47 protein-coding genes (1 of these 47 cut by a window edge) are annotated in these 50,046 nt (G+C 64.1%); 23 read left to right on the top strand and 24 right to left on the bottom strand.

The features are described from left to right. Positions 1 to 585: 585 nt before the first annotated feature. Complete coding sequence (locus tag LWC34_RS56025; RefSeq protein ID WP_233724674.1) at positions 586 to 1,350, bottom strand: transposase family protein; 765 nt, start codon at positions 1,348 to 1,350, stop codon at positions 586 to 588. A 1,475-nt stretch (positions 1,351 to 2,825) separates the two neighbouring features. On the opposite strand from LWC34_RS56025, the gene LWC34_RS58610 reads away from it, so the two are divergent. Beyond that, positions 2,826 to 3,596 carry a transposase gene (locus LWC34_RS58610; RefSeq protein ID WP_233734998.1) on the top strand — a complete coding sequence of 257 codons (771 nt, stop codon included), beginning with the start codon at positions 2,826 to 2,828 and terminating at the stop codon, positions 3,594 to 3,596. 140 nt (positions 3,597 to 3,736) lie between these two features. On the opposite strand, the gene LWC34_RS56015 is transcribed toward LWC34_RS58610, so the two are convergent. Continuing rightward, positions 3,737 to 3,991 (bottom strand): hypothetical protein, encoded by a 255-nt coding sequence (locus LWC34_RS56015; RefSeq protein WP_233734996.1) that lies wholly within the window; start codon positions 3,989 to 3,991, stop codon positions 3,737 to 3,739. Between LWC34_RS56015 and LWC34_RS59260 the strand changes: the two genes are divergently transcribed. After that, positions 3,927 to 4,175: a transposase gene (locus LWC34_RS59260; RefSeq protein ID WP_372496879.1), complete on the top strand. Its 249-nt coding sequence runs from the start codon at positions 3,927 to 3,929 to the stop codon at positions 4,173 to 4,175. The genes LWC34_RS56015 and LWC34_RS59260 overlap by 65 nt on opposite strands. A 380-nt stretch (positions 4,176 to 4,555) precedes the next feature. After that, positions 4,556 to 5,152: a TetR/AcrR family transcriptional regulator gene (locus LWC34_RS56010; protein WP_233734994.1), complete on the top strand. Its 597-nt coding sequence runs from the start codon at positions 4,556 to 4,558 to the stop codon at positions 5,150 to 5,152. A 396-nt stretch (positions 5,153 to 5,548) separates the two neighbouring features. Here LWC34_RS56010 and LWC34_RS56005 read toward each other — a convergent pair whose 3' ends face one another. From LWC34_RS56005 to LWC34_RS55990, 4 genes are read right to left on the bottom strand one after another with little or no spacing between them, the layout of a single operon-like run. Further along, a complete protein-coding gene (locus tag LWC34_RS56005; RefSeq protein ID WP_233734992.1) occupies positions 5,549 to 6,310 on the bottom strand; it encodes a succinate dehydrogenase/fumarate reductase iron-sulfur subunit in 762 nt (253 codons plus the stop codon). Between the two features lies 1 nt (position 6,311). Next, positions 6,312 to 8,225, bottom strand: a complete 1,914-nt coding sequence (locus tag LWC34_RS56000) for a fumarate reductase/succinate dehydrogenase flavoprotein subunit (RefSeq protein ID WP_233734990.1) — start codon at positions 8,223 to 8,225, stop codon at positions 6,312 to 6,314. Between the two features lie 14 nt (positions 8,226 to 8,239). After that, positions 8,240 to 9,037, bottom strand: a complete 798-nt coding sequence (gene sdhC / locus LWC34_RS55995) for a succinate dehydrogenase subunit SdhC (RefSeq protein ID WP_233734988.1) — start codon at positions 9,035 to 9,037, stop codon at positions 8,240 to 8,242. Positions 9,038 to 9,068: 31 nt separating this feature from the next. Next, positions 9,069 to 9,347, bottom strand: a complete 279-nt coding sequence (locus tag LWC34_RS55990) for an Rv0250c family protein (protein ID WP_233734986.1) — start codon at positions 9,345 to 9,347, stop codon at positions 9,069 to 9,071. Positions 9,348 to 10,009: 662 nt separating this feature from the next. On the opposite strand from LWC34_RS55990, the gene edd reads away from it, so the two are divergent. The 5 genes from edd to LWC34_RS55965 all read left to right on the top strand — a co-directional run bounded on the left by edd (position 10,010) and on the right by LWC34_RS55965 (position 15,626). Next, positions 10,010 to 11,857 (top strand): phosphogluconate dehydratase, encoded by a 1,848-nt coding sequence (edd, locus tag LWC34_RS55985; protein WP_233734984.1) that lies wholly within the window; start codon positions 10,010 to 10,012, stop codon positions 11,855 to 11,857. Beyond that, positions 11,854 to 12,486: a bifunctional 4-hydroxy-2-oxoglutarate aldolase/2-dehydro-3-deoxy-phosphogluconate aldolase gene (gene eda / locus LWC34_RS55980; RefSeq protein WP_233734982.1), complete on the top strand. Its 633-nt coding sequence runs from the start codon at positions 11,854 to 11,856 to the stop codon at positions 12,484 to 12,486. The genes edd and eda overlap by 4 nt, the downstream gene beginning before the upstream one ends. Positions 12,487 to 12,798: 312 nt before the next feature. After that, positions 12,799 to 13,389 carry a DUF6973 domain-containing protein gene (locus LWC34_RS55975; protein WP_233734980.1) on the top strand — a complete coding sequence of 197 codons (591 nt, stop codon included), beginning with the start codon at positions 12,799 to 12,801 and terminating at the stop codon, positions 13,387 to 13,389. A gap of 144 nt (positions 13,390 to 13,533) precedes the next feature. After that, complete coding sequence (locus LWC34_RS55970; protein WP_233727680.1) at positions 13,534 to 15,126, top strand: IS1182 family transposase; 1,593 nt, start codon at positions 13,534 to 13,536, stop codon at positions 15,124 to 15,126. Between the two features lie 281 nt (positions 15,127 to 15,407). Beyond that, the gene (locus tag LWC34_RS55965; RefSeq protein ID WP_233734978.1) at positions 15,408 to 15,626 is read left to right on the top strand and encodes a hypothetical protein; all 219 of its coding nucleotides are present in this window, start codon (positions 15,408 to 15,410) and stop codon (positions 15,624 to 15,626) included. Between the two features lie 3 nt (positions 15,627 to 15,629). Here the strand turns inward: LWC34_RS55965 and LWC34_RS58605 are convergent, their stop codons facing one another. From LWC34_RS58605 to LWC34_RS55945, 4 genes are all read right to left on the bottom strand, one after another. Continuing rightward, positions 15,630 to 16,391, bottom strand: a complete 762-nt coding sequence (locus LWC34_RS58605) for a regulatory protein RecX (RefSeq protein WP_308200329.1) — start codon at positions 16,389 to 16,391, stop codon at positions 15,630 to 15,632. 260 nt (positions 16,392 to 16,651) lie between these two features. Then, positions 16,652 to 16,843: a hypothetical protein gene (locus LWC34_RS55955; RefSeq protein WP_233734976.1), complete on the bottom strand. Its 192-nt coding sequence runs from the start codon at positions 16,841 to 16,843 to the stop codon at positions 16,652 to 16,654. Positions 16,844 to 17,314: 471 nt separating this feature from the next. Further along, complete coding sequence (gene recA / locus LWC34_RS55950; RefSeq protein ID WP_033388747.1) at positions 17,315 to 18,358, bottom strand: recombinase RecA; 1,044 nt, start codon at positions 18,356 to 18,358, stop codon at positions 17,315 to 17,317. 143 nt (positions 18,359 to 18,501) lie between these two features. Next, entirely contained in the window at positions 18,502 to 18,696 is a 195-nt protein-coding gene (locus tag LWC34_RS55945; RefSeq protein WP_233734974.1) for a DUF3046 domain-containing protein, read from the bottom strand. 185 nt (positions 18,697 to 18,881) lie between these two features. Here LWC34_RS55945 and LWC34_RS55940 point away from each other — a divergent pair, with 185 nt between their 5' ends. Next, on the top strand, positions 18,882 to 19,301 hold the full coding sequence (locus tag LWC34_RS55940; protein ID WP_308200328.1) for a YciI family protein: 420 nt from the start codon (positions 18,882 to 18,884) through the stop codon (positions 19,299 to 19,301). On the opposite strand, the gene LWC34_RS55935 is transcribed toward LWC34_RS55940, so the two are convergent. After that, positions 19,273 to 20,073, bottom strand: coding sequence for a GNAT family N-acetyltransferase (locus LWC34_RS55935; protein ID WP_233734970.1), 801 nt, complete (start codon positions 20,071 to 20,073; stop codon positions 19,273 to 19,275). The genes LWC34_RS55940 and LWC34_RS55935 overlap by 29 nt on opposite strands. Further along, entirely contained in the window at positions 20,051 to 21,877 is a 1,827-nt protein-coding gene (locus LWC34_RS55930; protein ID WP_233734968.1) for an Hsp70 family protein, read from the bottom strand. Before LWC34_RS55930 ends, LWC34_RS55935 begins: the two co-directional genes overlap by 23 nt. Before the next feature lie 111 nt (positions 21,878 to 21,988). Between LWC34_RS55930 and LWC34_RS55925 the strand changes: the two genes are divergently transcribed. The 4 genes from LWC34_RS55925 (at position 21,989) to LWC34_RS55910 (ending at position 26,136) form a co-directional block, all read left to right on the top strand. Next, positions 21,989 to 23,176 carry a four-carbon acid sugar kinase family protein gene (locus LWC34_RS55925; RefSeq protein WP_233734966.1) on the top strand — a complete coding sequence of 396 codons (1,188 nt, stop codon included), beginning with the start codon at positions 21,989 to 21,991 and terminating at the stop codon, positions 23,174 to 23,176. Beyond that, complete coding sequence (gene pdxA, locus LWC34_RS55920) at positions 23,173 to 24,192, top strand: 4-hydroxythreonine-4-phosphate dehydrogenase PdxA (RefSeq protein WP_233734964.1); 1,020 nt, start codon at positions 23,173 to 23,175, stop codon at positions 24,190 to 24,192. Before LWC34_RS55925 ends, pdxA begins: the two co-directional genes overlap by 4 nt. After that, positions 24,189 to 24,872 carry a DeoR/GlpR family DNA-binding transcription regulator gene (locus LWC34_RS55915; RefSeq protein ID WP_233734962.1) on the top strand — a complete coding sequence of 228 codons (684 nt, stop codon included), beginning with the start codon at positions 24,189 to 24,191 and terminating at the stop codon, positions 24,870 to 24,872. Before pdxA ends, LWC34_RS55915 begins: the two co-directional genes overlap by 4 nt. 94 nt (positions 24,873 to 24,966) lie before the next feature. Next, positions 24,967 to 26,136, top strand: a complete 1,170-nt coding sequence (locus LWC34_RS55910) for a pyridoxal phosphate-dependent aminotransferase (protein ID WP_233734960.1) — start codon at positions 24,967 to 24,969, stop codon at positions 26,134 to 26,136. Between the two features lie 150 nt (positions 26,137 to 26,286). Here LWC34_RS55910 and LWC34_RS55905 read toward each other — a convergent pair whose 3' ends face one another. The 4 genes from LWC34_RS55905 to LWC34_RS55890 are packed head-to-tail and all read right to left on the bottom strand — an operon-like array spanning position 26,287 to position 29,620. Next, the gene (locus LWC34_RS55905) at positions 26,287 to 26,799 is read right to left on the bottom strand and encodes a hypothetical protein (protein ID WP_233734958.1); all 513 of its coding nucleotides are present in this window, start codon (positions 26,797 to 26,799) and stop codon (positions 26,287 to 26,289) included. Beyond that, complete coding sequence (locus tag LWC34_RS55900) at positions 26,792 to 27,895, bottom strand: hypothetical protein (protein WP_233734956.1); 1,104 nt, start codon at positions 27,893 to 27,895, stop codon at positions 26,792 to 26,794. The genes LWC34_RS55905 and LWC34_RS55900 overlap by 8 nt, the downstream gene beginning before the upstream one ends. Before the next feature lie 13 nt (positions 27,896 to 27,908). After that, positions 27,909 to 28,289: a FixH family protein gene (locus tag LWC34_RS55895; RefSeq protein WP_233734954.1), complete on the bottom strand. Its 381-nt coding sequence runs from the start codon at positions 28,287 to 28,289 to the stop codon at positions 27,909 to 27,911. Further along, positions 28,286 to 29,620, bottom strand: a complete 1,335-nt coding sequence (locus tag LWC34_RS55890; RefSeq protein ID WP_308200327.1) for a DUF8832 domain-containing protein — start codon at positions 29,618 to 29,620, stop codon at positions 28,286 to 28,288. Before LWC34_RS55890 ends, LWC34_RS55895 begins: the two co-directional genes overlap by 4 nt. 83 nt (positions 29,621 to 29,703) lie before the next feature. Here LWC34_RS55890 and LWC34_RS55885 point away from each other — a divergent pair, with 83 nt between their 5' ends. Continuing rightward, positions 29,704 to 30,873 (top strand): sensor histidine kinase, encoded by a 1,170-nt coding sequence (locus tag LWC34_RS55885; protein ID WP_233734952.1) that lies wholly within the window; start codon positions 29,704 to 29,706, stop codon positions 30,871 to 30,873. Further along, positions 30,870 to 31,544: a response regulator gene (locus LWC34_RS55880; protein ID WP_233734950.1), complete on the top strand. Its 675-nt coding sequence runs from the start codon at positions 30,870 to 30,872 to the stop codon at positions 31,542 to 31,544. The genes LWC34_RS55885 and LWC34_RS55880 overlap by 4 nt, the downstream gene beginning before the upstream one ends. 28 nt (positions 31,545 to 31,572) lie before the next feature. Here the strand turns inward: LWC34_RS55880 and LWC34_RS55875 are convergent, their stop codons facing one another. Continuing rightward, the gene (locus LWC34_RS55875; RefSeq protein ID WP_233734948.1) at positions 31,573 to 32,043 is read right to left on the bottom strand and encodes a hypothetical protein; all 471 of its coding nucleotides are present in this window, start codon (positions 32,041 to 32,043) and stop codon (positions 31,573 to 31,575) included. A 157-nt stretch (positions 32,044 to 32,200) separates the two neighbouring features. Between LWC34_RS55875 and LWC34_RS55870 the strand changes: the two genes are divergently transcribed. Next, positions 32,201 to 36,790, top strand: a complete 4,590-nt coding sequence (locus tag LWC34_RS55870) for an ATP-dependent helicase (RefSeq protein ID WP_233735050.1) — start codon at positions 32,201 to 32,203, stop codon at positions 36,788 to 36,790. A gap of 105 nt (positions 36,791 to 36,895) precedes the next feature. Here the strand turns inward: LWC34_RS55870 and LWC34_RS55865 are convergent, their stop codons facing one another. Together LWC34_RS55865 and LWC34_RS55860 are read right to left on the bottom strand one after the other, a co-directional pair. Continuing rightward, positions 36,896 to 37,246, bottom strand: a complete 351-nt coding sequence (locus LWC34_RS55865; protein ID WP_233735048.1) for an ABC transporter permease — start codon at positions 37,244 to 37,246, stop codon at positions 36,896 to 36,898. Between the two features lie 108 nt (positions 37,247 to 37,354). Beyond that, a protein-coding gene (locus LWC34_RS55860) for an IS5 family transposase (RefSeq protein ID WP_233723324.1) occupies positions 37,355 to 38,232 on the bottom strand; the annotation gives its coding sequence in 2 pieces (ribosomal slippage) (positions 37,355 to 37,891 and positions 37,894 to 38,232; 876 coding nt in all). Positions 38,233 to 38,654: 422 nt separating this feature from the next. Here LWC34_RS55860 and LWC34_RS55855 point away from each other — a divergent pair. The 3 genes from LWC34_RS55855 to LWC34_RS55845 all read left to right on the top strand — a co-directional run bounded on the left by LWC34_RS55855 (position 38,655) and on the right by LWC34_RS55845 (position 42,746). Beyond that, entirely contained in the window at positions 38,655 to 38,999 is a 345-nt protein-coding gene (locus LWC34_RS55855) for a DUF1801 domain-containing protein (protein WP_233734946.1), read from the top strand. A 273-nt stretch (positions 39,000 to 39,272) separates the two neighbouring features. Then, positions 39,273 to 39,926: a hypothetical protein gene (locus LWC34_RS55850; protein ID WP_233734944.1), complete on the top strand. Its 654-nt coding sequence runs from the start codon at positions 39,273 to 39,275 to the stop codon at positions 39,924 to 39,926. A 186-nt stretch (positions 39,927 to 40,112) separates the two neighbouring features. Continuing rightward, positions 40,113 to 42,746, top strand: a complete 2,634-nt coding sequence (locus LWC34_RS55845; RefSeq protein WP_233734943.1) for a glycoside hydrolase family 2 protein — start codon at positions 40,113 to 40,115, stop codon at positions 42,744 to 42,746. 106 nt (positions 42,747 to 42,852) lie between these two features. Here the strand turns inward: LWC34_RS55845 and LWC34_RS55840 are convergent, their stop codons facing one another. Continuing rightward, positions 42,853 to 43,518, bottom strand: a complete 666-nt coding sequence (locus LWC34_RS55840) for a helix-turn-helix transcriptional regulator (RefSeq protein WP_233734941.1) — start codon at positions 43,516 to 43,518, stop codon at positions 42,853 to 42,855. Positions 43,519 to 43,633: 115 nt separating this feature from the next. On the opposite strand from LWC34_RS55840, the gene folE reads away from it, so the two are divergent. Together folE and LWC34_RS55830 are read left to right on the top strand one after the other, a co-directional pair. Next, positions 43,634 to 44,233 (top strand): GTP cyclohydrolase I FolE, encoded by a 600-nt coding sequence (gene folE, locus LWC34_RS55835; protein WP_233734939.1) that lies wholly within the window; start codon positions 43,634 to 43,636, stop codon positions 44,231 to 44,233. An 11-nt stretch (positions 44,234 to 44,244) separates the two neighbouring features. Continuing rightward, complete coding sequence (locus LWC34_RS55830) at positions 44,245 to 45,435, top strand: NAD(P)/FAD-dependent oxidoreductase (RefSeq protein ID WP_233735046.1); 1,191 nt, start codon at positions 44,245 to 44,247, stop codon at positions 45,433 to 45,435. A 13-nt stretch (positions 45,436 to 45,448) separates the two neighbouring features. Here the strand turns inward: LWC34_RS55830 and LWC34_RS55825 are convergent, their stop codons facing one another. Continuing rightward, complete coding sequence (locus tag LWC34_RS55825; RefSeq protein WP_233734937.1) at positions 45,449 to 46,441, bottom strand: 1-aminocyclopropane-1-carboxylate deaminase; 993 nt, start codon at positions 46,439 to 46,441, stop codon at positions 45,449 to 45,451. 160 nt (positions 46,442 to 46,601) lie between these two features. Then, complete coding sequence (locus LWC34_RS55820; protein ID WP_233734936.1) at positions 46,602 to 47,252, bottom strand: GntR family transcriptional regulator; 651 nt, start codon at positions 47,250 to 47,252, stop codon at positions 46,602 to 46,604. Positions 47,253 to 47,327: 75 nt separating this feature from the next. On the opposite strand from LWC34_RS55820, the gene LWC34_RS55815 reads away from it, so the two are divergent. Together LWC34_RS55815 and def are read left to right on the top strand one after the other, a co-directional pair. After that, a complete protein-coding gene (locus tag LWC34_RS55815; protein ID WP_233734935.1) occupies positions 47,328 to 47,831 on the top strand; it encodes a winged helix-turn-helix domain-containing protein in 504 nt (167 codons plus the stop codon). Next, positions 47,813 to 48,337 carry a peptide deformylase gene (def, locus tag LWC34_RS55810; protein ID WP_233734934.1) on the top strand — a complete coding sequence of 175 codons (525 nt, stop codon included), beginning with the start codon at positions 47,813 to 47,815 and terminating at the stop codon, positions 48,335 to 48,337. The genes LWC34_RS55815 and def overlap by 19 nt, the downstream gene beginning before the upstream one ends. A gap of 62 nt (positions 48,338 to 48,399) precedes the next feature. Here the strand turns inward: def and LWC34_RS55805 are convergent, their stop codons facing one another. Together LWC34_RS55805 and LWC34_RS55800 are read right to left on the bottom strand one after the other, a co-directional pair. Next, positions 48,400 to 49,599 (bottom strand): CynX/NimT family MFS transporter, encoded by a 1,200-nt coding sequence (locus tag LWC34_RS55805; protein WP_233734933.1) that lies wholly within the window; start codon positions 49,597 to 49,599, stop codon positions 48,400 to 48,402. Positions 49,600 to 49,712: 113 nt separating this feature from the next. After that, positions 49,713 to 50,046 carry the 3' portion of a VOC family protein gene (locus tag LWC34_RS55800; RefSeq protein ID WP_233734931.1) on the bottom strand. 392 nt of this gene lie beyond the right edge of the window, so only the last 334 of its 726 coding nucleotides appear in the window; its start codon lies off the right edge, out of view; the stop codon is at positions 49,713 to 49,715.

Genomic DNA, 50,046 nt, shown 5'->3' with positions numbered 1-50,046 from the left:
AACGCTGGCGCAGCCTGCGGCATCTCACCGCCAACCCCAGCAAGATCGGCGACATCATCAAAGCCGCCCTTGTCCTCACGCATTTCGAACACGGCAAGATCGCGTGAAAGTCGCTGAGATCACCTCAATGGGTACATCCCGCCAACGAGATCAGAGACATTACGACCTTGACTGAAATCCTGCCCTAAACTGTTCGCGGGTCGCATTGAAACACCCGCTTTGTTGATCTGAGCGGGCGATCAGCCGATTAAACTCCCGACTCGACAGCAGGTATCGCGTCCGCAAGGTTAGCGATTGTGGCGATTCCTACCTGATTCGTCGAATACACAACCTGGGCCTCGATACTGCCCAGGGATATCTCGTCGCCAGGGCGTGAGTCGCAATGCGCAAAACGCACGACGACTCACACCTTAGCCAACAAGGCCCCTCCGCCGTTAGTCGTTTCGCATCAAAACGCCGCCCTGGTAAGGCCAAGTATTGGGCGGGCAACTGGCTTGAGAAACGTTGCCAATAGTATTCCAAACCGCAGCTTCACGACGGAATAGCTCACCTGTAAGATTAGACCTAGAGCGTTATTCATGAGGGTTACCAGCCGAGTCGATAGAACTCGAGCGATGTGATGATCCGGATGATGTTGGGGAGCTCGGAAAGGCGTCCTCGATAGCCGGTCGCAATCATCTTCCAGTTCTTGATATGCGCGATACATCGCTCGACGGCGGATCGAAGTGAGGAGATGAATTTATTGTTCACCTTGTCGCCAGCCGAGAGCTCGCCGCCCTTTGGCTTTTTGCGAGGCGTAATCGTGTGAGTGCCCTGATAGGCAGGGTCACCGATGACTGAGGTCTCGGCCAGAAGATCTTCCCAGTCACACTCGGCGAACGCTTTCCGGTCATGCATCGAGCCAGGCAGAGGGGCGGATATTCCCAGCAGGCCTCCCTCCGTATCGGCGGCGACCTGGATGTTCAGCCCCGCGCGGCGCCGCTTGCCGGAGAAGTTGTCTTCGTGACCAGCACGGTTGCCGGTCGGGACATCGGTTCCGTCGACCAGGACGAGCCGGCCGCGGATGGCCTCCTTGAGGTTTGGAATGTGCAGGCACAGGGCCTGCCCAATCAATGGGAGAATGCCTCGATAGATCCGCGATACGGTCGACTGACTGACGCCGAACAGATCGCCCACGGCCGCCTGGTTCAGATTCTGTCGGACGTACACCAAAGTGATCACGACAGCGCGATACAGTCCCACGGTCGGAGGCCACGCTTGGTTCTCATGGCATTGGATGATCTGCCAGATGCGCGCGACAAGCTCCTGGATCTGGTCAGCAGCAAGCCCTGTAGTAGACTGATAACGCAACGACCCCGCCTGTAAGTTGTCTTCTGCGAGAGGAAAACGATCTTACTTGCCTGGGGTCGTTGTCCTATTTTGAGGTGATCAAGTCGCCAGAATAACGCTCCTACAGTCTACAACCGCTTTAAACCGTCCAGTACCAGCATAACAGACTCCCTGCCAGGCTATCCCATTCTGCCAGTCCGAACAGTTCTCCGGCCAAGGCGCGGGAGCAGCTGCCATTGCAGCCCCAGGGGTGACCAAGACTGCACCGGCCATTAGCGGCCCGGCTACTACAGATGCGAACAGAGCTCGTCTCATAAAATGTTCCTTTCAGACAGACATAGCGAATTAGAGTGGGTCGGGGGATGAATTGATACCGGTGGAAGTCACACGTTCTTCTCCGTGACAATATGCAAATGAGGCATACCTGTTAACCCAGTTACCGTAACGGTAAGTGGTCCGATTCAGCTCCTTGCTAAAACAGATAGCAATAGCCTGCCACTTTCCTCCATTACTATTGGTGCAAATAGCCGCCACAGTAGTGTAATGGGTGATTTCCGTGTGACAGTTAGCAGGCCACCCCAATGGCTGAACGACACCGCCCACGACGAGTTCATTGTTAGTCTCAGCCCCTGCCACGCCTGCCTGCGGAACAGCGATAGCGGCCACAACAGCAGCGGCCACGCCAAAACGGCTCACAAATTTTCCTACCGACATATCTCGACCCTCCGTTTCATATAGCGATACCTGACAGACCAATAAACACCACACGGGTTCTGATGGTCAATTTGACACGCAAAGTGGGCGGATTTGCGGAGTGCCGACCCCCGCACATTCCAGGCTCGACTTATCGTTATGGGTTCGACGTCCGCGATGCAGACGTAAGCGTCAATCTCGCCTCCGACCAGTTAGCGACGACCATCGCTAAACTTTAGCAACCAGCCGTGGGTGTCGACGACTGGAAACTGACCGCTCTCCCGGTAAGCGAGTTCACCATTGACGTTTAGCAACAGACTAACGCTACTCATAGGGCCAATGCGTGCTAGCACCACTCTCCAAAGCCGTTCCAACGCGACCAAACTATCCGCGTTTTGAATTGACGGACATTGACGCTCCCAGTAGCGCGTACATCACGATAACCATGCGTAACATTCTCAATACACCACCATTCGGGTTACACGACCGAGTGATTGACGTCACCGGCGAATTTAGAGAACAACCACCCATGATTCCCACCCTGTGGTAACGGCGTTCTCAAATCCAGTCCAATTGGCTCACGTAAGGACAAAGCCCGACAAGACATCCACTTAGATGACGTAAGGACCGTTGTCGACGGCACGTGAAAACTGGCTCTGGCACAAAGTTGGTGACGCGACTCTAATGATCATGGAGTGGTGCTGTAGTTGATCATGTTTCGGGTGTGACGATCTTGATCTGGCGACCTTGCTCCCGCATCTGGCCAGCCTGCACATCCAGCAGGTCACCCGCCAGGGGCGACCGTGCGGATCTATGCCAGCACCACCGCGCTGGCCGCCGTCTGCTCAGGTTGCGGGCTTCGGTCCGAGCGGGTACACAGCCGTTACCAGCGGCACCTGTCCGATGCCGCGATCGGCGGGACCGGGACCGGGACCGCAATCTGCCTGCAGGTCCGTCGATTCGTCTGCGGCAATCCCGATTGCGCCCCCGCCACCTTCGCCGAGCAAGTGCCCGGCCTGACCACCGCGCACGCCCGCCGGACCCCGTTGCTGCGCGGCATCCTGGAGCGGGTCGCGTTGGCCCCGGGTGGCCCGCCCGGCCAGCGGATGACTCAGCACTTGGCCATGGACGTGTCCCGCATGACCCTGTTACGCCTGATCCGTGGGTTACCCGTACCCGAACCCGGTGTCGTGACCGTACTCGGGATCGACGATTTCGCTTTCAGGAAGGGAAACCACTACAGCAACGTCTTGGTCGACATGGACACCCACCGAACAGCGGACCTGTTATCGGACCGCCTGAGCGACACGTTCGCCGAGTGGCTGCGCGCCCACCGGAAGTGCCTGCACGATCAGCCTGGTGCCGCGGCGGCAGCCCAGCCCGTCCCCACTCTCGCTCCAGTGGCAGACGACGCGCAGGGCCGAGCTGACCCGTCACCCGATGGACCGAGGTCCATGCATTGTGGGACACGGGAATCGGGAACACCGCGATCAGCAAGGCGCTCAACCCGACGAGAAAGCAGTACGCCGCTACGCCCGAGCCGCCACCGCCGAGGAAATTACTCACCCAGGTAACCAAGCGGGGCAGGGCGCTCGATTCGCACGTCGGCTACCTGGTCAAGCGTTGGGAAGAAGGCTGCACCAACGCCGCCATTCTGGCCACCGAACTGCGCGAGCGCGGCCACCGAGGCGCCGCGCGATCAGTGTGTCGACTGCTACACACGTGGCGCACCGGCGCCACACCGCCGACCGCAATCCCAGTAGTCACGTCCAAACCCCGCGAGGTCACCGGGTGGATCATCCGCCCTGCCGTTGACCGCACCGAGTCCGACCAAGCGGATCTCACCCGGATGCTGGAGCGGTGTCCCGTGCTGCGCACCGTTGATCAGCTGGTCGGCGACTTCGGTGGGATGCTGCGCCAACGCCGCAGCCAGCACCTGGATCGCCGCAGCCCAGGAGAGCGAATTCACTCAACTCCAAGGATTCGCCGCTGGTCTGCTCAAGGACTACGACGCCGTCCGCCATGGACTCACCCTCGCCTGGAGCAGCGGCGCTGTCGAGGGCACCGTGGCGAAACTGAAGGCGGTCAAAAGAGCCATGTACGGCCGCGCGAACTTCGACCTTCTCCGACGCTGTCTCCGGCTCGGCAACTAACCGAATCTAGCGCCACCACCAACTTTGTGCCAGAGCCAAACTGAAAGACCATTGATAGAGCCACCTATTGCCTGCAGTACCAGTGTGTTTGTGTGTTCCTTCAACGCTGGTGTAGCTCACACCACCGACAAGAGGTGTATCAACGCCGACAAGATCGTCGGGTCGACCTCTACATCGGACTGGTGCAACACTGCCGGTCCAAACGCTAATCACCGCAAAGGGTGCACGTGCCAGTTCACAGGTACACCCTGTCGTCGGTACACCAAGGGCCGAGATTGGCTGAAGCGGTCTGGAAACGCGCGGCGGCGGTGAAATCGGCTCCGCACTCGTGCTCTGATGGATGAGTGAGCCTGAGAACGTCGACACGTACAAGAGCCAAGGTGCTCAAAGCCGCAATCGAACTGTTCAACCGCACCAGCACGGCCGACGTGAGTGTCGAAGACATCGCTGTGGCAGCGCGAATGACGCCCGTCGAGCTGTCCGCTCACTTCCGGGACAAGCCAGCGATCATCCGTGCGCTGTTCGACCAGTACATCAGTTCTCTCGACGGCCTATGGCGGCCGGAGAAGGACCCGCGCAAGAACGTCGCCAAGATGACCAAGAACCTGGTGTTGCTCGACAAGGAGCGCTGGGAGTACCGGTTCATCCACCGCGAACTACCGCTCCTCGTCCGGGCGGACGCACGGTTCAAAGCCATCTACGACGCGCTGTATTCGCGCCGGATCAGCGAGATCCGGGTGTTCATCCAGCAGCTCGTGCTGCAGGATTTGATGCGGGTTCCCCGGCTGCCGAGGACCATCGAGGATCTCATCACGACTTTCTGGCTGGTCGCCGACGGCTGGCACACGTTCCTCGAGGTGACCGGCGACCCCTATGACCCCGTACAGATGGCCCGGATCAACGACATGTTGATGGTGGTGATCGACCCGTACCTCACCGACGAGGGCCGGGAGCTGTTCGAGAAGTTGACTCAATAGTGTGAAGTGAGCGAGCCGTGCGGCAGGTTCACTGAGCGGATTCTCCAGCCATGCCAACACCGTTCGCCGCATCTATTGGATCCTCCGCGCACGTCGACGACGCGCACACCTGGCGGCAATCAGCGGAGAGCTGGCCCCAGTGGATCACCATTCCATCCACAGTGGCACAGGTCGCCGCGGTCCGAGGCGTTGCAGCACAACGACGTGACGAGGACAGGGCTGACGGCACGCTCATCGCAGCGACTTGCCCCCGGCCTGGTCCACACCAGGGCCTCACGGCCGTGGTTCGACAAGAGCGAAATGGAACCCGGAAACCCGTTCGGCGGCGAGCGATCCGGCATTGAAGAGATCGTCGCCTGCCCCCGGCATCGTTGCCAGGAGCAGGCGACAGGGTGATCAGCTCTTCTTCGATGACCGCCGGAACAACTTGTTGCCCAGCCACACGACCGGGTCGTACCGCCTGCCCGCGACCCGTTCCTTCATGGGGATCAGGGCGTTGTCGGTGATCTTGATGTGTTCCGGGCAGACCTCGGTGCAGCACTTGGTGATGTTGCAGTAGCCGAGGCCGTGCTCGTCCTGCGCGGCGTCGCGCCGGTCCGCGGTGTCGAGCGGGTGCATCTCCAGCTCAGCCACTCGCATCAGGAACCGCGGCCCGGAGAACGCTTCCTTGTTCTCCTCGTGGTCACGGATCACGTGGCACGTGTTCTGGCACAGGAAGCATTCGATGCACTTGCGGAACTCCTGCGAGCGCTCGACGTCCACCTGCTGCATCCGGTACTCGCCCGGTTTGAGGTCCGGCGGCGGCGAGAACGACTGGACTTCACGTGCCTTCGTGTAGTTGAAGGACACGTCGGTTACCAGGTCGCGGATCACCGGGAACGTCCGCATCGGCGTCACCGTGATGACTTCGTCCTCGGTGAAGGTCGACATCCGCGTCATGCACAGCAGCTTCGGCTTGCCGTTGATCTCCGCCGAGCACGATCCGCACTTGCCAGCCTTGCAGTTCCAGCGAACCGCCAAGTCCGGTGCTTGCGTTGCCTGCAGCCGGTGGATGATGTCGAGGACGACCTCGCCCTCGTTCACCTCGATGACGTAGTCCCTCAGCTCACCGGATTCGTCGTCGCCACGCCACACCCGGAATTGCGCTTTGTAACCCATGTCAGGCTTTCCTTCCCGGGTGCACTGCCAGCTCCTCGTCGGTGTAGTACTTCTCCAGCTCGCTGATCTCGAAGAGCTCGAACAACTCCTGGCGCATCGCCAGTTGCGGCTCTTCGGTCACCTCGATGCCGGGTACCACCGCGTCGTCGGACGCGACCGAGCAGACCAACAGCTTGTTGCGCCAGTTCGCGTTCATCGTCGGATGGTCGTCACGGGTGTGTCCGCCACGACTTTCCTCGCGAATCAGTGCGGCCTTGGCCACGCACTCGCTCACCATCAACATGTTGCGCAGGTCGACGGCCAAATGCCAGCCCGGGTTGAACTGACGGTGTCCCTCGACAACCACGTTGCGGATGCGCTGCTTGAGCTCGGCCAGCTTGTCGAGCGCTTGGCGCATCTCACCGGCCTTGCGGATGATGCCGACCAGGTCGTTCATCGACTGCTGCATCTCGCTGTGCAGCGTGTACGGGTTCTCCTCGACCCCGTCACCGGCCGGGTCGAACGGCGCGACTGCCATCTGCGCCGCATTGTCCACATCGGACTGGGCGATCTCCGGGCGAGCCGACAGTCCCTGGACGTAGTCGGCCGCACCGGCACCGGCGCGACGGCCGAAGACCAGCAAGTCGGACAACGAGTTGCCGCCAAGGCGGTTCGAGCCGTGCATGCCGCCCGCGACCTCACCGGCCGCGAACAGGCCGGGGACCTTCGCCGCGCCCGTGTCCGGCTCGACCTCGACGCCACCCATCACGTAGTGGCAGGTCGGCCCGACCTCCATCGGCTCAGCGGTGATGTCGACGTCCGCCAGTTCCTTGAACTGGTGGTGCATCGACGGCAGCCGACGCCGAATCTCCTCGGCCGGCATCCGGCTGGAGATGTCGAGGAACACACCGCCGTGTGGGGATCCACGGCCTGCCTTGACCTCCGAGTTGATCGCACGGGCGACCTCGTCGCGAGGCAACAGGTCCGGCGTGCGCCGGTTGTTGTCCGGGTCGGTGTACCAGCGGTCGGCTTCTTCCTCGTTGTCGGCGTACTTGTCCTTGAACACCTCGGGGATGTAGTCGAACATGAAACGCTTGCCGTCGGAGTTGCGCAGCACGCCACCGTCACCGCGAACGCCTTCGGTGACAAGGATTCCCTTGACGCTCGGCGGCCAGACCATGCCGGTCGGGTGGAACTGGATGAACTCCATGTTGATCAGCGTGGCCCCCGCGCGCAGGGCTAGCGCGTGGCCGTCACCCGTGTACTCCCACGAGTTCGACGTGACCTTGAACGACTTTCCGATGCCACCGGTGGCGAGCACGATGGCTGGCGCCTCGAACAGGATGAACCGGCCGGACTCCCGCCAGTACCCGAACGCACCGGCGATCTTGTCGCCGTCCTTGAGCAACTCGGTGACCGTGCACTCGGCGAAGACCTTGATCTTCGCTTCGAAGTCGCCGGTCTCCGCGTGGTCTTCCTGTTGCAGGGAAACAATCTTCTGCTGCAACGTGCGGATCAGCTCAAGGCCGGTCCGGTCACCGACGTGCGCCAGCCTCGGGTACTCGTGCCCACCGAAGTTGCGCTGCGAGATCCGGCCGTCCTTGGTGCGGTCGAACAGCGCGCCATAGGTTTCCAGCTCCCAGACACGGTCCGGGGCTTCCTTGGCGTGCAGCTCGGCCATCCGCCAGTTGTTCAGGAACTTCCCGCCACGCATGGTGTCGCGGAAGTGCACCTGCCAGTTGTCGTTGCTGTTCACGTTGCCCATGGAGGCGGCGACGCCGCCCTCGGCCATCACCGTGTGGGCCTTGCCGAACAGGGACTTGCAGACCACGGCGGTACGCAGACCGCGTTGCCTGGCCTCGATTGCGGCTCGCAGACCGGCCCCGCCGGCCCCGATCACGACGACGTCGTACGTGTGCCGCTCGACCTGGGTCATTTACTTCCTCTTTCTCAAACGAAGCGCAGGTCGGAGATCGCACCACTGGCAACGAGCATCACGTACAGGTCGGTGAGCATCAAGGTGCCGAGAGTGATCCATGCCAACTGCATGTGCCGGACATTCAGCTTGGACACGAAAGTCCACAACTTGTACCGGATCGGGTGGGCGGAGAAGTGCTTGAGCCTGCCGCCAGCGATGTGACGGCAGGAGTGGCATGACAACGTGTACGCCCAAAGCATGACCACGTTGATCACAAGGATGACGTTGCCGAGCCCCATCCCGAACCCACCGTCCGGCGAATGGAACGCGACGATGGCGTCATAGGTGTTGATGACCGCGACGAGACCCGCGACGTAGAAGAAGTAGCGGTGCACGTTCTGCAGAATCAGCGGGAACTTGGTCTCACCGGAGTACTTCGCGTGCGGCTCGGCCACCGCGCAGGCCGTCGGCGACTGCCAGACCGAGCGGTAGTAAGCCTTGCGGTAGTAGTAACAGGTGAGTCGGAAGCCAAGCAGGAACGGCAGGGCGAGAAAGCCCATCGGGATCCAGCCGGGCAATTCGCCTATCCACGCGCCAAAATGCGACGAGCCCGGTACGCACGACTCGCTGATGCACGGCGAGTAGAACGGCGTCAGGTAGTGGTAGTCGTTGACCCAGTACCACTCACCCATGAATGACCGGACGGTCGCGTAAATGACGAACGTCGCCAGGCCGAGATTGGTCACCAGCGGCGGGAGCCACCACCGGTCGGTACGCAAACTGCGCACCGGGATCCGCGCCCGGCCCGGCGCGTTGATTCCAGCGGTCATCTGTCCTCAGTTCGGGTATCGACTTCGTTGTCTAATCGTCGTGGCGCACGTACTCGTCGTCGGCCCCGCGGAACATTTCACGGTCGTACGGGGTGTCCGGCACGACCACGACCTCGTGCTCGGAAACCTGTGGGCGGCGCGGCATCGGGGTGTCAGGCTCGTTGCGGAAATCGCACGTGTCGATATCCAACCGCTCGACGTCGTTGACGAGCCTGCGTACAGCGGGGATGTCGCCGTACTTGGCTCGCAGCTCACCGACGGCCGCCTTGACCTGCCCGATGGCACGCTGCAGCTCCGTGATGTCGCTCATGACCCGACTCCTTCACCGTCCAGAAACACACGCCAGCTGAACCGAGTGCGTCCTGATCGGCCTGAACAAGTCCTCGGACCGGTGGTGGTGGACGCCCTCATGCCGCCGACTGTGCCGCGCCGGTGACCTTGTGACAAGTACCACAGGACATGATCCGCGCTGTGACCGGCCCAACACCCCTCCGGCTCGCGCTGAATCGTTTTCTGTGTCGGATGTCACCGGCACATGCCGGGCCGACGTCCCCGCAGGCGGGAACCGGTTGTGACGGCGGGCACACCAGCGGATCGACCATCCACGAAACGTCCAGATCCTGGAACATCCGACCGCATGTTGAGCACGTCACATTCACCACCCTCAGACACGCTGACGACCGACCATTGAGGGCTTGGCCGACCCCGGCGGCGCCGTCACTTTTCCCGGCCTGATACCGCCGATAACGAGGCATGTTCCGCGGAGCGACAGGCTGTTGTTCAACTCGCTGTAACTGGATCGATACCGCGATCCAGCCGATAAGGGGAGGCAAAACGTCTCGGCTTCACCCCTGAACTCACCCCGATTTTTCTTAATCGATTTTGATCCCAAGGCTCCCCATGGCTACGTTGTGCCTTGTCACCACCGTGTGCGACGCCAGCGTTGCCGTCACCACCGATCGGGAGGCCGCAGTGCACACGAAGCTCCACCGCGTCGTCGGCGATGTCACGCAACGTATCGCCGAACGCAGTGCGCGTACCCGTCAGGCGTATCTGAACCGGGTGCGTGGCATGGCAACCGACGGACCTGCGCGGGCCGGGATGGCCTGCAGCAACCTCGCGCATGGCTTTGCCGCGTGCGAAGGGTCGGACAGGATCGCCGTGCGGGGATTGACCAAACCAGGCGTGGCGATCGTGTCGTCGTACAACGATCTGCTTTCCGCCCACCAACCGCTGCACGAGTACCCGGACTGGCTGAAGGACTCCGTGCGCGAGGTTGGCGGCGTCGCGCAGTTCGCGGGTGGCGTGCCCGCGATGTGTGACGGCATCACGCAAGGCCGCGCAGGCATGGAGCTCTCGCTGTTCAGCCGTGAAGTGATCGCGATGTCCACAGCGATCGCACTGTCACACGAGATGTTCGACGGCGCTTTGCTGCTCGGAGTGTGCGACAAGATCGTGCCCGGGCTGCTGATCGGCGCGCTGTCGTTCGGGCATCTGCCGTCGATCCTGGTTCCGGCCGGACCGATGACGTCTGGCCTGCCGAACAAGGAAAAAGCGCGCGTCCGGCAGCTGTTCGCCGAAGGTCTCGCCACTCGGGACGAGCTGCTCGCCGCCGAGTCCGCGTCGTACCACGGTCCTGGGACATGCACGTTCTACGGCACCGCCAACTCCAACCAGATGGTTGTCGAGGTGATGGGCCTGCACCTGCCCGGATCGAGCTTCGTGCACCCGCATACTCCGCTGCGGCGAGCCCTCACTGAGGAAGCCGGTCGCCAAATCGTCCGGCTGACCAAAACGCGCGGGCAGTACACGCCGATTTCCGAGATCGTGGACGAGAAGTCGATCGTCAACGGCGTGGTCGCGTTGCTCGCGACTGGCGGTTCGACCAACCACACGATGCACCTGCCAGCGATCGCCGCGGCTGCGGGAATCCAGCTGACGTGGGACGACTTCGCGGATCTCTCCGCGGTGGTGCCGTTGCTGGCGCGCGTGTACCCGAACGGCAGCGCCGACATCAACCACTTCCACGCCGCAGGCGGTGTGCAGTTCCTGGTCAACACCCTGCTGGACGCGGGTTTGCTGCACCGGGACGTTCAAACGGTCGCGGGCGGCAGCCTGGATCTGTACCGGCAGGAACCCGTGCTGGAAGAAGGAAAACTCATCTGGCGCGACGGCGCGACGGAGAGCCTGGACACCGACGTCCTGCGAAGCGTCGACGATCCGTTCGAGCCCGACGGTGGCCTGCGGATGCTGTCCGGAAACCTCGGCCGCTCGGTGATCAAGGTGTGCGCGGTCCAGCACGAGAACTGGGTCGTAGAAGCACCCGCACGCGTTTTCGAATCCCAGGAACAGCTTTCGGCGGCCTTCAAAGCAGGCGAGCTCGACCGCGATGTCGTTGTCGTCGTGCGTAACCAGGGCCCCAAAGCGAACGGAATGCCCGAGCTGCACGGATTGACGCCAGCGTTAGGCGCGTTGATGGACCGTGGCCACAAGGTGGCGTTGGTGACCGACGGGCGGATGTCCGGCGCGTCCGGCAAGGTCCCGGCAGCCATCCAAGTTTCACCCGAATCGGTGGCAGGCGGACCGCTCGCCCGCTTGCGGGACGGCGACCTGATCCGGCTCGATGCCGAACGCGGCAGGCTGGACACCCTGGTGGATCCGGCAGAATTCGCCGCACGACCAGAAGTCGAGGTGCCACGGCCCGCATGGGAAGGCACCGGACGAGAGTTGTTCGGCGCCTTGCGCGCGGCGGTTGGCCCGGCCGAATTCGGAGCCACGGTGTTCGGTGGACTGTCGACCTCGATTGGGGATTTGGTGTGACGACCAACAGTGCGGACGAATTGCTCGACCTGTCGCCGGTGATCCCAGTGGTGGTGATCGACGATGTGGACCACGCGGTCCCGGTCGCCGAAGCACTGCTGGCCGGCGGCGTTCCACTGATCGAGCTAACCCTGCGTACGCCGGTCGCACTCGAAGGAATCCAACGCATCCGCAAAGAAGTCCCCGACATCCTGGTCGGCGCGGGCACAGTGGTGACCGCCGGACAAGCTGTGCAGGCACTCGACGCTGGCGCGTCCTTCCTCGTGACTCCGGGTTCAACCGAAAGTGTGGTCGACGCCTGCGCTGACACTGGTTTGCCGTTCCTGCCAGGGGTCAGCACGGTGACCGAGGCGATGCGAATGGCTGAACGCGGACTGACCGCGTTGAAGTTCTTCCCTGCTGAGGCTTCTGGTGGCATCGACTACCTGAAGTCGCTCGGCGGCCCGCTGCCAGGACTACGTTTCTGCCCCACCGGCGGCATCTCGGCCGACACGGCGCCCGACTACTTGGCACTGCCGAACGTCGGCTGTGTCGGCGGCTCCTGGCTCGTGCCGAAAAACGCGTTGTCGCACAACGACTTCAGCACAGTGAAAGAGCTGGCCAAAGCAACCGCCGCCCTGCGCTCGTAGTACAGGATTCTCAGCACGAGGTTCCCAGCGCTGCCCATCGAACCTGTTCCGGTTTGCCCGGAACCTCCGCTCCCTCTGCTTCTTCCTACTGACGAAATCGAGGAGGGGCGACATGGGGAACGGGCTACGCGGTCGTCATCGACGAGATCCGCCGCGCGCGGCCAGATCACCGACGGGAGCGCGACGAGCCTGGCGGACGCGAACACGCAGGGAGAGAAACAAGGCAGCCTGCACGACGAGCTGCTGAAGAAGTACAACGTCTCAGTCGACCCAGGCGGCATAGTCAGTTACCCCGACGGAGTACTCGGCTGGGTGCTGGACAGGTTCGGCATCGAACCGATGAACATGACCGCAGGTGAAGCGGCCCTGCTGGAGGACATCGGCCTCGCGGGCACGAAAGACGCGTACGACATCTACAAAACCGCCGTGCACGACGCGGAGAACGTGTTCGACAAGCAGGGAATCACCGACGGGCATTCCGATGCGTTCCGGCACGCCTACTGGAACGCGATGCTGGCCAACCGGTTCGGCCAAGACTGGACCGAGCAGTACACCACCGGACACGAACGTGTCGACACCAACAGTGCCGCCGCGGAAGCGATGGATCTGCACAACCAACGAGGTGGGCAGGCGGATCGCGGCGGAACATCCGGACGCAGGCCCGGAAGAGCTGAAAGGCCTGGTCGAGCACGCAGTGCGGAACGGCGAAATGGTGGTCGTCGGCCCGGGACGGGCAACTCGTGCGCAGCAACGAGGTCCCAATGGGCCAGACTGGGCGCGCCGGCGAACCGCCTGCGGAGGGCGGCCAAGATCCGAAACCACAAGACAAGTACGAAGACAACACTTCTGGTGGCTACAACCCGGGCAGCGATGGCGACAACTACGGGCACGTACGACAACTAGAGCGCTGATGGCTTTTCTTGTCGCACTCGCGGGATTCCTGACCGCCGCGTGCGGCACGGAGGAAGGGGGAAAGTTGACCTAGGAGGCCGCTGAATAATCGGCGTGTCGCCCCAGGATGTGGGTTTGAGCTGGGAGAATCGTTTCATGCAGGGTGTGGAGCGTGGTGATCGGGAGCTGCTGGACGCGGAGGCGCTGGTCGGTCATCTGGTCCCGGCGGGGAGCATGTTCGCGTTCCTGGCCGGGCATCGCCGGAATCTGTTCCCCGATGGAGAGTTCGAGGATCTGTTCCCCTCGGGCAAGGGACGGCCCTCGATCCCGGCGTCGGTGATGGCCTCCATCCTGGTGTTGCAGACCCTGCATGATCTCTCGGATCGGGAGACCGCTGAGGCGGCCCGGTGTGACCTGCGGTGGAAGGTCGCGACCGGGATGGCATTGGACGACAAGGGATTCGACCCCTCGACGCTGGTGTACTGGCGCAAACGACTGGCCACCTCGGGGCGGCCGCATCGGATCAACGACGCGGTGCGCACGGTCGTCGAGGAGACCGGGATCCTGCGTGGCCGCCGCAAGCGGGCGGTGGATTCCACGATCCTGGCCGACGCGGTCGCCACCCAGGACACCATCACCCAGCTGATCTCGGCGATCCGGCGGGTGGATCGGCAGGTGCCCGGCGCGGCGGAGCAGATCGCGAAGGTGTGTACCGGCCATGACTACAGTCGGCCGGACAAGCCGAGGATCGACTGGGACGACCCGGCCGCCAGGGACGCGCTGGTCTCCGCGCTGGTCAACGATGCGAACGCGCTGGTGGCGGCGCTGGCCGATACCGAACTGGAAGGCGACGCGGAGTTCGCGTTGGCGTTGCTGGCGTTGGTCGCCGGTCAGGATGCCGAGCCCGCCGAGGGCAGTGACGGCACTGATGGGCGGTGGCGGATCGCCCGCAAGGTCGCCCCGGACCGGGTGGTGTCCACAGTGGATCCGGATGCGCGGCATACCCGCAAGTCCCCGGAGAACCGGCGGGACGGGTATCGGGCGCACGTGGCGGCCGAGCCCGAGACCGGGATCGTCACCGACGAGAAGGTGACCACGGCCGCCGGCACGGAGAACTCCGACCCCGCTGTGGCCGAGGAGTTCCTCGACGCCGAGGACGGCAAGCGCGCGTGGTACGGCGATTCCGCCTATGGCACAGGGGATCTACGCGGTGGGATCGACGATGCCGGGCATGAGGCGGTGATCAAGCCCAAGCCGCTGCGGGCTCCGGTCGAGGGCGACTTCACCGTGGACGACTTCACCGTGGACGACTTCACCGTGGACGACTTCACCGTGGACGAGCAAGCGGGCACGGTCACCTGCCCCAACGACATCACCCGCCCGATCAGCCGGACCCGGGTCGCCACCTTTGGCGCTCTCTGTCGTGCCTGCTCACTGCGTGCACAGTGCACCACGTCCAAGACCGGCCGTAAAATCGTTCTGCACCCACGAGATGACCTGCTGCGCCAAGCCCGACGCGACTGGGCGGACAAGCCCGAACTGCGCGAGAGCTACAGGACGTTCCGCCCCAACGTGGAACGGGTCATCTCCCAGATCGCCAGCCGCGGTGGCCGACGTCTCAAACTCCGATATCTAGGCACCGGCAAGAACAACGCCTGGCTCAAACGCCGCACCGCAGCCTTGAACCTCCGCAACCTCATCGGTCGCGGCCTGACCCATACGGCGGGCGCTTGGACCCTGGCTACCTGAGGGAAACCACGGCCCAACCCCCAGTCTTGGGGATTGTGAACCCCGTCGAGCAACCGCCCTAGGCTCCCTGAACGCCCAGCATCGCCCATGAATCAGCAAGGCCCAGGTCCTCGCCTGCCATCACTCGGTGACAACCAACCCGCAAACCACCCTAATTCAGCGGCCTCCTAGGACGAAAACCTGTCCAAGCAGCTCGCCGATCTGCGGCAGCAGGGCGGGTCGGTGCTGCTGCGCGACCTCACCGGCGGTGACTGGGACAAGTCTATATCTCGCCGGAACCGGTGAGCCGTGAACTCGTGGAAGGCGAGGTCGGTGCGAAGGCCGACATGGAAGACGTGTTCATCCAGCGTGGGAACATCCTGGTCTTCATGAAGAACGGCGCGGTGCAACGTGCCACCTTCATCACGCCGAACCTGCTGCGCGACGGAACTTACGGCGCGGACGTGAAGCTGCAGGCGGCAGGCGGGACAGCGTTGATCAAGCTGAGCTCGGCGAAGTGAAACTCACTCGAACGTGTCGAGCAGGTCGGTCTCCTCGCCGAAATTGGCAAGTTCGTTTCTGACAACGCGATAAGCGAGGCCCTGCGAGTACCCCTTGCGAGCAAGCATGCCGACCAGTCGCCGGATCTTGGTCTGCTCGTCGGCGGACCGCATGGATGGCAGTTTCTTGCGGACCAATTGGCCTGCGCGCTCTTCCTCGGATTCCTCGTCGACAGCGGCAACAGCCTCGGCAACTGTGTCGTTGTCCACGCCCCGACGACGAAGCTCGACACTCAAGGCCTTACGCCCCATGCCCTGGTAAGTGTGCCGCGAGCGAACCCACATCTCGGCGAAGGCTTTGTCATCGATCAGCCCGACCTCATCAAGCCGACCAAGAACTCGTTCAGCGACCTCGGGCGAAATCTCGTTGCGCAGCAAAGCCTTGTACAGCTCGGAACGAGTCCGAGGCCGAGCGGTGAGCAACGTCAGGCAGATGTCCTTGGCATGCGCTTCCGGGTCACGGGCAACCTCGGCAGCCTTTCGCTGACGCCGTTCCTCACGCTCAGCCGCCTTCGCCCCAGAACGCCTCGTCGAACCGGTCCGACGCCCACGCGACGATTCGTCACGCTCAACGAAATCAGCTTCTGCCGCTTCGCTCCGGTTCTGCCGCGGAGCAACAGGTTTGTCCTCAATCCCCGCCATCCGGCTGCGCAGATCGGCGACAACAGCGTCCTGCTCTGATTCAGCATCAGCAACGCGTGCGGACTGTGACTGTTTCGCAGCCATCCGGCTCGGCAGATCTGTGACTCGGGAATCCTGCGCACCTTGAGTTCGACGCTTGCCGGACCGACCGCGGGAATCACCACGGTGTGGTGCCTGAGCCTGATCGGACTCCAGCTCCAGCCGAATACAAGACCCGCCGAACCGAGCGTCCTCACCATCCAATTCCCCAGAAGCAAGGTCACGGGCAGCACGTTCAACCCGTTTCTTGCGCGGTTCAGGTTTGCGGCGTGAATCAGTACGAGCCGGTGCGGGAGGCTTGTCCCTCAAGCGATCCAACTGAGCACGAAGCTCTGCCAGCCGAGCATCACGATCACCCGACTCCGCCCCGCCATCGGCCTGAACGGAACCAACGCTTCGAAGCGAGCGTGTTTCAGCCGGAGCTTGCCCGCTACCTGGATCCTGGCCACTGCCCGGATCGTGCCCGCCACTTCGAGCGCTGCGCTGATCAAACCCATGCTGATCAGACCCGTTCCGTTCAGAGCCGTGCAGTTCAGACCCGCGGTGATCAGAGCCGTGCCGTTCAGAGCTGTGTTGATCAGACCCGTGCTGATCAGAGTCGCGACGTGAGCCCCGAGCCGGAGAAGCCGATGCCTCGTCCTTGACTGGTCCGGTTTCAGTCGACGGACGCTCCCGATCCGAATCTGTATCCCGTTCAGCCGCCTCTGACGATCGGCCACCACCCCGGCTCTGAAGCCCCGGTCCGCGGTCGGTGAGAGACGCGGCCGGAAGTTGGCCGAGTTGGGCATCCCGCCCGGCCTTCGGCGCCACGTCTGGTTCCGAAGGCCGGTGAGCGGGATGTGTCGGCGCCGGCGGGTCGGGTTCTTCCCCGGCCCAAGGGTCGATCCCCGGTTCCGCCGGTGCCTGGGCTCGCTGGTCCGTCACCCAGTCCTTGAGCCACGTCAGGTCATCGCCAGAGTCGTCTGGCATCAGAAGTCGACGGGGGCGGGCGCCGCTTCCTCGGCGTCAAGCTTCGGGCCGATCCCCATCTTGTCCTGGATTCGCTTCTCGATGTCGTTGGCGACGTCCGGGTTTTCCCGCAGGAATCGCCGGGCGTTCTCCTTACCCTGCCCGAGCTGGTCGCCCTCGTAGGTGTACCAGGCGCCGGACTTGCGCAGAATGCCCTGGTCCACGCCCATGTCGATGAGCGAGCCCTCGCGGCTGACACCCAGGCCGTAGAGAATGTCGAACTCGGCCTGCTTGAACGGCGGGGCCACCTTGTTCTTGACGACCTTGACCCTGGTCCGGTTACCGACCGGCTCGCCGCCGTCCTTCAACGTCTCGATCCGGCGCACGTCGAGCCGGACCGACGCGTAGAACTTCAGCGCCTTACCACCGGTGGTGGTCTCCGGCGAGCCGAACATCACGCCGACCTTCTCACGCAGCTGGTTGATGAAGATCGCGGTGGTGCCGGAGTTGCTCAGCGCACCGGTGATCTTGCGCAGCGCCTGGCTCATCAGCCGGGCCTGCAGACCGACGTGGCTGTCACCCATCTCGCCCTCGATCTCGGCGCGGGGCACAAGGGCCGCGACGGAGTCGATGACCAGGATGTCAAGCGCGCCTGAGCGGATCAGCATGTCCGCGATCTCCAGCGCCTGCTCACCGGTGTCCGGCTGGGAGACCAGCAGGGCGTCGGTGTCGACGCCGAGCGCCTTGGCGTACTCGGGGTCGAGCGCGTGCTCAGCGTCGATGAACGCCGCGATACCGCCTGCCTTCTGCGCGTTGGCCACGGCGTGCAGGGCGACGGTCGTCTTACCGGAGGATTCCGGGCCGTAGATCTCGACGATACGGCCGCGGGGCAGGCCGCCGATGCCGAGCGCGACGTCGAGGACGATGGAGCCGGTCGGGATGACCTTGATCGGGGCACGCGCCTCTTCACCGAGACGCATGACCGAACCCTTGCCGTACTGCTTGTCGATCTGGGCGAGGGCGAGCTCGAGTGCCTTGCCCCGGTCGGGTGCTGCTGGTGCCATCTGATGTCCACCTCGTTGGGTCGAGCGGTCTGTGTCGGAGGAGACGCTACGGGTGGGGACCGACAATTTCGGGGGACCGCCGATCCCGGTGCTCAGCCATCGTAGCGAACACGTGTTCGAGCCGTTCGCGCGACACGCCGGTTTCAGCGGCGCTCTGGCGGGACCCCGAAGTCGTCGCAGACCGCTCGCCAGATCTCCTTGGGATCCACACCGGCCTCGAGCGCCTGGTCGACGGTACGGCCGCCGAGCGCGCCGAGGACGTGGTCCCTGGCAAGCATCTGGGCACGGACAGCGCCGAACTCGTCGGACATCAGATTGCGGAAGGCTGTGGTACGCATCAACCACTAGGTTAGTAGCGTGGAACCACCAAGCGGACTCGAGTCGATGGGCATGACCGTCCTTGCGATCGCCAGCGTGCTCGCCGCGCTCGTAACAGTGATCTTCTGGCTACGCAACAACCGGCGGCGCTGAAGTAAAGTCTGCTCCCCGAGGCGAGATCGGAGCGGTGCGCACCATGCGTTTCATGATCATCATCAAGTCGGACGAGAAGACCGACGCAGGCCGGGTGCCCACCGAGGAAGAGTTCGCCGCAATGGCGGAGTTCAACCAGGAGATGGCCGACGCGGGCATCCTGCTGGGCGCCGAGGGCCTGCTGGACAGCGGCATGGGCGCGCGGGTGCTGATGTCCGGCGGCAAGACCACGATCACCGACGGCCCGTTCACCGAGTCGAAGGAGCTCATCGCGGGCTTCTGGCTGATCAAGGCCGACTCGCTCGAAGAGGCGATCGACTGGGCCAGCCGCGTGCCGAGCCCGCCGGACATCGAGACCAGCCTCGAGGTACGCCAGGTCGTGTCCGCGGCCGAGGACTTCGCTCAGACCTACACCGAGCAGCTGCGGGAAGGCGAGGACAAGCTCAGGGAGCAGATCGCCGAGAACCAGTGATGCTGTGTTCGGTGAAACCGCCGGCCACCGTGAAGCCAAGCCCGCGATAGAGCTCCTGTCCATCGGGTGACGTCTGCAGAACGGCAGTCTCGAAGCCCTCCGAACGCGCCGCGAGCAAAGCCGAGAGCGTGATCGCACGCCCGAAGCCGCGCCGCCGGAAACCGGCAAGCGTCGAGATGTTGTAGATCCCGGCAACCCCGTGCGACAGAAAGGCTTCCGTCGTGCACACCACCACGTCATCGAGATATCCGACGAAGTACCGCGCCTGACAGGCCGGATCCAACGCGACGGCGGCGGCACGCGCGTAGAACCCGATCACGCCAGGCGCGGGCGGATCCCAGTTCGCCGCGAGGATCGCCGCGTACTGGGCGAACTGCCCGGCGTCACGGACCTGCTCGATCCGCAGTCCAGACGGAATCTCCAAGGCAGGCAAGCAAGCCAGGTCCGCGACCATCCCTGGTTCCGGATCCATGGCGGGAAAACCTGCCTCGGCGATCCGGTCGGAAAGATTGTCCGGTGTGGACGTCGAATCCACCCACCAGGTGAACCGGTCGCTCACCGCGGCAACGGTTTCCGCGATGCGAGAGTCCACGGTGGACGAAGTGAATCGGGTTCCGGTGATGATGTTGAAGGTGTCGTCGTCCATGTCACCGTCGGCGATCACCAGGTCATCGGTCTCGACGACCGTCATCCCAGCTGTCTTGCGGTGCAGGTGGCACGAGTGCTCGGCGAAGTTCGCCGCCATCCGGTCAAGAAGTGCCGGGCTGGACATTCTTCTCCCAGTAGGTAGCGATCTCGTCGGGCGTTCCGGCTTCTCGCAGCTGCACCTTGCTCAGCACACCGAGGATCGGCCGGTCCTTGACCGTGAAAACCAGCTTGCCGGTGCCGCCGCTCACCGCGGCCTGGTACTGGCCGGACAGGCCGTTGCCCGTCCAGTCAGCCTGCACCACGTCACCGCCGAGCGAAGCGCGCACGGCTTGCGCCTGTTTGCCCGCTTCCTCATTCGATCCGGCCTGCAGGTAGGAAACCTGGTAGTCCTCGCTGAGCGTGCATGTCGCGCTCAGTCCCGCCGCGGCGTCGAGGCCACTGCTTTCCACGCCCGACTTGCAGGAGTTGCTGTCCGGGACAGTGCCCGCGAGCTGGCGCAAGCATTTGGTGAAGCCCTTGTCGTCCTTGTCCCCTACCGACGCGCAATCCGCCGCTGAGGGGCCACCACTGTTGCCTGGCAGCAAGAAGATCCCGCCGACCACCGCCAACGCGACGACCACGAGCGATGCCACGCCGATCAGCAACTTGCGATTCGACTTCTTCTTTGCCGGAGTGGGCGTCAGCGACGGGAAGTTGCTGGGCAACGGCGCGGGTTGAGGCATTTGCTGCGCGGGAAAACCGCCGCTCGGCGGGGTTGGCGGCCGGAAGTTCGGTGGCCGCACCGGGGTCATCGTCGCGGTCGGCTGGTCCTCCGTCAGCGCGCTCTGCACGGGCTGCGTCTGGGTACGCGCGCTGATGCCTTCGCGCGGCACATGATGCGCGCCAAGCGCCACCGCGGTTTCCGGCTGGTCAAGGCTGGTCGGCACGACCCGCAACTGCTCCGCGATGAGCGACGCCACCAGTGGCATCCGGCTCGATCCACCGACCAGGTAGATACCGAGGAGGCGGTCGGGTGTCATCCCGGTCGAGCGGATGGTCGACGACAGCAACTCGACACTGCGCAGCAGGTTCGGCCGGACCAATGCCTCCAACTCGGCCCGCGTGACCAGCACGTCGTCGAACGGCTCAGGCATCGGCACTTCCGTCTGTGGGTGCCGTGACAGCGCTTCTTTGGCTGCCTTCACGTCCTCTCGCAACGAGCGCTGCGCACGTCGGTCCGCTGTGGTTTCCGGACGCAGCAAGCGTTGCCAACGCGCGGGATCCCGGTGTGAGACCTCACGTCCGACGTGTTCCAGCAGTGCCTGGTCGACGTCCAGACCGCCAAGGTCGGGCAGGCCATCCTCGGCGAGAACCGCGAAGCCGTTCTGTGTCGCGCCGACGACAGCGATGTCGAACGTGCCCGCACCGAGGTCGTACACCGAGAGCGCACGGCCGGGCGTCAACGATTGTCCGGAAATCGAGGCGAAATGCGCGGCCGCGGCCACGGGTTCCGGCACCAGGACGAGGTTGTCACCCAGTCCGGCCAGTCGTGCCGATGCCATCAGGACGTTGCGGCGCGTCGGGCCCCACTGCGCGGGATGCGTCAGCCGCACCTCGTCTGGCTTGGTACCGCCCAACTGCCGTGATGTTTCTTCTCCGACACGGCTCAGAACCGCGGCGAGCGCGTCGGTCACGGGCACGATCGAGTCGCCAAGGAGCAACGTGCCTTCGTCGACTCGGCGTTTGGGGTTTGGCTCGAATCGGGACGGGTCCAGCCGTGCGCGGCGCTCGGCATCGCGGCCGACGACCAGATTGCCGTCCTCGCCCGCGAACACCGCGGAGGGCATCGTCGCGGAGCCGTCGACCTCGACCACACGCGGCGGCCGTCCATGCGCGGACAGCACCGCCACCGTGTTCGACGTGCCGAGGTCAACTGACAGGACGCGCACTGATCTCCCCTTTGATGCGACCGGATGGCCGGCTCAGATGCTGCCATGCCAGGCCCTGCGGGCGGGTGCGGGTTGACTTTCTGCTCATTCCGAGCAGTATGGATGCTCAGAATGAGCAATCTACGCGTCCTGGTGATCGGCGACGACCTGACCGGCAGCAACGCGACCGGTGCGTTGTTCGCCCGATTCGGTATGCACACCATGACTGTGCGCGGCGGCGCGACATTGCCCGACATCGAGGCGGTCGTCGTCAACCTGGGGAACCGGCACGCATCACCAGACGACGCACGGGCTGCGGTCAAAGCGACGATCGAAGCCGCCGGAGATGTACCTCTTGTGGTGAAACGTGTCGACACCACTCTTCGCGGCAATGTTGGCGCTGAAACAGATGCCGCGATGGCGGCGTTGAACGTGCGCGCTCTGGTTGTGCCCGCGTTCCCTGACGCCGGTCGTGTGACTGTGGGCGGGCTGCACCTCGTCGACGGTGTCCCGCTCGCGCAGACCGCGGCCGGACGAGATGCACTCAATCCGGTCAAATCATCGCGTGTGGCAACGATTCTCCGCGCCGGAACCACACGATCGATCACAGAAATTCCGCTGGATGTCGTAGAGCAGGGTGCCGACGCGGTGGCGCAGGCACTCAGAGCGGACAGCGAGATCGTCGTGTGCGACGCGACCAGGAACGCACACCTTCGAGTGATCGCCGAGGCAGCGGCACAGGTGTCAAAACAGTGGCTGTCGGTTGATTCCGGCCCGTTCGGGGTCCGGCTCGCGGCTGCTTTGGGTATCGCGCCGGGTGATCAGCCGAGGCCACCGGTGTTCGCCGTGGTCGGCAGTATCACCGCGATCACCGCCGACCAGGTCCAGGAAACAGAGCAAACGCTTGGCGCGCAGTACGTGACGGTCACCGGAACGGAATCACCCGAAGAGATAGTCGCCAAGGTCACCGGCCTTATCGAGCAGGACGTCGACGTGGTCGGTGTGCGCACCATGGCAGCGGCACTCGATCGTGTACTCGCGGCGAAACTGCCGAAAGTCCTTGCCGAGGTCACCAGGCAAGTACTGACACAGCACAGGATCGGCGGCCTGTACGCGACCGGCGGCGACATCGCCACGGCGATCACAGCCGAGCTGGACACCGAGGGCTTCGTGATCGACGACGAAGTGGTGCCGCTCGCCGTGGTCGGCAGGCTCGCCGGCGGCCCGTTCAACGGACTGCCGTTCGCCACCAAAGGCGGCCTGATCGGCGACCACACCGCGGCGGTCGCCTGCATCGAACGGTTGAGAGGAAGCACATGACCAAGCCCGTGCTCGCAGTGACGCTCGGCGATCCGGTCGGGATCGGACCGGAGATCACCGCGAAAACCTTGGCAGCGCCGGAAGCCACGGACACCGCGCGGCCTCTGGCCGTCGGTGACGCGCCCGTCCTGCGCAGGGCGATCGACGTACTCGGCTTGGACGCGAAGGTGAACGCGGTCAAGTCCGTCGCTGAGGCGAAGTTCGAGCCAGGCACGATCGACATCCTCGATCTCGGCATCGCTCCTGGTGACTTGCCGTGGGGCGAAGTGAACGCCACAGCAGGCCAAGCCGCGGTCGCCGCGATCGAGCAAGCGACGAAAGCCGCACTGCGTGGCGAGGTCGACGCGGTGGTCACCGCACCGATCAACAAGGAATCGATCTGGGCGGCCGGGTCGAAACACCTCGGGCACACCGAAATGCTCGGCGAACTGACCGGGTCGGACCGGTTCAACACCATGTTCTGGGTCCGCGGTCTCCGGATTTTCTTTGCCACACGGCATTTGTCGCTGCGTGAAGCGGTCGAGCAGATCACCAAACCGAACATCGAGCACGCGATTCGCGAGGCGTACACAGCGTTGCGCGTCTTCGGCAACGATTCACCCAAACTGGCGGTTGCCGCACTGAACCCGCACGGCGGTGAAGGCGGCAAGTTCGGCGACGAGGAAATCGTCGCGATCGCGCCCGCGGTGGAGGCGGCCAAGGCGGACGGGTTGGACGTCTACGGCCCGATCCCGGCGGATTCCGTGTTCCACCAAGGACTTGAGGGCCGCTACGACGGCGTTCTCTCGCTGTACCACGACCAAGGACACATCGCGTCGAAGACAGTGGACTTCCACGGCACCGTTTCGGTGACCGTCGGTTTGCCAATCCTTCGTACGTCCGTGGACCACGGCACAGCATTCGACATCGCTGGTACGGGCCGCGCCGAGCACGGCACCATGGTCGCCGCGTTCCGCGCGGCCGTCGATCTCGCTCCGTACGCACCACGACTGCGCGAGGCATACCCAGGCAGATGAACGCGCGAGAACGACGAGCAAGGCTGCTCAACGAGGTTCGCGGCGGCGCCGGTCACATCCACGATCTGGCCGACCAGTTCCGGGTTTCGCCGTCCACGATCCGCCGTGACCTCACCTTGCTCGAACGCGATGGCCACGTCGTCCGGACGTACGGCGGCGCGGTGGAGCGCAGCGTGCGCGAGAAAAACACCCGAAACAGTGCCGAAAAGGATGAAATCGCCCAAAAAGCTGCCGCGGTGATCCAGGACGGCGAGATCGTCGTTCTGGACGCGGGCACCACAACGGGCAGGCTCGCCGAACATTTGGCCCATCGCAGGCTGACCGTCGTCACGAACGGCCTGACAGCCATCCTCGCGCTGGCCGAAAGCATGACAGTGGAATTGATTGTCCTAGGTGGACGGTTGCGGCAGCCGAACGCGGCGATCGTCGGCCCGACCGTCACCGAACAACTGCGGCACATCGGCGCCGATCGGGTGTTCCTCGGCACAGACGGACTCAGTTCCGAACGCGGCCTGTGTTCACCCAGTTTGGACCAGGCGCACCTGAAGTACGCCATGCTGCATAGCGCACGGCACGCATACGTCCTGGCTGATCACTCCAAAGTGGGCCTCGAGCCGTTTTCCTACTGGACTCCCCTTGACAGACCACACACGATTGTCACGAGTTCACCCGTGATCTGATTGAAATAACTCCTGAACCGGATGCACACGATCGCCCGTATGAACCAGTGCCGACGCTGTATGGGCGGGGCCGCCAACTGACGGGAGTGATCGCTTGCGACATGGACACAGTGTCGATACCAACTTGTTCCAGCGTGCGGCGCACAGCCCGTCCTACTTCGAACTGACAAGGGGAATGGGGGACAACGGCAGGCAGATCGCGGACTTCTGCATCCCGTGCAACCCGTATTTCCCCACCCCGGCGATGTTCGGCGAACTGGCCAAGAACCTTGAAAACGTCCTGAAGTACTACCCGAGTGACGCGAGCACCATCGCAGGCAGACTCGCCAGGATCCTCGGGCTCAACCCGGCGACCATCGCCATGTCGAACGGTTCAACCGAACTGATCACCTGGATGGACCACTTGTGGTTCTCCGAAAGCGTGGCGGTCCCGATTCCCACGTTCGGGCGATGGACCGACCAGCCGCTGGAGACCGGCAAGCGCGTCGACATGTACCCGTTGCAGGAGAGCAACGATTTCAACCTGAGCATCGACGACTACATCAAGTTCATCCGGAAGCGTAAGTCCAGGGTCGCGGTGCTCTGTAACCCGAACAACCCCGACGGCGGTTACCTGCCACGGCGGGAGATCGTGCGGTTCATGGACGAGCTCTCCGATCTGGACCTTGTCGTGATCGACGAGTCATTCATCGACTTCGTCGAGGTCGAACGGCATCCATCGGTCGCGTCCGACGCCACGATTCGCCCGAACGTGGTGGTACTGAAGAGCCTTGGCAAGAACTTCGGCCTGCACGGCATCCGGTTCGGCTACCTCGTGGCCAACCCAGCGCTTGCCGGCAAGATGGCCAAGACATTGCCCAAGTGGAATTTGAACTCTTTGGCCGAGACGGTCGTGTTCATGTTGGAAGAGCACGCAGGCGACTACGCGGAAAGCCTGCAGCTGTTGGCCCGCGACCGCTACCGGATGGGGATGGAACTGGCCAGGCAACCCGATCTGACCGTCTACTCGTCACAGGCGAACTTCCTGCTCGTCAAGCTGGCGGTGAACATCGACGGCATGGCGTTGCGGGACTACCTGTTGCAGCGGCATCAGGTCTTCATCAGGGAATGCGGCAACAAACTAGGGATGAACAGTCAGTTCGTCCGCCTGGTGGTCCGTCCCGAACAGGACGTGGAGCGCCTGGTCGAGGGACTGCGTGGGTTCACCCAAGCCCGATGGGAGCACGAACATGCGACCCCAGCCCTTGTGCACAGCGTTTCCTGAACGGCGGTTTCGTGACGGCTGGACGGAATTAGTCGACTATATCGAGGTTTTCCGGCGGACCCGACGCTGCCGGTGATGATCTCGGGTGCCGCTGGTTCGGCGGCCGGCGGCACCCGAGTTCTGTTTCCCGAACGGACTTCGAGACACGACCTACACCTGGCGGCGGGTCCGTCGCCAGGCGATCACGATCAGCGCGATCAGGCCGAACAACGGGATCGTGCTGATCGCCCAACTCAACCCCATCGGCGGTCCGGGCTGCTCCATCACTGTGAGATTGCGCAGTTCACCCGTTCCGGTACCAGCAGGCCCGTCAATGGTGAAGCGCATCGTCCAGTTGCCCGGTTCCGGCAGGCTGAACACGTCCAGCCCCCACACTTCACGCTTACGGGGGTGCCGAGCGAGTGGATCTCCCATCCGCTGCTCACCGAGTGCCAAGACCACGCGACCGCCCTTGTCGGCGATGCCGCCCTCCGGCGCGAACGTGAAGTCCAGTGACTGCAATGCTTTCAGCGGCCACGTGCTGAAGCCGACGGTCAGGTTGTACGGCCCGGCCTGGACTTTCTCCGTGTGCACAACGTTGACCGGATCGTAGGCCGATGCCGGTGCGGCGAACCCGACCAGCAACAGGACGGTTCCCAGCAGTCCCAACAATGTCTTACGCATGACTGGTTTCCTTTGCTGGCGCGAGGTGTCGCAGCATCTGACCGAAGCGCTTGCCGAGCATCCCGGCGAACGCGCCGAAGATCGTGCCGACCACGACCGTGACGATGTAGGGACCGGTACCTGGCAAACGAGCGTCGTACACCAGAACGTCCTGCAGCGGCCCGCAGGCAGTGATGATCAACCCTGCCACGGCTCCGCTCACCACCGCGGGCAGTTTGCGCAGCAACTCCACTGCTACCGCCACGATGAGCAGGCTCATCGGAATCATCGACGGCAACGCGGGAATGCCGTCGGCGTAGTCACGCACCGGCAAGCCGATCGCGTCCGCGTAAACCCTCGCTGCCCAAGGCGAAAACCACCAGAACACACCCTGGAGAACAGCGACCACCAACGCAACAGCGAGAGCACCACCCCGGCGAGCGAGCGCTCCCGCGCCCATCATCAGAATCAGCACCGACATGAACGTGACACCGATGTCGACCGGGTTGACCGTCCCGTTCGGCAACGCTTCCAGGCCGATCACGGTCACCATGCTGAACGACAACAGTACGGCCGCACTGCCGACTGTTCCGTAAACGCCCCACCGGTGTTCACGAGCCGCGGCGAAAACCATGACCGCGCCCACCATCGTGATCGAGATGGACAGCAGCAGACCGATGTGCGGCGGAGACGCGATCACCGCGTCAAAGCCGTAGAGACTGTGCCACCACTGATCCCACAGGCCGTACAACAGGAACGAGGCCGCACCGACGCCGGAGATCAGGTAGCCGACGGGAGCGGAGAAGGTCCGGCCGAACACGCCGACCGCACGACCACCCACGATCGGGTTGATGTCCCGGCCACGGCGCTGCGCGGCTGTGGTCATCAGAACCACGACCAGACTGGCGATTCCGGCGACGGCGCTGCCGGAATACAGGAACAGGTGCGGCATGGTGAAGAACGTGTCCGGCCCGACATCCGTATGCCATTGGATGTCCCAGGTCAGCCCGACGAGTGAAAGCATCGTCCCGCCGAGTACGAAACTCGCCGGGACCAGTCCGCTCGGCGCGCTCGCGACCGCGGTGTCACTCTTGGCCATCGATGCCGTCATGTCCATTGATCCACCCCTTTCAGTTGAGCAGCAGCGGGATCACGACCCGCTCGGTCCCCAGCGAAACCGTTATCTCCCATTGGCCTGCCATTGGCAGGTCCACGTTGTCCACCCGGAAGTGGCCCGGTTTTCCAGGCGCGGCGGTGACCGGGCTGAGCGCGTGCCCCATCTGTGGCATCGCCGGCTCGATGGTCACGTCGCCGGTCGCCGGACTGCCTGCGCGATCCGTGATCTCGATGTCGAGCGAGTTGCCACCCGGTTTCTGCGGTTGGGCCACGATTTTGAAGCTGTATCGCGCGGAATCCGCGAGGAGCTGATGCGTGTCGCCCGATCTGGGCCAGAACAGCAACGCCGCCGTCGCGGCAATCACCACCCCGAGCACTGTCAAGACAATCTTCACCCCTGAGCCCCCTTGGGCACTTCGACGACTGTCGGCACGGTGACGATGGAGTAGTCACGTTCGACTTGTACCCACACCAGATATCGGCCCGGCAGCGGGAAGGAGTACGTGAACGACACATCCGGGCCGAACGCGGCCACGCTCTCGTCCGGTTGGCCAGGCAGGCCTGGCGTCGGCGGGAGCATCGCGTGCACATGTGCCCAGATTGGTGCTGCCGCGTGGTTCTGCCCGTCAACGATCGGTCCGACCACGATCATGTGGCCTAGCATTCCCAGCCATGGCTGCAGATCCCTCGTGCCGAACTTCGCCGTGACCGTGCTTGGCGAGCCCGCCGCGCGTACCTGCGTCGAAAGGTCCGCTTTTCCTTCTTTCGGATGAGGTTTCGTGTCACCGTTCACCGCTACGGATGAACGCAGGAGCTGCACTCCGCCACCACGCCTGGCGATCTCGGCCGCGATCGCGTGCACTCCCTGCTCGGTTTTGAGCCGTGCCCGAAAATCACCCGGTCCGACCCGGATCGGGTGAAGATGCTGCAACGCACCGCTCGGCGCTATCACCACAAGGTGTATGAACGCGTTGTCGTGCACCAGAAGGTCGTCGACCGGACGACCGGACGACCCGTCGGTCAGGCTCAGCTTGAGGTCGTTGCCCACCATGCTCGGCACCAAGTTCACCGGCGGCCGCGAGAAGTCCACTATGGACGTTCGCTGGTGCGGGTCGTTGACGTTGTCGAATGTCGGATCCAGGTCCGTGCCCGGAGCTGGTGGCCGCGGGATGACCGGCGCCAGCACAGCAGCCGTCACGGCGACCGCGATAGCCGCGATCATTCCCGCCGCGGGCACTATCGCCATCCCGACGCGGCCTCGGGCTGCCAGGACTAAGGCAATGACAAGCAGAAGTCCAGCCGCGACGAACCCGCCGTACGTCGCGTTCTCCCACGGCGAGGAGACGATCGCCGGGACGATGAACGGGATCGTGGCCTCGTCGACCTTCAGCTCCCACGGCCCAGCACGGTCCACTTGGACTGTTCCCGCGTAAAAGCCTGGAGTCGCGCCAAGTTCCACCTTCGTGCTGCTGGTGGGTGATCCAGCCGCGCTGACGCTGACCGTGACCACGCCCGGCGGCGATCCCGCGTGTGTGACCAGATCGATGTGCACAGGGCCGGGCACCTCGGCGACCCTGCGGATGATCACTGTCAGCTCACGATCGCCCAGCGTCTGGGCAACGTGGATATCGGCACCGGTCTGGGCGCCGTCGGCAAGCGCCGGAGCGGTGATCCCCAGGAGCATCCCCAGCGCGAACAGCACTATCGGCAAGGTTCGCATCGTCATGAATAAAACCAGGACGACGAGGCCGAATCGTCCCTTCGGCGGTGGAAACCGGGTCCCCTGCACGGGGGAGAAGAGACCCCGAGATGCGGGAGGACGCAGGTCAGCGAATGGGGCAGGATCTGAAGGCGATGCTCACCACCAGGTTGTCATTGAAACGCCAGTCGTGGCTGGTCGCCGCCGTGTGCATGGTCGCAGACGGCACGAGCGTGCTGCTGCGCGGTTGCGACACGTGGCAAAACTGGCTCACGCTCGCGATGACGCTTGCAGTCGACGCCGCGCTGGCAGGTCCGGCGCGCCTGTCCGGCGTTGTCGCATTCGCGCATGCGGCAGTCCCGATCACCATGCTCCTGCACGGCCAATGGTCTCCCGCCAACGACGCGGGGATCTTGATCGCCGGATATCGCGCGGGTGCCTGGTTGCACGGAATACCCGCGATCGCCTCTCTCTTCGCCCTTTCGGGGAGTCTCCTGGTATGTAACGCCTTCGTGGACCGAGGGCTTGAGTGGGGCATCGTCGCGATGGTCAAAGCCGCGATCCTGCCGTACCTGGTCGGGCGATATACCACTGCGCGACGGGCATACCTCGCGGAAATGGAACGACGAACCGAAATCGAGCGGCGGGACGCGCAGGAAGCGGTAGCCAAGGCCATCACCGCGGAACGCAGCTCGATCGCCCGCGACCTGCACGACGTGATCGTGCACCACGTCAGCGCGATCAACCTGCACGCCGGCGCCGCCCGGCTGGGATTGCCCGCTGGAAACGTGAAACTGGAAGGTTCGTTGCGGTCCGTGGAGACCGCGAGCCGCGCGGCCATGGTCGATCTGCGCCACTTGCTGGACCTTTTGCACGGCGACAACTCGGAAGGCGCGCGTCAACCGGGACTCGACAATCTCGACGAGTTGTTCGAAGGCGTGCAGGCAGCCGGTATGCCCGCACGGCTCGCGGTCTCGGGCACACAGCGTGATGTACCGGAATCACTTGGGATAACGGTGTACCGGATCGTGCAAGAGATGTTGACCAATGCCTTGCGCCACGGTGATTCTGACGGCGTGCTGATCTCGTTGGAGTACGAACCCGATGCGCTGATCGTGACGTCGGCCAACAAGGTCGGCCAGGACAGTCAATCCGGTGGAAGCATCCGGCGCGGCCTGGTGGGAATCCGCAACCGGGCCGGTATGTTCACCGGCCGGACCCAGGCCGGACTCGATCCGGACGGCGAGACCTGGCGGACGAGTGTGAGGTTTCCGCTATGACGCTGCGAGTGCTGCTAGCCGACGATCACGCCATGCTGCGGTCCGGAATGCGCGCGATCTTCGAGACGCAACCGGACCTCGACTGCGTCGCCGAAGTGGCCGACGGCCGTGCCGCGGTCACCGAAGTCGCCCGGCTGCGCCCGGACGTGGCGGTGCTGGACATCCGAATGCCCAAATTGGACGGTCTCGGGGCGACCGAGGCGATACTGGCCGACAAGAACAACCGGACCAGGGTCATCCTGCTGACGACGTACGACAGCGACGAATACGTCTACCGTGCGTTGAACGCGGGCGCCAGCGGCTTCCTGCTGAAATCATTACCACCCGAAGAGTTGATTTCCGCGATCCGGGTGGCTGCGCGCGGTGACGCGCTCATCGATCCGTCGGTGACCCAACGCCTCATCGCGCGATTCGCCGTCAGCATCGCCCCACCCGTGACGCCACCCGAAATCGCCCAACTCACCGCCCGCGAACGAGAAGTCCTCCAGCTCGTCGCGGCCGCGTACAGCAACGCGGAGATCGCCGCGAAGCTGCACGTCGGCGACGAGACCGTGAAGACCCATGTCTCACGGGTGTTGTCGAAACTAGGTTTGCGTGACCGGGTGCATGCCGTGGCCTATGCGCACATCAACGGGTTAGTGACCGGACAGCATCCGCTTCCACCGGGGTGAGCGTGGCCTTCTCCACCCGGTCTCGCGATTACTGGTACCAGGGCTTGTCCGGGTTCGGGTCGACCGACGCGCGCTCAGTGATCTTGCCCCACGAGAACCCGTACTTCGCGAACACGTCGGGCGCGATGATGTGCCGGAACCCGAAGTGCGAGTCCCAGATGTACACCCGAGGATCACCCGGTTCTTTGACGAGTTCCGCGTCCAGCAACGGGATGGGATCCGCGAAGCACGACTCGACCTCGTCGACGATCACGTAACTCCAGCTGTCCCACAGCCGGAAATACGTCTTCTCGTCCTGGATGGAACGCAGCTGGAACTCCGGGTCCACCACATAGATCGCGGGACTGGACGCGGTCTTGATCCGCTGCCCTGGCTGCGGGCACGCCGCTGGCGCCGCTTCGGCCGTCGCCGCGTTGGCGGCTACCGGCATCGACAGCGCGAGAACCATTCCGGCGACAGCAGCGGCTACGGCGTGACCAGCACGCCTTGCCTTACTCATGAAAAAGAAACCCCCTTGAACACAAGAAACGATCCAAACCGTACAGACGTCCGGCTAACCCGACAACGCTGCCGTTCGCCGCAGCCGATACCCCCGACTGCACTATCTCCGCAGGTCAAAAGGCACGCTCCGAAAATTGTCAGACCCCCGATGCATGATGGTCAGCGTGGACGAACTCGACCTCTTCTCACCGGCGACCCGCGACTGGTTCGCGGGGGCCTTCGCCGCCCCGACCCAGGCACAGGCCGGGGCGTGGCGCGCGGCTGCCGCCGGCGAGCACGCCCTGGTCGTGGCGCCCACCGGATCCGGTAAGACGCTCGCGGCCTTCCTGTGGGGCCTCGACCGGCTGGCCGTTCAGCCGCCTCCCAGCGAGCCGAAACACCGCTGCCGGGTCCTGTACATCTCCCCGCTCAAGGCGCTCGCGGTGGACGTCGAGCGCAACCTGCGGGCCCCGCTGGCCGGCATTCGGCAGGCCGCGCACCGACTGGGCCTGACGCCTCCGTCAATCACTGTCGGCATGCGAACCGGGGATACGCCTGCCGACGAACGCAGGACGTTCGCCAGGACGCCACCGGACATCCTGGTGACCACGCCCGAGTCCCTTTTCCTCCTGCTCACGTCGGCTGCGCGGGAGTCGCTGAAGGGCATCGAGACCGTCATCGTCGACGAGGTGCACGCGGTGACCGGCACCAAACGCGGCGCGCACATGGCGTTGTCTCTTGAACGGCTGGACGCGTTGTTGCCCAAACCGGCGCAGCGGATCGGACTGTCCGCGACCGTCCGGCCTATTGAGGAGGTCAGTGCGTTCCTCGCTGGCGGCCGGCCGGTCACGGTCGTCCAGCCGAAGACCGCGAAGACTGTGGAGATCTCCGTCCAGGTGCCGGTCGAGGACATGGCCAGCCTCGACACCCCACAGGCGCCCGACCCCACCGGTGAACTGCCGGTACAGGGCGGGATTGGCACGCTCGAGGAGATCACCGGCGAGATCGGCGCCACCCGGCGGCCGTCGATCTGGCCCGCGGTCGAGGAACGCATCCTCAGCCTGGTGCGCCAGCACCGATCAACGATCGTGTTCGCCAATTCCCGGCGGCTCGCCGAACGACTCACCGCCAGACTGAATGAGCTCGCGGAGCAAGAGCCTTGGGAGTTGGACCGCTTCCCAGCCGAAGCGATCGGTCAGTCCGGCATCGCCGGTGGCGTCCCACCGGTGATCGCCAGGGCGCACCATGGCTCGATGGCGCGCGAACAGCGCACCGTCGTTGAGGAGGAGCTGAAGTCCGGTCGGCTCCCCTGCGTCGTCGCGACGTCCTCACTGGAACTCGGGATCGACATGGGCGCTGTCGATCTCGTGATCCAGGTCGAGGCGCCGCCGACGGTCGCGTCCGGCCTGCAACGCGTCGGCCGGGCAGGGCATCACGTGGGCGCGGTGTCCCGTGGCGTGATGTTCCCCAAGTTCCGCGGCGACCTGGTGTCGTGCGCTGTGGTCGCGGAACGTATGCGCGATGGGGCTATCGAGGCGCTTCGGTATCCCCGCAACCCGCTGGACGTACTTGCGCAGCACATCGTGGCGATGGTCGCACTCGAAGCATGGACCATCGACGAGCTGTCCACAGTGGTCCGGCGGGCCGCGAATTTCGCGTCGTTGCCGCAGTCCGCCATGGAGTCCGTGCTCGACATGCTGTCCGGGCGGTATCCGAGTGAGGAGTTCGGCGAACTGCGGCCGCGCGTGACGTGGGACAGGATCACCGGCGAGCTGCGTGGCCGTCCCGGCGCGCAACGGCTGGCTGTCACCTCCGGCGGCACCATTCCCGACCGCGGCCTGTTCACCGTGATGACCCCGCCCAGCGATGGGCGTGCGGGGTCACGGGTCGGCGAGCTGGACGAGGAGATGGTCTACGAGTCCAGAGTCGGTGACACCTTCCTGCTCGGCACGTCCTCGTGGCGTGTCGAGGACATCACCCACGACCGGGTGATCGTGCTGCCCGCACCGGGGCAGCCTGCCCGGATGCCGTTCTGGAAGGGCGACGCGCCAGGGCGCCCGCTGGAACTCGGCAGGGCGATGGGCAAGTTCCTGCGTGAACTGTCCACATTGGAAGATGAGAAGGCCAGGGCACGAGCCGCGGCGGCGGGTCTGGACGAATGGGCGACGGACAACCTGCTGATGTACCTGGCCGAACAGAAACAGGCCACCCGACACATCCCGGATGACCGGACAGTGCTTGTCGAGCGGTTCCGGGACGAACTCGGTGACTGGCGACTGGTCGTGCACTCGCCGTTCGGCGCACAGGTCAACGCGCCTTGGGCGTTGGCCATCGCCGCGCGACTGCGTGAGCAGCGAGGCATCGAGGCGCAGGTGGCCCACTCCGACGACGGGATCGTGATGCGGCTACCGGACGCCGTGGACGACTCCGGTGCCGAAGTGACCGCGAGCGCCGAGGATGTCCTGCTCGATCCGGAGGAGATCGAGCAGATCGTGGTGGCCGAGGTCGGCGGTTCGGCGTTGTTCGCGGCCCGGTTCCGTGAATGCGCCGCCCGTTCACTGCTCCTGCCCCGAAGGGATCCAAGACGGCGCAGTCCACTGTGGCAGCAACGCCAGCGTGCGGCGCAACTGCTGTCCGTGGCTTCGAAGTACGAACGGTTCCCTGTGGTGCTGGAGGCCATGCGGGAGTGCCTGCAGGACGTGTACGACCTCAACGGCTTGCGTGAGCTGATGACGGACGTGCGCGCCCGGCGGGTGCGTGTGGTCGATGTGGAGACGCCGACGGCGTCGCCCTTCGCCCGCAGCCTGCTGTTCGGTTATGTGGGGATGTTCCTGTACGAACTGGACGCGCCGTTGGCCGAACGGCGTGCCGCGGCTTTGTCGCTCGACTCCTCCCTGCTGGCCGAACTGCTTGGCTCCGAAGCGATCCGGGAACTACTGGACGCCGACGTTGTTGCCGAGGTCGAACGGTCACTGCAACGGCTGGACCCGGATCGCCACGCAAGGCACGCGGAGGATGCGGCTGACCTCCTCCGCTTCCTCGGTGACCTGACCGAGGACGAGGCGGCCGCTCGCGGCATCAAGCCGGAGTGGCTGACCGAACTGGTCGCCCAGCGCCGGGCGATCAGAGTGCGGATCGCTGGAGCGGACCGCTTCGTCGGCATCGAGGATGCCGGCCGGATGCGGGACGCGCTCGGGGTGGCACTTCCGGTGGGCGTGCCGGAAGCGTTCACCGAGCCGGCCGCCGATCCGCTCGGTGATCTGCTGGCCCGCTATGCCCGCACGCATGGCCCGTTCCCCGCCGCTGAGGCCGCGGCGAGGTTCGGGCTGGGCACAGCGGTGGTGACAGGTGTGCTTGACCGGCTGGCCGGTACCGGCAGGCTCGTCCGTGGCGAGCTGCGCCCAGGCGGCACACACACCGAATACTGCGACGCTGAGGTGTTGCGTCGGTTGCGCCGAGCTTCGTTGGCGCGGCTCAGGGCTGAGGTGGAGCCGGTCGAGCAGGCCGCGCTCGGGCGATTTCTGCCAAGTTGGCACGGCGTGGGGAAGCGTTTGCGCACGGCGCCAACAGCGGACGATGTGTTGTCCGTGGTGGAACAGCTCGCTGGGACTCCCCTCCCAGCGAGTGCGCTCGAGTCGTTGATCCTGCCGGCACGGTTGCCAGGCTTCTCCCCTGCTCTGCTCGATGAGCTCACCGCGGCAGGCGAGGTCACCTGGTGTGGCAGTGGTTCGCTGGCCGGGGGCGATGGCTGGATCGCCCTCGCGCCAACGGACGTCGCCGACTTGTTGCTGCCGGACGTTGAGGACAACGTCCCCGACTCCCCAGTGCACCAGGCCATCCTGTCCGCTTTGGACGGTGGTGCGCTGTTCTTCCGGCAGTTGGTCGATCGGACCGGCTCCACCGACGATCAAGAGGTGGTCACCGCCCTCTGGGATTTGGTGTGGGCCGGTCTGGTCACCAACGACACGCTCAACCCATTGCGTGCCTTGGTGTCCGGCCGCGGCGCGACCCACAAACCACGCCGCTCGACACCACGCGGCAGATACGCCCGCATCAGAGCCCAACGCCCAACGATGCCCAGCAGAACCGGCCCACCCACCGTCGGCGGCCGCTGGTCGCTCGCGATCGAACGCGAGTCCGACCCAACCCGCCGAGCCCACGCCCGCGCCGAAGCTTTCCTTGAACGCCACGGAGTCCTGACGCGCGGCGCCCTCGACACAGAACGCGTCACTGGCGGCTTCAGCGGCGTCTACAAAGTCCTGCGGGCCATGGAGGATTCCGGCCAAGTCATCCGCGGCTATGTCGTAGAAGGCCTAGGCGCAGCCCAATTCGCCGCCCGCGGCGCCGTAGACCGTCTCCGCGCCCTGTCCCGAGCAGCAGGCAGAGACCCAGAACCCGTCGGAGCAGTAGTACTCGCCGCAGCCGACCCCGCCCAACCATACGGCGCGGCCCTCCCCTGGCCCGAAACAATCGGCGAAGGAAAACACCGCCCCGCCCGCAAAGCAGGCGCACTAGCAGTCCTCGTCGACGGCGAACCCGCGTTGTACGTCGAACGCGGAGGAAAATCCCTACTGTCCTTCACAGAAGACGACAAAACCCTGCGTTCAGCAGCCGAAGCCCTCTCTCGCGCAGTCCGCGAAGGCTGGCTCGGCCAACTAGCCGTCCAACGCGCCGACGGCGACGCCGCCCTCACCTCCCACCTAGCCACAATCCTGCGCGACGCAGGTTTCCGCGCCACCCCCAAAGGCCTCCGCCTCCGCGCCTAACCCCGCACCAAACCCCACCCCGCGACCATTCCCCTTCCAAAGAAGCACTTGCCAGCACACAGCCACCCAAGGCACCCCAAGAACATCACCCCAAGCACGAAACGTTCAGCTTGCGCTCCGCGATCCTGCCCACCTAGGACAGGACGAGCGCGACCGGCAGACAGAGCAAGCCCGCCATGGCGACCAGCTGAAATGGACGAACGTGCCTGCGACGATTTCGCGGCCAACTGTGAAACTGCTCAGCATGATCCTTGCCAGGGGCGGAACATCCTTGAACAGTACGATGGAATAGTTTGTCAGCGCGGGAATCGAACGCGACAGAGCCTGCGGCAGGATCACACTTGTACACACGCGACTGCGCAGTAGATGCAGCGCGGCTGCCGCGCCCCACTGTCCAAGTGGGACACATTCGATCCCGGCACGGTACATCTCAGAGACATACGTGGCGTAGTGCACACCAAGCCCGATGATGCCCGCGGCAACCAGTGACGAAGCCAAGTCCCAAACGACTCTGCATGCACGAGAAGGCTCACCCAAAGAAGGCACTAGGGTCTGTTTCGAAAGTCATGGGAGCCACTCGTTGATCGCTGCGATGGTGACCGTGGTTTCGTAGCGAACGGCGAGCTTGTCGTATCTGGTGGCGACGGCTCGGTTTCGTTTGAGACGGTTGATCCCGCACTCGACAGCGTGCCGTTGCTTGTAGATCTCCTTGTCGAATGCGGGTGGTCGTCCTCCGTGTGAGCCCTTGTTCTTGCGGTTGCGGACCTGGTCGGCCTTGTCCGGGATGGTGCAGCGGATACCGCGCCTGCGCAGGTAGGCGCGGTTGGCGCGGGACCCGTAGGCTTTGTCGCCGAGCACCCGATTCGGGCGGCAGCGCGGCCGACCGCGATCCCGCCGGGGTACCCGGATACGGTCGAGCACCACCTGAAACTGGGGCGAGTCACCTCGCTGGCCAGCGGTGATCACGATTGATAAGGGCTTTTGTCCCTGCTCGACCGCCAGGTGAGTCTTGGTCGTCAACCCGCCTCGGGAGCGCCCCAGCCCGTGATCGGCCGGTTCGACCTCGACCCCGCCCGGAGACTCCTTCTGGAGATCCCCTTTTGACGCGCACCAGCCGCGTGCTGGTGCGCACGAGCCACCGTGGAGTCCACGCTGACATCCCAGGTGATCAGGCCCGCAGCGTCCGCGTCCGCCTGCAACGCGACCAGAATCCTCTTCCACGTGCCATCCCGTTGCCACCGCCGGAACAAGCCATACACCGTCTCCCACGGGCCGTAACGCTCCGGCAGATCCCGCCACGGCACACCGGTTCGAACCCGAAACCGGATCCCGTCAATAAGCTTCCGCTTCGCATGCTTCGGCGGCCTGCCAGGCTTCTTGCCCCTGGGCAGCAAGGGTTCCAGCTTCGCCCACTGCTCGTTGGTCAGATCACCACGCCCCACGAATCAAGATCATCTCAAACCTTGATCAACTTGTGAAACAGGCCCTAACCGGTCGGCATGCGACCGAGGCGCTCACAAGAACACCATGTGAACCACGAACCGCAAATCCGCGTTCGGCGACGCCGTCATCAAGCAGACGCCCCAGCGCGTAGTAGCGCTCGGCCTCGGCGACACAACCATCGCGAACGCAGTCCCCGCGAACATCGTCGGCGCGGTGTAGTTCGGGACGGTGAAGGTCCTCTGTAACCCGTCATGAGCGCGCCTTGGCATGGTGTGGGAACGATGCCTCTACAGGTTCGAACGCGCTTCGTGACTTCTGCTGGCTCAAACGGTGCTGCTCTGTCACTTCTTGTATCCAGGTTCGGTCGCCTGTCCAAATCTCGCTCGCGATGCGAATGCCCCGTGAGCGGTAGTTTGCAGGCATGGACGATGCCGTCACGCCGGAGGTCAGGGCGCTGCTTGTCCGGGGTGGTCCGCTCGCAGTCGAGGTGCACGAGCTCCTGCTGGAGTTGTTCCCGGATGCCGTGCTTACTGCCGACGACGAGAACATCGGATACGGCACGACCACCGGCTACAAGGGCCTCAAGTTCACTGTCGCGCCGTTCTCCGGTTATGTGCGGCTCGGGATCGCTGGCGGCGCCAGCCTGCCCGATCCCTCGAACCTCATGCAGGGAACAGGCAAAGTGCATCGGCACGTCAAGGTCCGTTCTGCTGAGGAACTGGCCGATCCCGCTCTACGCACTCTCCTCACGACCGCGCTCGAATGATCCAAGCGACGGTTCCAGCAGGCCGCCAGGTCTCGCAGGACTGACCAAGAGCACCGCGCGCCTGAAGCGGCTTGGGGTGAAGATCGGCCTGTCGATGGCGTGGTGATGCCTGACCGGAAGTACGAGTCGTTGTCATCACCATCTTGGAGGGTTGTCGGTATTGCCGAATACCTGTGCGGTCGCGTCGGGAACAATGGCCGCTATAAACCCTTTTGGGTGACCAGAGGCTTGTTGCAACTTGCAAGTTGCCAATCCCGGATAGGGTCATTGGTCGTGAAGTGGCGAGCTGCTGTCAATCGGACGATTGTTGTCGTCGATGTGGAGGGATTTGGCGATTACACCAGGATACGGCCGAGTCAGCTCATTGTCCGCGAGACGATGTACCGGGCTGTCCGCAAAGGTTTGCGCGCTGCCGGTGTCCACTGGTTCCGATGTCATCATGTCGACCGGGGCGATGGTGTCTTCATCCTCGCGCCCACGCTGACCGACAAGGTGCGACTGGTGGAGGCCCTTCCGGCCGCGTTGGCCAAGGCTCTGCGCAGACACAACTCCTGGCATCCTCCTGAGGAACGAATCCGGCTTCGGCTGGCCATCCACGCAGGCGAGATCGCGCGGGACGAACACGGTGTCACCGGTAATTCGATCAATCTGACTTTCCGGTTGTCAGACGCCCCTGAGCTTAAAAAAGCTTTTCGGGAGTCGCCCGGTGTCCTCGCTGTCATCACATCCGAGTGGTTCTACGACGAAGTCGTCCGGCACAGTTCCGTCGCTCGCTCCTATCGGCGCGTGCCTGTCAACGTCAAGGAGACTTCCACGTCGGGATGGATGCACCTTTTGCATTCGTCCGACGAGAACAAGCGCGTTGCCCGGCGAATTCGGTTCAGGCAACGCGTGCTCACCTGGTCGCAGCTCACCCGCCGGTCATAACCCACGCAGTGGCAGGTCGGCGGTGCTCGCGGGCAGCCCGATGCGTTGTCTGATCGCGTGAGCTAACGCTGCGTTACGCAACCTCGCACGCCCACTGCATGCAGTAGCGGCGTAGGTACAGACCATTGACTTCGTAAAGAAAGTTCCCTATTAATAGGCGGTCCCTGGCGCCGAGGAGGCCCCCGCATGTCCTCGTTACGGGTGCGTGTCGCCCTTGTCCTGGCTGTCCTACTGACTCTCTCGCTGGCACAGCCCAGCACCGCGGCCCCGGCTGTTCAGGTCACCACGTTGGCCGATGCCGAGTCCAGCAAGAGCACCATCGCCGGCTGGCAGATCCAGTCGTCGGCAGAGGTATCCGCGACCGGCGAGGAGATCTCCCAGTCGCGCTACGACGGTTCCCGGTGGTACCCCGTCGGCCCACGATCAACCGTCATGGCAGGCCTGGTACAAAACGGGCGTTACCCCAACTTGTTCCACGGCACGAACATGCGCGACAACGTCAATCGCGCCGACTTCCAGGTGCCCTGGTGGTACCGCACCGAATTCCACGTGCGGGACCGCTCGCCCAACACCGTGCTGAAAATCCCAGGCGTGACCTCAGCTGGCGAGGTGTTCCTCAACGGCACCAAGCTGGGTGACGTCGTCGGCACGTACAACGCCCGCGACTTCGACATCAGCTCGCTGGTCAAGCCCGGCCGCAACGCCATCGCGATCAAGGTCGCGCCTGCCGACCCGCAGAAGCACTTCGCTATCAGCTGGATCGACTGGGCGCAGCCAGCTCCCGACAACAACATGGGTCTGTTCCGTGACGTCGAGATCGCTCGCGGTGGAGCTGTTTCGCTGGTCGGGTCGTATGTGCACACCAAGCTCGCGCTGCCCGGTTTCGAGACCGCCGAGTTGAAGGCGTTCGCCGAGGTGCGCAACAACACCAACACTCCCCAAAAGGTTGTACTGCAGGGAGAAGTCGCGTCACGGCGGCTGAACCAGGTTGTGCAGCTGAACGCGGGCGAGACGCGGACCGTGGCGTTCACGCCTGAGACGCTGCGCAACCCGCGTGTGTGGTGGCCGTACCAGTACGGCGAGCAGCCGCTCTACCGGTTGGATTTGACCGCTCGGGTAAACGGGCGGACATCCGACCGCACCGGCACGACTTTCGGCATCCGCGACGTCGTGTCGAACCTCAATGCCAAGGGCGACCGGCAGTTCATCATCAACGGCAAGCAAATCCAGATCCGTGGTGGTGGCTGGGCATCCGACCTGCTGCTGCGCACGCAGCCAGAGCGTCTTGCCGCACAGCTGCGCTACACGCGGGACATGGGCCTCAACGCCATCCGCCTTGAAGGCAAGCTGGAGACACCGGAGTTCTATGACTTGGCCGACCGCTTGGGCATCATGCTGCTGCCCGGCTGGGAGTGCTGTGACAAGTGGGAGCCGTGGACCGGTTGGGGCGGCGAGCCATGGAAGCCGGAGGATTACCCGATCGCGCAGGGTTCGCTCAACGCCCAGGCGCGCTTCCTGCGCAACTACGCAAGTGTGATCGGCTTCTTCATCGGCAGTGACATCTCACCGCCGGAGGACGTGCAGCGGATGTACCTCGGCGAGTTCGAAAAGGTCGGCTGGTCGAACCCGGTACTGCCAGCGGCTTCACTCAATGGTGGCCCGCAGCCGCCACTCGGACCGTCCGGCAGCAAGATGGAAGGCCCTTACGACTGGGTTCCGCCGGTCTACTGGTACGGCGACAAGGTTGGCGCGGCCTTCGGATTCGCAGGTGAACTCAGTGCCGGGCACTCCATCCCCGCGCTGGACACCGTGAAGGGCATGCTGAACCCGACCGAGCAGGAACAGCTCTGGCGTGAGCCCGCGACGCCGCAGTTCCACACAGGTCGTGGGAACGAACCGTTCAACAACCTGCGTCTGTTCAGCACCGCGTTGGCTGAGCGGTATGGCACGCCCACGAATCTCGCCGACTACGTCGACAAGGCTCAGCTGGCGAACTACGAGCAGGTGCGCGCTCAGTTCGAGGCAAACGCACGGCGGATGACCGCCGAACGACCTGCCACTGGGTTCATCTACTGGATGCTCAACAACGCGTGGCCGTCGCTGAACTGGCACCTGTACAGCTACGACCTCAATCCTGCAGGCGCGTACTTCGGCGCGAAGAAGGCCAACGAAACGGTCCACATCCAGTACTCCTACGACGACCGCTCGGTGGTCATCGTCGGCCAGTCACCGACAAAGGCCGACAAGCTGACCGCCGTGGCCGAGGTCTATACGATCGACGGAAAACTGGTGCACAGCCAGACCAAGAGTGGGATCTCGGTCTCGCTGCCGGGTGTCGCCGAGGTGTTCACCCTGCCGGAGCTGCAGAACCTGTCGTCGACGTACTTCGTCCGGTTGAAGTTGACCGACAAGCACGGCAAGGACGTCAGCAAGAACACGTACTGGTTGTCCTCGAAGCCAGATGTGCCGGACTGGGACAACAGCCAGTGGTACTACACGCCGGTCAGTCAGTACGCCGACCTGAAGGGGCTGGCCACGCTGCCCAAGGCCTCGGTCGACGTGCGCGCCCGCAGTCACGGCGACAAGACCACGGTGACCATCCGCAACACGTCCACCACGATCATTCCGGCGGTGCAGCTGACGCTGCGCAAGGCTGACGGTTCGCAGCCGCTGCCCGTGACTTGGTCGGACAACTATGTGGCGCTGTGGCCGGGTGAGTCGGTCACGGTTCAGGCTTCGCATGAACCAACTCGACGGCCGACCGTCGATGTTGGTGGCATCAATGTGACGACGCAGAAGCTGGCTGCTGCCGAGGAGTGACGGTCAAGTAGTACACCTTCGTGTGGGGTGCGCCGGGTGACTGGCGCACCCCACACTTTTGGGTAGAGGTTCTTGCTAGCTCACACAAATTCGCCACTGGCGCCATTCACTCACCACGAAGGCGTACACAGCACTCCCCTGGCGCCGGTTCGAGGACCGCACGGACGGTTGGCGCTTGCAATCCGTCCAGAATCCCGTTCAGGAACGCCTGATTGATCGCGCAGACGAGGTCTGGGGCCTTCGCGGCAAGTGGGTGGAATGGGCAGTTACGCAGCCGCAAGCACGTCGGACTTTCCCTGGCCGGTTCGAAGCCATAGCGCGCCAGCACACTTTCGGCCACAGTCAGCGCGCGCTCAGCACCAAGACGGCCAAGTTTGGCCTTGTCACGCTCGGTTGTGCCAAGGTTTTCACCGCGCTGGCCCGCGGCTTTGACGGCTTCCTCCCGCACGTCCTTCGCCACAACGGCATCCAGCAGGATTTCGGCCAGCACGTCATGCTGTCGTTGTGGAATGGCTACGTGGATGTCCACACCAGCCGGCTCGTAGACCTTCGGGGCCCGCCCGACCTTCCCCGCGGGCAGATAGTCCGCCCGCAGCAAGCCGGCGTCCACAAGTTTGTCCAGGTGGAAGGCGGCGAGTTTGCGCGAGATCCCCACCGATGCGGCGGCCTCGTCCCTGGTGACCGGGCGTCGCTCGGCGCGGATGAACGAGTACATCCGCCAGCGCAGATCGTCGTCCAGCGCCGCGACAGCCTTGATCTCCGGCGAGCTCACAGCACTATCATATCGGTAACCAACATGGTCGAAACCTGTTTTTCACCTGGTTCTTGACCTTCTCTCCTCATAAGACCAGGATTTATTGGTGTAACTAGGGTCAAGAGGAGTGCTTATGCGTGCCGGTACCGCCCTGCGGGTCGTCCATGAGCCGGACACCGGGGTCGATCTCGCCGCCGCCGAGGACGCCGCCGCGGCTTTCCTACGAGCTCTCGGCGTTTCGACGGACACCGAGAGCCTTCGTGGCACGCCCGGCCGGATGGCGCGTGCCTATGCCGAACTGTTCAGTCCGCGGCCATTCGATCTGACCACTTTCCCCAACGACGAGGGTTACGACGAGCTCGTGCTGGCCAGGGCCATCCCGGTCCGGTCGGTGTGCGAACACCATTTGTTGCCATTCGTCGGCACCGCCCACGTCGGTTATCTGCCCGGCGAGCGCATTCTCGGGCTGTCCAAGCTCGCCAGGATCGTCGAGTACTTCGCCTGCCGCCCACAGGTGCAGGAACGGCTCACCAAGCAGGTCGCCGACTGGCTCAACGACCACCTCAACCCGCGTGGCGTCGGCGTGGTCATCCAGGCCGAGCACACCTGCATGACGCTGCGGGGCGTGTTAGCGAGCGGTTCGACCACAGTAACGTCAACGTTGTTGGGCAGCCTGCGTGAGGACGCTCGCTCACGCCAGGAGTTCTTCGCGCTCAGCGGCGTCCAAATCTGAAACTTGGAGGAATTCGCGTGACCACCTTCGTCATCGTCGGCGGCGGCCTTGCCGGCGCCAAAGCCGCAGAAGCGCTGCGTGACCAAGGATTCGACGGCGACATCGTCCTCGTCACCGAGGAGGAGGAACGGCCGTACGAGCGGCCGCCGCTGTCGAAGGACTACTTGCAGGGCAAAGCCGAACGCGACAGCGCCTTCGTGCACGACGCGAACTGGTACACGGAAAACAACGTGGACCTGCGGCTCGGCGTCTCCGCGACAGCTATTGACCGGTCCGCGCACCAGGTTCGACTGTCCGACGGGTCGACTGTCGACTACGCGAAACTGTTGCTGGCCACAGGATCCAGCCCACGCGTGTTCCCTGGCGCCGAAGACGCGTTGTATCTGCGCAAAATCGGCGACTCGGAACGCATCAAGTCCGTGATCGCCAATTCATCACGCCTGATCGTGATCGGCGCGGGCTGGATCGGCCTCGAGGTCACCGCCGCCGCGCGAACCGCAGGCGTCGAGGTGACCGTTCTTGAAGCAGCGCCTCAGCCTTTGGTCACCGCGATCGGCCCTGAGGTCGCTGAGGTTTATGCGGACCTGCATCGCGCGAACGATGTCGACCTACGCCTCGGTGTCGAGGTGGACCAGGTTGGCGCCAAGAGCGTCGGCCTTGTGGATGGCACGGTCGTGGACGCCGACGCAGTGCTGGTCGCGATCGGTGCGACGCCCAACGTGTCACTGGCCAAGGACGCCGGGCTGGACGTGGACAACGGTGTGCTCGTGGACGCCTCGCTGCGTACGTCCGACCCGGACATCTTCGCCGCCGGTGACATCGCCAACGCGGAGAACCCGTTCCTGGGCAAGCGAGTCCGCGTGGAGCACTGGGCGAACGCGCTCAACCAGCCCGCCGTCGCCGCGACCGGGATGATCGGCGGATCGGCTACTTACGACGAGCTGCCGTACTTCTACACCGACCAGTACGACCTCGGCATGGAGTACATCGGTGACATCGCGGGCTACGACCGCGTGGTGTTCCGTGGCGACAAGCCCGGCCGTGAGTTCATCGCCTTCTGGCTCAAGGACAACCGCGTCCTCGCCGGGATGAACGTGAACATCTGGGACGTGGTCGACCCGATCAAGGCTCTGATCCGCTCTCGCAAGCAGATCGACCCGGACCGGCTGGCCAACCCCGATGTCCCGATCGAGGAACTGTGACGGCTTAGCAGTTTCAGAACTCCAGAGTGCTGTACGCGTTCAGCGCGAGCTGCCCGCCGAGGTGCGCGTACAGCACTGTGGAGTCTTTGCTGATTTCACCCGATGCGACCAGGTCGATCATTCCGGCCATGGACTTTCCCTCGTACACCGGATCCGTGATCATCGCCTCAGTGCGCGCGGCCAGTTTCATGGCTTCGATCGTCTGACCGTCGGGAATGCCATATCTGCCAGCGTGATACCGCTCATCCAGTTCGATCTCACTGTCCGATATGGACGTTCCAATCAGTTCGGCGGTGTGTTTGGCGATCCGGGTTATGGCGTCACGCGTTTCCGTCGGCTTGGCTGAGGCGTCGACGCCGATCACTCTGCGCTGCCCAGCGAACCCGGCAACCATTCCTGCTTGCGTGCTACCAGTGACCGAACACACCACGATCGTGTCAAAGAAGACACCGAGCTCGGTTTCCTGGCGTCGCACCTCTTCCGCCCATCCGGCGAAACCTAGTCCACCAAGCGGGTGATCCGACGCGCCTGCCGGGATCGAGTACGGTTTGCCGCCGTCGGCACGGACGTCGTCAATCGCCTTCTGCCACGATTCCCTGATCCTGATACTGAATCCGGACGGGTCCAGCCGGACATCCGCGCCCATCAACCGGCTCAGCTGGACATTGCCGGTCGTGGCGTAACCTTGATCTTCCCAGTCCACCCACTTCTCTTGCACCAGAACGCATTTCAGGCCAGCGCGGACGGCGGCCGCGGCGACTTGCCTGGTGTGATTGGACTGCACGCCACCGATGGACACGAGCGTGTCACAACCGGTCGCGATCGCGTCGGCGACCAGATATTCCAGCTTTCGGGTTTTGTTGCCACCAAAGGCAAGCGGTGAGTTGCAGTCCTCCCGCTTTGCCCAGAGCTGAGCTCCACCCAGATGGGCGGTTAGTGCTTCGAGCGGGTGAATCGGGGATGGCCCGAACAGCAACGGGTAGCGGGCGAAGTTCTCGAGGGTCATGGTTCTCCAAGAAGGGCTGCTGCGTGGTTTTCGGGCGGAGATTTGTCGTCAACTGATCGACTGCTTGATCCTCTGACCGGAGCGTCCTGCCCATAGATCGACTGCTTAGGTATCGGTGTCGAGAGTTTCTCGTCGAGAGGTCAGCCGTTTGGCATCAGCATCAGGGCTTCTTTTCCATCAGCACGGCCAATGTCGCCCAGTTGCGTTCGGCAAGGTCTGCCGCTTCTTCCGCGTCACCCGCCTGACATGCCGCGATGATCCGCTCGTGCATCGGGGCCGAATCACGGCCCAATGGTGAGCCCAGATACAGGTAGATCGCGCGATGCAGCAACGGTGTGTACCGGCGGATCGTGGCCGCGACCGCGTGGTTCTCACTGGCCTGTACCAGGACGTCGTGGAACGCGTCGTCACATGCGATCGCGTCCTCCAGCGCGCTGGCTTCGACCGCCAGTGCGAACCTCATGTTGGCGGCGCGCATGGCGTCGAAGTGCTGTGGGGTGAGTTTGGGGACGGCGAGCCGCGTGGCCAGGCCGTGCATCGACTGCACGACCGCGTGCGCATCTCGGACTGCGGCCGAGTCCAGGCGCGTTACGCGGGTGTAGCTGTGCGGCTTGGTTTCGATCAGGCCTTCGTCGGTCAGGCGGGCGAGCGCTTCGCGGACTGGTGTGCGGGACAAGCCCATCCGGGCCGCGAGTTCGGTGTCTTTCACCGGCGTGCCTGGGGCTAGTTCGCCCGCGACGATCGCGCGCCGGATGGCCGTGAGCGCTTGTTCACTGAAGAGTGCCCGGTCCAGGCGACCGATATATTGCATTTCTTCACCCTAACAGCCCAGGTCAGAACGTCAATCCCGTAGTTTTTTGACTTTGCAAAGAGTAAGCTTTGCAAAGTGCCTCCTCCGGATCATCCAGTCCGTGCCGCGTTGCTCGCGTTGCTTCGCGAACGCGACACCGTGACCTCGACGCAGGCCGCGCAGGCGTTGGGTTTCAGCTCCGGTTTGTGCTCGTTTCACCTGCGCCAGCTCGCGCGCTACGGCTATGTCGAGGAAGCCGACGCGAGTGATGGCCGTGCTCGGCCTTGGCGGCTGGCCGGTCAACCAGCAGCGGGCCCGGACCTCGGTCTGCTGGCCAGAGAGCTCGAAGACGAGGGCTACCGGCGTTGGCTGCACAACAAAGGCAGCGCTCCGACCGAATGGTCGATCGACGACACCTTCAGCTCGGTGATATTTCTCGAACCCGCTGAACTGGCCGAAGTCGGTGCGCAGATCCGGGCGGTGCTCGCCAGGTATGCCACCCGCGACCCCAGTCCGGCTGCCCGACCCGTTGCCGCAGTAGCTCGGTTGTTCCCCTTGCTCCCCGTCGAACAGGAGACGACATGGCCGTCCGAGAGCTGAGATACCTTGGCGACCCGGTCCTCACCACACCTGCTGACCCGGTCACCCACTTCGACCGCAAACTCCAGGCACTCGTCGACGACCTGATGGACACGGTGCTGCTGCCGGGCCGCGCCGGTCTCGCCGCGCCACAGATCGGCGTCGGGCTGCGGGTGTTCAGCTACAACGTCGGCGGCTTGCATGGGTACGTGATCAACCCGCGCGTTGTCGAACTTTCCGAGGAGACCCAGGAAGGGCCGGAAGGGTGTTTGTCGGTGCCTGAACTGTGGTTCCCCACGCGGCGTGCGGCGCAGGCGACCGTGAAAGGCGTCGACGCCAAGAACAAGCCGATCTCGGTGACCGGGACTAAGGAACTGGCACGGTGCTTACAGCACGAGACCGACCATTTGGAGGGCAAGCTCTACCTCGACCGGCTGGAACCTGAGGTGCGCAAGGAAGCTATGCGCAAGGCGCGCGAGTCGCAGTGGTTCTGGCAGGGCGAGAACGGCCAGGAAAGCGGGCGTTGACGGGCGACCAGCTGCACCGAGCAGCCACAGCCACGCCGGACAGCCCGGCGGCGAATGGCTGTCTAGCGAATCATCAGGTTGCGGCCGGCGCCCAGACCCATCACTGCCTGCACCGTGACCGCGGCCATCAGCACGATCAGCGGCAGCGTCCAGCTGTGGGTCCAGTCGTGCAAGGCGCCGAAGAGGACTGGGCCGGTGGTCGCGAACAGATAGCCGATCGATTGCGCCATCCCGGAAAGTGCCGCCGCGCCAAAGGAATCCGCGGCTCGCAAGGTGAAGAACAGCAATGCGAGCACGAAGCAGATCCCGCTTGCGAGGCCGACAACGATTGCCCAGAGCACGGCCAGTTCCGGCGCCACGAGGATGCCGATGTAGCCGACGAGACTGAGCAGTGAGCCGCCCGTTGCCAGTAGGCGTTGGTCACGCATCTTGTTGGCCACCAACGGGATTGCCGCGCTCATGGTGACGCCGAGGACCTGCAACAGGAGCAGCAGCCAGCCGCTGTTCTCCTCGCTTATCCCGTTGTCGTTCATGATCGCCGGGAACCACGCCAGCACGATGTAGAAGCCAAAGGACTGCAGGCCCATGTAGGCCGTGACTTGCCAGGCCAGCGCAGAACGCCACGGCGTGCGTGCTGACGCGGCAGGCTCCACGGCTGGCCGTGCTTGACGGCCGAATGCCTGTGGCGCCCAGATGGCGAACCCGATCAGCGCGAGCCCGGCCAGTGAGCCCAACGCCGTGCGCCAGCCGCCTGGCAATGCACCGGCCAGGGGCACCGCAAGTCCGGACACGACTGCTCCGACGACGCCCATCGTCACCGAATAGAGGCTCGTCATCGGCGCGACGCGGTCTGGAAAGTCGCGCTTGAGCAGGGCAGGCAGCAGTACGTTGCCCACCGCGATGGCCAAACCCAACATGATCGTGCCCAGCCAGAGCATGCCGATCACCGGCACCGAGCGCAGCACGATTCCGATGGCGAGCGCGAGGAGCGCGTACCACGTCAACCGTTCCATGCCGACCCGTCGGGCCAGCCTTGGCACCTGCGGCGAGAACACCGCGAAGGTCAACAGTGGCAGCGCACTGAGCAGACCGGCCTGCCCGGCGCTGAGTCCTTCCGATCGCCTGATCGTCTCCAGCAGCGGCCCGACCGATGTCAACGCACCTCGAAGGTTGGCCGCGACCAGGAGAATCCCGGCAATCAGCAGTACCCGCCGTGCGGTCGTCACCCGGGTGTCCGCCGCCCGATCGCTGATCGTGCTCACGCCCGCGCTCATGTCACCGCCCAAATGGTCTTCAGCTTCGCCGACGGATCATCCTACGTATCTATCGACGATCGGCCAATGACGCATTGTGAGCAGTTTCTCGGCTACTTGGCCTAACGCGGCGTCAGTACACAGAACTCGTTGTCCTCCGGATCGGCCATCACCTCCCATGGCACGTCTCCCTGACCGATGTCGATCGGCCGGGCACCGGCCTTGGTCAGCCTCGCCACTTCGGCCCGCTGATCCACACCGGCGTATGGCCGGACATCGAGGTGCAGCCGGTTCTGGCCGGTTTTCGGCTGGTAACCGCCAAGAAACTCGAGCCACGGCCCGCGAGCGTTGGGCGCACGCAACCCAACATCTCCGTTGGCCTCGCTCTTGCGCTCGAATCCGGCCGCATTGATCCAGAATTCAGCGAGACTGTTCGCGTCGACCGCCTGGACGACG

This window comes from Kibdelosporangium philippinense (assembly GCF_021390435.2).
GTDB classification, from domain to species: domain Bacteria; phylum Actinomycetota; class Actinomycetes; order Mycobacteriales; family Pseudonocardiaceae; genus Kibdelosporangium; species Kibdelosporangium philippinense.
This window is presented reverse-complemented; position numbering and strand designations above follow the sequence as displayed.

Excerpts from the sequence above, each read along its gene's own strand:
- pdxA (WP_233734964.1), top strand. The coding sequence starts at position 23,173 with ATGACCAAGCCCGTGCTCGCAGTGACGCTCGGCGATCCGGTCGGGATC.
- LWC34_RS55955 (WP_233734976.1), bottom strand. The coding sequence starts at position 16,843 with ATGGGTTTGATCAGCGCAGCGCTCGAAGTGGCGGGCACGATCCGGGCA.
- LWC34_RS55845 (WP_233734943.1), top strand. The coding sequence starts at position 40,113 with ATGTCCTCGTTACGGGTGCGTGTCGCCCTTGTCCTGGCTGTCCTACTG.
- LWC34_RS55825 (WP_233734937.1), bottom strand. The coding sequence starts at position 46,441 with ATGACCCTCGAGAACTTCGCCCGCTACCCGTTGCTGTTCGGGCCATCC.
- LWC34_RS55915 (WP_233734962.1), top strand. The coding sequence starts at position 24,189 with ATGAACGCGCGAGAACGACGAGCAAGGCTGCTCAACGAGGTTCGCGGC.
- LWC34_RS55855 (WP_233734946.1), top strand. The coding sequence starts at position 38,655 with ATGGACGATGCCGTCACGCCGGAGGTCAGGGCGCTGCTTGTCCGGGGT.
- LWC34_RS55970 (WP_233727680.1), top strand. The coding sequence starts at position 13,534 with ATGCAGGGTGTGGAGCGTGGTGATCGGGAGCTGCTGGACGCGGAGGCG.
- LWC34_RS55940 (WP_308200328.1), top strand. The coding sequence starts at position 18,882 with ATGATCATCATCAAGTCGGACGAGAAGACCGACGCAGGCCGGGTGCCC.
- LWC34_RS55905 (WP_233734958.1), bottom strand. The coding sequence starts at position 26,799 with ATGCGTAAGACATTGTTGGGACTGCTGGGAACCGTCCTGTTGCTGGTC.
- LWC34_RS55945 (WP_233734974.1), bottom strand. The coding sequence starts at position 18,696 with ATGCGTACCACAGCCTTCCGCAATCTGATGTCCGACGAGTTCGGCGCT.
- LWC34_RS56005 (WP_233734992.1), bottom strand. The coding sequence starts at position 6,310 with ATGGGTTACAAAGCGCAATTCCGGGTGTGGCGTGGCGACGACGAATCC.
- LWC34_RS55820 (WP_233734936.1), bottom strand. The coding sequence starts at position 47,252 with ATGCAATATATCGGTCGCCTGGACCGGGCACTCTTCAGTGAACAAGCG.
- LWC34_RS55900 (WP_233734956.1), bottom strand. The coding sequence starts at position 27,895 with ATGGACATGACGGCATCGATGGCCAAGAGTGACACCGCGGTCGCGAGC.
- LWC34_RS58605 (WP_308200329.1), bottom strand. The coding sequence starts at position 16,391 with ATGGCTGCGAAACAGTCACAGTCCGCACGCGTTGCTGATGCTGAATCA.
- LWC34_RS55925 (WP_233734966.1), top strand. The coding sequence starts at position 21,989 with ATGAGCAATCTACGCGTCCTGGTGATCGGCGACGACCTGACCGGCAGC.
- LWC34_RS55885 (WP_233734952.1), top strand. The coding sequence starts at position 29,704 with ATGCGGGAGGACGCAGGTCAGCGAATGGGGCAGGATCTGAAGGCGATG.
- LWC34_RS55880 (WP_233734950.1), top strand. The coding sequence starts at position 30,870 with ATGACGCTGCGAGTGCTGCTAGCCGACGATCACGCCATGCTGCGGTCC.
- folE (WP_233734939.1), top strand. The coding sequence starts at position 43,634 with ATGCGTGCCGGTACCGCCCTGCGGGTCGTCCATGAGCCGGACACCGGG.
- LWC34_RS56000 (WP_233734990.1), bottom strand. The coding sequence starts at position 8,225 with ATGACCCAGGTCGAGCGGCACACGTACGACGTCGTCGTGATCGGGGCC.
- sdhC (WP_233734988.1), bottom strand. The coding sequence starts at position 9,037 with ATGACCGCTGGAATCAACGCGCCGGGCCGGGCGCGGATCCCGGTGCGC.
- LWC34_RS55990 (WP_233734986.1), bottom strand. The coding sequence starts at position 9,347 with ATGAGCGACATCACGGAGCTGCAGCGTGCCATCGGGCAGGTCAAGGCG.
- recA (WP_033388747.1), bottom strand. The coding sequence starts at position 18,358 with ATGGCACCAGCAGCACCCGACCGGGGCAAGGCACTCGAGCTCGCCCTC.
- LWC34_RS55870 (WP_233735050.1), top strand. The coding sequence starts at position 32,201 with ATGGTCAGCGTGGACGAACTCGACCTCTTCTCACCGGCGACCCGCGAC.
- LWC34_RS55890 (WP_308200327.1), bottom strand. The coding sequence starts at position 29,620 with ATGACGATGCGAACCTTGCCGATAGTGCTGTTCGCGCTGGGGATGCTC.
- def (WP_233734934.1), top strand. The coding sequence starts at position 47,813 with ATGGCCGTCCGAGAGCTGAGATACCTTGGCGACCCGGTCCTCACCACA.
- LWC34_RS55875 (WP_233734948.1), bottom strand. The coding sequence starts at position 32,043 with ATGAGTAAGGCAAGGCGTGCTGGTCACGCCGTAGCCGCTGCTGTCGCC.
- LWC34_RS55935 (WP_233734970.1), bottom strand. The coding sequence starts at position 20,073 with ATGTCCAGCCCGGCACTTCTTGACCGGATGGCGGCGAACTTCGCCGAG.